Here is a 56,613-nt window from a genome sequence, read left to right as displayed (position 1 = left end):
CGCAAAACCAGGACTATTTGCAGGGTTTCAGCAATTTCTCAAAGCTTTGGGAAGATAAAGAAATTATTCAGCCAAGATGATAATCCTGTGGATTGCCGTCACAGTTGCCAGTGGACGGGGCATAATTGTGGCATACACCCAGATCTGTATCGCCGGATTCTGGTGTCTAATTCCAAGTCTTAAACCGTTTCCGAAGGACGATCGTAATGAGTCAACAACCCTCACGCCGAATTGTGATTGGTGATGTACATGGTCACTACGAAGGGCTGATGAATTTGCTCAATGCGATCGCTCCTGGTTCAGACGATCAGGTTTATTTTTTGGGGGATTTAATCGATCGCGGTCCGCAAAGCTGCCAAGTGATCGAATTTGTCAAAAATAGCCCTTATCAATCTCTGCTCGGAAACCACGAACATCTGCTGCTCGAAGCTTTTCCGAATGGGCAAGTCTACGCGCCTGCTCTTCAAGCCTGGTTACAAAGTGGCGGACGGGCGACGGTGGCGAGTTATGTCGATGTGGAATTGCTTGTGAAACACGTGGAATGGATTCGCACTCTGCCCACTTATCTGGATTTGGGCGATGTGTGGCTCGTTCATGCTGGCGTGAATCCAGAATTACCGATCGAGCAACAAGGCTATGCAGAATTTTGCTGGATTCGGGATGAGTTCCACAGTTCAATTCAGCCTTATTTCCCGGATAAAACGATTATTACCGGGCACACGATTACATTCACGTTTCAAGGAGTGACACCAGGAGCGATCGCCAAAGGAAGAGGCTGGCTTGGCATCGATACCGGAGCATACCATCCGAAAAGTGGTTGGTTAACGGCGCTAGAAATTAATAGTCAGCAAGTTTATCAGGCGAATGTCTACACCAATCAGATGCGAACTTTACCGCTGAATGAAGTCACCATTTCTGTAGAACCTCAAAGACGGGGAAAACGGCAAGCACTTAGAATGTAGTCCTTGCCGAACTCTTCCATCAACGCAGGCGCGATCGATGACTTGCCGCATCCGTTCCAGCCCGTCCGGGGGTCGGACTTTGAGCAATTAACTGCTGCAAGCGAGTAATGCGATCGCTTGTTGCTGGGTGATTTGCCAGAAAGGTCGGCGGAGACGGAGAATTTAACAACTTCCGCATAAAGGCAACCGCTTCGGATTGAGCATATCCCGCACGTCCCAGCATTCGCACCCCAAGTTCATCCGCTTCATACTCATCGCGGCGGCTATTGGGCAAGCGGAGGGCAACTTGAACCCCAAGATTAACTGCTGTGCTGCGATCGAGTCCCCCTGCGGCGAGGAGTCCCTGTTGAACCGCCGCTTGACGCATTTGTCTGAGCGCGTGTTTTCCAGCAATGTGCCCAATCTCGTGACCGATTACACTGGCAACTTGCGCTTCATTATCAGCGGCATTGAGTAAACCGCGATGGACATAAACAAATCCGCCCACGGTCGCAAAAGCGTTGATGCTATTTTGATCAACGACCTGGAACGTATAGGCGATATTGGGTCTTGTACTGTTGGCGACAAGTCTTTGACCGATCTCATTCACATAAGCCGTCAGAGCAGGATCGCGCACAATTCGGACTTGGCGACTGGTCAATTCACGATTGATTTGGCGACCGAGATCGGCTTCTTGAGAATCATTGAGGCGAGAAAGCTGAACACCTTGAATAATCTGAATTCCACCCCGGATCAAATCTCCCCAGGAGATCGCTTGAGCGACAAGTGGCTGCCCAAATGCAATTCCGGCAACCATCACGATCGATAAAACAGGATACAGCCAACGGCGGCGCAAGAAGTTTGTAATCATAGAACTGTAGAAAATGCGTGAGGCGCTTCTGCTAGAGACGGAGCTTGACTCGATTTAGTTGCGATCGGAATAGAAAAAATTGCTCGATCGCTTCGTAGAGTCGTGCTAATCTTGACAGGCGTTGATCAAGGATTGACGATGAATCGAGTTCAACGCACAGACATTTAGATCAAGCATAACTATGGCTATCGTGGATTCTCAAGGTCGGCTCTTCGGAAAGGTCAGCATCCTGGATGTGGGTGCAACCTTAGTGATTCTGCTCGTGGTGGTTGGAATTTTTGTGTTTCCGGGCACTTCTGGCTCGGCTCAGGGGGTTCGGCTTCCGGTTGAGGTGGATGTGGTGGTACGAGGCTTGAGCGCGACGAATCCCAAAGAATTTATCCAAGCGGGAAATAAGACGAATATTCTGGTGCGGAAACAGCCTTCAGGAACGGCGACTTTAAAGGAGATTAAGTTCTTGCCGCGCACTGTTGCGACTCCTCAACCGAATGGAACGCTGAAAGTTTTTCCTGATCCGCGCCCGGAGTTGGCTTTAACGACGGATATGATGCTGACTCTGGCAAATGAAGTTCCGGTTGTGGATGGAACGCCCGTGTTGGGGGCAGAAAAAGTCAAAGTCGGAACCACGATCGAACTGGATGGTCCAACTTATAACTTTGCAAGTAGCGTGGTCGCAATTCGGATTCAGAAGAAAGGCTAAATTTAGCTCAACTGATTGAATAGCTCTGGAGCTTTCCAGAGTATATAAACAGCGATCGCACAAATCGCAGTAATCAAAGCCGTTACTCCATAAGCGATACACATCAGCAATCCATCTGATTCGAGCATTGCAACCACGAGCAGCAATATCCCGATCGTTGGAAACGGATTCGTGAATGGAATCGGTGCAATTAATAGAATCGCCAACCAAGTGATGCACAGTCCATTGAACTGCCAGATATGTGGATTTGAGGCGATTCGACGCAGACGAGGGCGCGTGATTTTTTCCAGAATCCGGGTGACTCGTCTGATATTTTTTAACAACTGACGTGCGATCGCAGTCGGAAACTGAAATTCTGCCACTTTTTTCGGCAACCAAGGCGATCGTTTTCCCAATGCCATCTGCATTCCCAATACGACGCATCCGGTTCCAGGAATCCCCGTTAATCCAGGCGGCAATGGGAATAGAAACGGAATCACCAATAGCGCGATGACTAAGCAAAATCCACGTTCTGAAGTTTCTGCCAAAATTGAAGCGATCGTCAAAGGTTCTTCTGAGATTCGCTTTAGCAAAGATTCAAGGTCTTGAGAAAAACGAAGGTGCATAAGAGCGCGATCGATGAGCCGTTATAAAGATTCTGACGCAATTTTTTGAGTATTGGGTTCTGAGTGTCAGATTCGCTACAACGACTCTCATCTCAATTCCAGAGTCAAAACCTTTTTCAACCCTCATAGAAACTTGCATTCGAGAAGAAGGCTTGCAGAGTATTAGCGTTAGGAACGAGCGCTACTTTACGGAACAAGCACAATATCATGAGCGCCACGGACAACCTCGACTTTATCGTTTGTCCGTTCTAATCGGGGGCGATCGCTGGAAATCACATTCCAAACCTCGATCGCGCCCGTTTTAGGACTCGGTTCACGATAGTTGTAGATCACCACTGCTAAGGCTTTTCCAGTCGCGTCAAACGTGACTTGTTCTGGCAGCAGTCCCTCGAACCCATATTCTCCAACCGTTGTTAGTTTTCCAGAAGCGCGATCGAATTTGACCAGGGACAGAGAACTATAAGACTTACCTCGCCATGCTGGAGGAAAAGGGGGTAGATAGGTGCGTCGCATGTTTACAGTAGCTATCAGCGAATTATCAGGCGACAAAGCAAATCCTTCTGGACTCAGCCCGACTTTAGTGCGTGAAACGATTTCAGGCGCTTTTCCTGATTCTGGCTCAAAGCGAATCGCAATCATTTCACCTTTTGGATTCATCAAAAAGTTCAAGGCTCGAATGCCGAATGTCCTCCATTTCAGGTCTGGTACTAACAAAAAGCGACCATCAGCACTAAAGCGAGCATTGCTCAGATGATTGCCCACCATAAGAGGTTCGCCGATTAGAGTCGCGGCAATTTCATCACCATTGATTTGAACTCGATAAAACCCAACTCGTCGATCGCTATCTTGAGTCATTGCAAGATACTGACCTGACGGATGCCAAGTTACGGCTCGATTATCTTGACGGCTTGTGGACTGCATTGAAAAGTACGATCGCATTCCCAATCGTCCATCGGCTTGAAGTTGCACAATCAATAATTCTCGTCCTGGTTCTTCTAAGTTGACGGCTAAATACCGACCATCAGGACTAATGCTGAGATGTTCAGGATTGCGTCCGACCTCGACGGATTCGATTACTTTTAATTGTGCTGGATTTGAAATATCAACGACGGTTACTTTTGATCCTTCGGGCATTTGGTCGATCGTTTCAAATTCTTGAATTCCATCGGCGGGACGCGATCTCACTTCTGCAATATACGCCCGTTGACCATTCGGAGATACGGCAATAATTTGGGGCCAAGACATGACCGAATTTGAGACGGGAATCGACGCGATCGAGGGCTTGGCTGAATTGAGGGGTAGCTGGACAGCGGTGAGTGCATCTTCAATGCCAGTAACGCGATCGAGCTTGGCATCTGCGTAAGCCGTTGCTACCATATCCGCGTCTGAAGCAACTAACAACGCTCGCCCCGCAAATTGAGGCGTAGATTGAGCGACAATTGGTGCAATGCTGACAGGCTCGATTAGCTGCAATAACCCATAGCTAATCAATGTCAGCAATACTCCTAGAATTACCCAACGCGATCGCGTCCATGCTTTTGACTTCCACCACTTCATCACTGCTACCCCTTTATTTTGCGTTGAGATTCTGCCATCAGAGTAAGCGATCGCAAAAATTAAAACTGTCTTTCGATTTATGTTAGTGACTCCTCAACTGATCGCCGCTAATAGCGAAGGACTCACCCAAGTTAAACTAACGAGGAGAAGATTGTCCAAGTCATTTTAGGCAGTGTTTTAATAACTTTGAGCTATGGAACTGCGACACTTACGTTACTTCGCAATCACAGCGGAAGAACTCCACTTCGGCAGAGCCGCAGAACGGCTGCAAATGACACAACCTGCTTTAAGTAAACAAATTCAGAGCCTGGAATCAGAGCTAGGTGTCCTGCTCTTTGACAGAACAAAGCGCACAGTGCAACTAACAAGCGCTGGACAGGTTTTTTTAGAGCAATCTCAACAGTTATTAAAACAAGCCGATCGTGCAATTCAACTGGCAAGACGCGCCGCCCGTGGAGAATTGGGAACTTTAAGGCTTGGATTTACCACAACTGCAACTCAAACCGTTCTGCCCGCCTTTGTCCGAAGTTTTCGCGATCGCTATCCTGATGTTGACCTGACGATGCAAGAACTCTCAACCGAAGCACAAGTTCAAGCACTGAATCAACACCAGATTGATCTTGCATTTCTACATCCTCCGATTGACGATCGCGGATTGAGTCTCTACGAAATTTGGGCAGAACCTTTTGTCGTGGTGTTGCCCAAGCATCATCGTTTATCTCATCAGCAGCAAATTCATCCGAAAGAACTTGCTGAAGAGTTATTTATCTTACATCCTCGCCAAGAAGGTCCGATGCTATACCGCCAGTTTCTAGAGCTATGTCAACAGCTAGAATTTCAGCCTGTAATCACAGAAGAAGCACTCTCTCATACCACTCGGATTTGTCTCGTAGCAGCAGGACAAGGAGTTACATTTGTTCCAAAGAGTGTACAAGCATTAGTTGGGACAGAAGTGATTTGCAAACCGTTAGAGCCTTGTCCCATTCAAATGGAATTTGCTGCGGCTTGGCGCTCTAACGATCAGGCTCCAGTTCTCGAAGCGTTTTTAGCGATCGTGCGAAAGGATTGAAAGTAGAAGAGCGAAACAATCGCATAAAAAATGTAACTAAATTAGATGTTGTTCTGCTCAAAGCGCTGCTTGTCTAAGAGGGTGTTTGAGAGGCAATCGTTCATCGCATTCACCTGCCGGGAAATTGAATCTCCGGGCGGACTCGCAACGCAGCAAAGCCGCTTTTTATATTTCTCAAACACCCTGTAAGCGGGAAACGAGGGGAAACTTGTCCCGATCGACTCTCTTGAGGGGTTGCGGGAAGTCGATCGGAATTAGAGCCTATTAGGTTTCATTAACAAGCTGCAAAACGTTATTGTACAGAGGTTCCGCAATCCAAAATCCAGCGTCATGGATTAACGCATCCAGTAAAGGTTTGACTTCAACAATGAAGCCTTTACTTTTTGCTTCGACTAAAATTCCCAAGACTCCTGTGTATCGAAGGTTCAGCTTGCTTGCGACTAATCGACCTCGACGCTCATCAATCAAGACTTGATCGGCTTCGACTTCAACGGCTAGAGCGATCGCTTCAGCTTCACCGATATCAAGTTCGTTGTTTAGTGCTTCGACAAGAGGGCGGTCGCTGACAGCACGAGTTTGAATCCAGTCCAGGGTTTGAACTTCGATCGCACCTGCAACAGCAAAATCGGGGTCAGTGAGTTCTCGATAAACAGCTTCAGGAATGAGAACCGTTTCATACAATTGACGAAGAAGATTCAGTTGATTGATTGCGGCAAGATTGTTGATCGGCGATGTGTCGCTAACAATAATCACAATCTGCCCATGTCACGCAGGTTTTGAATATCTTGCTCAAAATCTTCTACCCCGTAATGCACTGGAATCTGGCGACTGGCGAGCAGGTGTTGAAATGCGACGCGGTGCATCCCAGCAAATCGACTGGCTTGAGCAAGGGTAAGTTTCTCTTGCTGAAACAGCATCACAGCGATTTCCTGACGCATTTCAGCCTCAGTCATGCAAGTTGCAGTTAAAATTTCGTCAGGGACAACAACGCTCATAGCTAAATTCCTCGCTGCTTCTGCTATTGTACGATGTCGATATTGCTTAGGTAGGGAGAATTATCGACTATCTTGAGGCGTTGCGGGAAGTCGATCGAGATTAGTAACGTGGATTTAGATCCAAACAACGGATTAGGGGTACGTTACTTAAAGCCCAATGTGTTCGATCGAACGATGTCAAGATATATTCCTCTATCTATCGATGAGCTTGTTAATCGCTATCTTCAAGGCGAACGAATTTTCGCTGGAGTTCAAGTATATGCTTACACTCTCCCCGAAATCAATTTGACTGGAGTTAACCTTTGTGGAGCAAACCTAGAAGGTGATTGGAGTGGCGTTAACTTGAGTAATTCTTGGTTAAAAGGAGCCGATCTTCAGGCTTCCTTCCGTCGGGCAAATCTGAGCGGTAGTAATTTACGAGGGGCTGAACTAGCTGAAGCTGATTTTACCGAAGCCAATCTCAGTCGTGCCTCTCTTCGAGGTGCAGGTTTAGGACAAACGCTGATGACTGGAGCCAACCTCAGTTATGTTGACTTGCGTGGAGCTTTCATAGAAGAAATCGGACTAGAATCCGCTAACTTAACTGGAGCTAGTTTGACAGGTGCGATCGGGATAGATATTGAGTGGTGAAAGAGTCAGGGATGTATCGTCGATGGAATTGAGTTGTAATAGCAAGGGACGACGACAATACAGGCTTTGACTCTGGCAATTTACGATTAGCTCTCGAAGCTAAAATAAAAACAGCACAAATCACAACGGGATTAAACCTATGGCGGTACGCCAACGGCGCTACAGCAAAGAAGAATTTGCTCGACGTGGGCAAGAACTCTACGAATCAGGCATTCGGCAACAGGTCGAAGCGGGAAATGAGGGCAAAATTGTCGCGATCGATATCGAAACCGGAAATTTTGAGGTCGATGAAAATATTGTACCTGCTGCTAATCGACTGTTTGAGCGCAATCCCGATGCTCAACCTTGGACGATCCGGATCGGACACAGCGCTGTTTATCATTTTGGAGCGCGGAGTCTGAAGCAGAATCAATGATGTACGGAGTTGTGAATTTGCGACGTGAAGCAATACTTCCCCTTGTGGTTGGCAACTCTACAGGACAGAGGCAAGTTATCGATACAGTCATTGATACAGGATTTGATGATTTTTGTCTTTGCCATCTGAAGTAATTGTTCGCCTTGGACTACGTTGGACGACTTTTAATACTGCAACTTTGGCGGATGGGAGTCAAACTCTATTTGACTTCTACACGGGGACTGTGATTTGGGATGGGCAGTATCGTGAGATTGACATTGCTGAATCAGAGACAGAACCCATCCTTGGAATGGCAATGCTTTAGGGATATCGATTGCAGGTTGATAATATTGAGGGTGGAACCGTTAGGATTGAAGCCTTGTAAGCCAAAAAATGAAGGGTGAAAGCAGTTCGCCTTCACCCTTAAACCTCAACCTTAATTTCTATTTCTGAACGCCGATCGCAAATGTGAGCAAATCCTGCTCACCCAAGCGAATCTCTAACGGGTAGACTCGATCGAGATCGAATTCCCGAATCTCCAGGCTCAATCGACCCGCATCATTGCGATCGACCAAGGCACGAGATTCATCACCCTGAAACGACAAACTGCCACCACAAGGGAGCATCGCTTCGATCGATAACCGCTCGGATTCATACCCAATCTTCAACGTAAACGCGCCTAACTCAGTGAGCCATTCGCGCTCCAATTGCGGCTGATTTGTCGAAACCGTTAGCATCAACGTGCTGAGAATTTCCCGCGCTGCTAAGAGCGATAACGCCATTTGTTGCGTCTCGATCGCGCCTTCGTAGGACTGGGGAAGTTCTTCGCCGATTTCGATCGCGAGGTCTTGCAGCTTGGCAACCTTAGACCGAGCCGGTGACACCATCACATATCCCGCAACATTGTTCAGCAGTTGAGTTTGACCCGGAAACAGCGTATCGACTGCCCGAACCAATTTTGCTCCTTCTCGGAGCGAGGAGAATAATACCGATTGGCACTGCGCCAGAAGTTCGGTCATCACCGCTTCGGGCATAGGAATCGGTAAATTCATTCGACGAATTTGTTGTAACCAAACAGATGCAGCGACTAAAGCAGGTTGAGCTTCGGAACGGGATGGCTCAGCATCATAATCCACCGATTCTTTCTCCCAGGGAAAAAGAGGGGGATTTTTCTGAGCCTCCTGTAGAAGACGATGCTTTAGCAGCGCATGAAAACGATCTTGCACAGCAGGTATCTCTCCCAGTTGGTGTGATGAATCCTCGTGTGAGGAGCGTTGCGGGAAGGAACTGTCCCCGCGAACGGAGTCACTGATTGGATCACGAATTAGGGGCGGCTGTAGCAAATCTGTCTTGAGATCTGGTTGATCGATAAGACCAAGATTTTGTAACAGTTTTAATAGAACTTGTGTTCTCTTTTCTAAGTTGTGATCCATTGTGATAACACCCTATTCATCAGCCGACGGGGTTCCTCCGGAATCTTGGTCATTACGAATTTCCCAAGCTTGCTCAAGGAGTTTAAACCATTGTTTCTGAACTTGATTCACGGTGCAACCTAATCGTTGTGCGATTGTGCTTTCCGGTAACTTTTGTTGCTTCAGATCCAAGAGTTTTGCTTGAGCGGCGGTGGCACGTTGATGTAACGTTTGCCACTGGCGATTCGAGAGTCCGAGATTGCGCTCCAAGTCTGCCTCTAGCCATTGGTGGACGAGTTCCCAATGGTGCGAGAACGAGAATCGAATCAAATGATATTTGAATCGCTGCTGTAAGTAATCCCGTTGACGAGGGGTTAAGCCCAAGATCGCTTCGATTTCGTTGGCTGGAAGATCCTGAAGCCGCAGGGTGAAGTAATCAATACAGTCGGTTTGCTTGCGTTCTTCAAGGTAGGCGACGAGTTCCTTGATCACCGATTGGCGCAGGGTGTCTTCTGCCAATTCTGGCTCTTGAGCAACCATCTGTTCGCGAACCTGCTGGATCGATGCCATGCTCCAAGGATTCTCAGATTCGGACATCGAACCCTCAGCGGCTTGCTCCAGATCGACCAAAGTTTCGATCGGTTGCTGTTGAGAGAAGGTTTGCGCTCGAAGAATGATCAATTGCTGATTGCGATGTCCGGGAAGCGGAATTCGCCGTTTTCCGTAGCGCTCGGTGAACGCCATATATTCGGAAAGTTCTAAGGTCGATCGAGGCGTGTAAGTCGCGCCTAGTTGTGACTCCCGACGAAACGCATTCAGCGCTTCCATATAGAAGCCTTGTAAGAAATCCTCAATGAGAACTAACCGGGCTTGATAACTGGATTGAGTTTGCGGTGGCGTGATGTAACGGTAAATCACCGCGCTCAAATTACTATGTAGTTCGGCGCGACCCCGACGTGAACCGAGGCGATAATATGCCAAACATTGTTGGAGACGGTGTTTTGCGAGTGTGGTTGCCCACGTTTGAATTTCTCCGGATGCTTGAATCCGTTTGCTTTCTGAACAGATTCGGACAACTTCCTGGGTCAGTCGATCGGCGACTTCCCGGCAGTTTCGCTCAGAGGCAGTGGTGGCTTGTTTCAGTTCATTCAACAGAAGCTGAAAAATCGCGTCCACGCTCTGGCAGATTTCCCCCACAGTTTCTAGTGTCGTGCAAATCAATGGCTTACTCTCATTGGTTTGATGGAACTTTTTTGTGATGCCTAGATCACAATAGTGGTAGAAATCCCTGATTATTTGCGGATGGCACGGTTTATGAACTTAGATCAACAGCTTCAAACGCTTATCGATGAAGCTCCCCAGGACGGATCAACCCCTCAGTTAATTAAATCTATCGCTCCAGTGTTGGGCGCGATCGCACAACGGTTACGACATCTTCAATATTATGTGGTGCAGACGCTCGACCAAAATTGGGTGATGCTGACTCTCGGTCATCGTGCCCAGAACGAACCTGAGAAAAACGTAATTTATGCCTTTCCCAGCCTCAAGGACGTGAGTTCTAGTCCTTATAATTTGGCTGATCCGAATTTGATTGCTTTACCTGTTCCGGTGACACATATCCTGTTTCAAATGCTGGCAATGGACAAAGAGTACAGTACGATTTTTTTTGAAACGCCGGGGAATGCGACGATCGGGACAGAAGTTCAGCGGTCGGAACTCGAAGTCATGATTCAAGAATATTGGCGTGAACAGGCAGATGCGGTGACTGAAACCAATATTCCAAGTGATATCGCCTGATATAGACCGATTCGTGCGGATTGGAACTGTAAATCTAAATCTTGGTAGAAGACTTTAGAGTTGCAGTTCTGACTTTGCATAGAGAAAAACCCTGAGAAAGTCAACCGTTTGAATACTAATCTTTCTTAATCTGTTTCCAGATTGCACTGAGATGAACATGGGAACAACCTCAACCCTTAGATTCAAACACAATCCTTACGCTTTCTCAGGGGCAATTCATAAAAGCTTTATATAAAGCATCCGGGTTAAAATCGCTCTAAACGAAGACGTGTAAGGAGTTTAAGCGATTTCTCTGAGTGCGACAGCGCATGAATTGAGTTTTTCCGGGAACTTTGGGATCTGCTAAAAGGTAGAGCTTCAGAGTTTGGGATCGCTGTTACGATCGCCGAAGTTTAATTTTTGGTTTGAAAAATGAATTCTCATTCGTCTCAGGTGAGTCTCGCAAATCTCTGCTGCTACACGAATTCGACGCGGCATATTCAGATCGCTCGAATTATTGATGTTCCGAACTGGTATTTTGAGCGGGTAGTTTTTCCGGGGGAGCGTTTAATGTTTGAAGCGCCCCAGGAAGCTCATTTGGAGATTCACACGGGAGCGATGGCGAGCGCGATTTTGATGGACACGATTCCTTGTCAGCAGTTGCGGGTTCGGAGTTGGGTCCCGATCGCTTAGAAGAAATTCGATCGACTGGGCTGTTTGGAAATTTCGGAAGGAAGCCGATTAGGACTCTCGAAGACCGACTTGAAGTTTCGCAAGCCCAGTGGAAGATTTTGGGAGCCGATTGGGAATTTTGGAAACGCAACCCATAAGAAACTTTGGAAGCTTAGCGAATAGAATTCGCGGCTAAACAAACGAAACCCGCCTGCGCGGGTTAGGGACTTTTAAGATTGACTGTTCCAGGTTTGAGCGGCATCAGAGAGAGCTTGATCGACCGTTTTTTGTCCGAGCATGGCGGCTTGGAGATTCTCGTAGATCGTTTGCTGCAAGGACTTGATGTTTTTGATGACTGGAATCAAAACTTCTGCTCGTTGAAGTTGTCCTGCACTAACGATTCGGGCTTTGTCGATCGAGCTTGCATCCGCTGGCGCAGTCGTGAAATACGCATCCTTCGCAGCTTGGATTGTTGAAGGTAGAACATTCGCGGCTTTGGCAAAGGCAAGCTGATTCTCGTTATTAGTCAGGAATAGCGCAAATTTCACCGCTGCATCCGGTTGATCCGTATCTTTTGGAATTGCCACATTCATGACAGCAACGTTCTTTTTGCCTGTATCGCCTGTGATTTGAGGGGCAGATTGAGAGGATTTGGCGATCGAGGGCGCATTTTTAGCGATCGACTTCAGGAATTCGGCTCCCGATGCCAGGATTGCGGTATTGCCTTGTTGGTAAAGGTCGATCGCGTGTCGGTGTCCTTCGGTTAAAACCTCTTTTGGCATCAAGCCATTTTTGTACATATCCACCCAATACTGGAAGGCAGCTTTTCCTTGAGGCGAATTAAAGGCAGCTTTTCCTTGAGAATCAACAAGCTGAACGCCCATTTGGACAAAGGATTCCATCACTTCGCCTGAATCATTCGGAACGACTGTGGCAAAGAAGGCATACTTTCCGGTTTTGTCTTTAATTTGCTTGGCGGCTTGAGCAAGTTCCGCGTAAGTAGCAGGAGGTTTCGCAATGCCCGCTTTCTTCATCAAATCAGTGTTGTAAATTGCGACTCGTGTGGTGAGATACCAAGGCACACCGAACGTTTTGCCGTTTAGTATACTTGCTTGCCAAATTCCTGGAAAGTACTGCTGTTTGACATCGGCAGGGATTTTCTCATCCAAATTCATCCAGACTCCGCGTTCTGCCAGTTGAGAAGCAAAACCAGGATTGAGGTTTACGACATCGGGAGCGGTTTTTGCAGCAACCGAGGTTAAAATCTTGCGCTCCATTTCTGCCCAAGGCACATCTGTCCAGCGAATTTTTACTCCTGGATTTTCCTGCTCGAATTTGGCAAACAAGGATTTGAAATAGTCATCAAATTGTGGACTGAGTTGCATTGTCCAAAAATCAAGCTCACCGCTGGCTACCTGTTGTCCGGTCGGAGTTCCGCTCCCACAACTGACAAGCCAACTGAGCACAACTCCCAAAATTGTAAATATCGTGAACGTTTTCCAAGATCTGATTTGACGCATGGATCTAAACAATTGAATCGCAGCGTAGCTCAGTTTACAGGATCAGATCGCTCAACTCCACAGCAATTGTTTCACTGGAATTTCAATCACAAAAGTGGCACCTCGTTTTGAAGTTCGCTCACACTTTAATCGCCCGCCATGTTGCTCAGTGACAATTTGGTAACTGACAGATAAACCCAGTCCTGATCCTTGACCGATCGGCTTTGTGGTGAAGAAGGGATCGAATAAACGGCGATGAGTTGCCGCAGTCATTCCAATGCCATTATCAGAAATCGAGATGCGAACCCATTCAGAAGATTCTGTTTCTTGAAAGAGTGAAGTTTGAATTTCTATCGTTGGCGTGAAATCCATTTCTTCGGCTTGCCAACGATCGTGAATTGCCTCGATCGCATTCGAGAAAATGTTGATAAAGACTTGATTCAAGAGTCCGGCAAAGCATTGTACTTTTGGCAGGGTTGTATAGTGCTTCACGACTTGAATGGTGGGACGAAGGATCGGATTGCCAGAAGCACGATTCGATTTCAATAAATGCTGCAATAACATTAAAGTGCTGTCGATCCCTTCGTACAAATCAACGGCTTTTAGATCAGCTTCATCGTGACGAGAGAAAGTTCTAAGCGATCGCACAATATCGCGAATTCGTTCTGCTCCAGTTCCCATCGAGTCAAGCAGCTTGAACAAGTCATGTCGCAGGAACTCTAAATCAGCGTCTTCAATTTCTTCTGCAATTCGATCGCTAGGGATTGGGTGATCGGTTTGGTACAGATGAATGATGTGTAGAAGGTCTTCAACGTATTGTTTTGCAGGCTCAACATTGCCATAGATAAAACTCACCGGATTATTGATCTCATGAGCAATTCCCGCAACTAATTGCCCTAAGCTAGACATCTTTTCGGTTTGAATTAATTGAGTTTGGGTCTTTTGAAGTTGTTTGAATGCGGTTTTGAGTTCTTGAGCTTGTTGGCGTAATTGTGATTCAGATTGTTTGAGCGCGATCGCAGTTTGTTCTCGTTCAGCTTCGAGTCGAATGCGATCCGTAATCTCTGTCACCATCGAAACAATGCCGATCACATTGCCATTCGTATCTAGAATCTGATTATTATGCCATTCGCAAGTGATAACTTTTCCATCACTTCTTAGGTTGTCATTAATATTGTGAGTTCCACCTTTACGATCGACTAATTTAGCGGCAACTTGATTGATTTCGGGTCGAGTCTCTTCTGGAATCCAGCGATCGCAATGTTGCCCGATCGCTTCAGTCCGTGAAGATCCAAACATTCTCTCAGCCGCTGGATTCCACTCTTTGACGATCATCTCAGGTGTCCATTCGACGATCGCAAGAGGAGCGTGTTGAATCAGCAAAGACAATCGTTTTTCTGACTCTAACCGCGCCATTTCTGCTTGTCGTCGCTCGGTCTCAATTTGAACGCGATCGGTAATATCAATTCCCATCGAAACAATGCTCATCACACTGCCATTCGGTGCTAACAAGGGATAGTGATACCATTCACAAACGATCGCTTGTCCGCTTTGAGTGCAGTGATTTTGAATTTGCTGTGTCACCCCTGATTGAGTGAGCAGCGGCGCGATTTGATCAAGCACTTCCTCTCGTGCGAGTTCTGGCAAGATTTCATCGAGCGATCGACCGACTGCTTCTGAGCGACGATATCCAAATACTCTTTGAGCAGTTGCGTTCCAAGTCTGAATCTTATAGTCAGCACTCCACTCCACGAACATGAATGGAGATTGTTGAATTAACAGCGTCAAACGTTGCTGCGATCGTACTAATGCTGCTTCTGCTGCTTTGCGTTCCTGGATCTCTTGTTCTAGTTGGGTCGCTTGTGCTTTGGGTTGATTGAGCAAATCATCGATCGTCGCCACAATGTACGGCGTTCTCGCTGCACTATAAGTAATTGCTTTTACCAGCGAGATCTCTTGAGCGATGCCAGTTGCATCATAGAGATAGCCTGATTGGATCGTCTGGATTCCGCTCTGGAAGATTTTTTCGCTGTCTCTTAGTTCTGACGAAAAAATACGATCGACGTTTTCGAGAAATTCTGAGAGACTATAGTGCGATCGCTGACAGAGCGCGCGATTTGCGAAGACGATGCGATGTTGTCGATCGGTGATAAAAATCGGAACTGCGACTCGATCGAGAACTTGCCAAAGCTCTAACTCCGTCTGCTCAATTGCGCCAATCATCCTGAGACCCTGATGTGAAACACGTTGGTTTTAAGAGTTCCCAAAAAGGCGCGTTTATTGAGAAGTAAAGCTTAGTAGAGATTGGGAACGATCGCCGATCCAGTTTTTGCATCGAATAAATGAATTTTATCTGTGGGGAAATCAAGTCGCAATGCTTCACCAAGTTTTACTGTTCGATCGGGTTCGATTCGGACTTGCATTGTGTCGGAATTGTCCGCTAAACGCACAGAGAGAACCGTTTCATGTCCCAAAGCTTCGATCAAATCAACAGCGACTAAAAGCGATTGTGGGCTAGAGTCACCCAATATTAGATGCTCAGGACGAATTCCAAGTGTCACCATTTCGCCGTTATAGCGGTTCAGCGTCGATCGCCATTGTTCAGGCAGTGTGAGTTGAAATAGGGCGTGATGCAGAGTGAGCGGGGCACGAACTTGGACGGGGAGAAAGTTCATGGGAGGGGAACCGATGAACTCAGCCACAAACCGATTCGCGGGACGAGTATAGAGTTCTAAAGGTGTGGCAAGCTGTTGAATTTGTCCAGCATTCATCACCGCAATGCGATCGCCCATTGTCATCGCTTCAGTTTGATCGTGCGTCACATAAATCGTGGTCGTTCCTAGCTGTCGCTGAAGTTTGACGATTTGCGCTCGTGTTTCGGCTCTGAGTTTTGCATCTAAGTTCGACAGGGGTTCATCCATCAAAAAGACTTGCGGATTTCGTGCCATTGCGCGACCGAGTGCAACTCGTTGCTTTTGTCCACCAGAAAGCTGTTTCGGGAGTCGGTGTAACAATGGCTCAATTTGAAGCATTCGAGCAACCAGTCTGACTCGTTCTTGAACGGCTTTTTCTCGATCGCTGACGAATCTCATTCCACTGGGCAAATTTCGGGTTACGCCAACTGCGATATTTTCAGACCACTTTGCGTTCTGTCCATCGAGCTTAGTGCGGCGCAGTCCAAACGCCAAATTATCGTACACACTCATGTGTGGATAGAGTGCATAGTTCTGAAACACCATTGCGATGTCGCGTTCTTTTGGCGGAAGATCGTTCACAACGTGATCGCTGACTCGAACATTTCCAGCGGTTAGTTCTTCGAGTCCAGCAATTAGCCTCAGCAGCGTACTTTTTCCGCAACCAGAGGGACCGACTAACACCATAAATTCACCGTCTTCGATCAGGAGATTGATCGATCGAAGTACAGCAGAATTTTCGGTCTGATCGCCCTTTTGATAGGACTTGTAGACGTTTTCGAGAACGACTTGAGCCACGATCGCATTTCCCTAATTCGTAGAAGCAAGTTTAGCGCATCCAGAAGCATTGTATCGATCGCACGATTCAAACATGGGATTGTCATTAGAATTTAATCTGATTCTGGTTCAATTACGAAAGATGAAGTTCGGATTCAGATATGACCTCACCAAAGCCGAGTTTTCCCCGTGGACGCTTGCCTTCTCCGCCTGCCGCGACATTGATGCTCTTGAGCGTTGTGATGTTGTCGGGCGCGATCGTGCTTGCCTGGTTCGCGGGTCAGGGAACGATTAGTCGAATTTTTGAGCGATTGAATCGATTGCAGGAAAATCCACCGATGTGGATTGATGCCCCAATGCAACTCGGTAACTATTTCCTGTTTTGGACAGTTCTGCTGTTGCTGAGTATTGTTCTGATTACGAAAGTTTCTCCTCGTCCTCAAGCTTGGTCGCGGATAGTCGTGGTCGGAACGCTTTTAGTTCTGCTACTGAGATATCTAGTTTGGCGATCGCTAACAACTTTGAATCTCAGTAGTCCGCTCAATGGTGTATTTAGCTTAGGATTGTTCGCGCTAGAGTTGCTGATGTTAGTTTCGAGCTTGATTCAGCTTGTTCTACTATTGCGAGTGCGCGATCGACGTTCTGAAGCAGATCAGCGATCGATTGCTGTGATCAATGGAACGTTTACACCTTCGATTGATATTCTGATTCCAACTTACAATGAGCCGACTTTTATTCTCAGAAGAACGATCATCGGATGCCAAGCATTGCACTATCCGAATAAGCGGGTTTATCTCTTGGATGATACTTGTCGATCGCAGGTGAAAGAACTAGCAGCAGAACTTGGATGCAACTACATCACGCGCTCTGATAATCGACACGCGAAAGCGGGTAATTTGAACAATGCTTTAACTCAGACGAACGGTGAATTGATAGTTGTGTTTGATGCTGATTTCATTCCAACTAAGAACTTTCTGATTCGTACTGTTGGCTTTTTCCAGAATCCAAATGTCGCATTAGTTCAAACCCCGCAAACTTTTTACAATCCTGATCCGATTTCTTACAACTTAGGCTTAGAAGATGTACTTACGCCTGAAGAAGAAGTGTTCTATCGTCAGATTCAACCGATTCGAGATGCAGCGGGTGGAGTTGTTTGTTCTGGAACATCCTTTGTGGTTCGTCGATCGAGCTTACAAGCAACCGGAAACTTCTTCACAGAATCCTTGAGCGAAGATTACTTTACCGGAATTCGATTAGCTGCAAGTGGGTATGAATTGGTCTATCTCAATGAAAAACTTAGTGCAGGATTAGCGGCTGAAAACATTGCTTCACAAGCCCTTCAGCGAATACGATGGGCACAAGGAACATTGCAAGCGTTCTTTATTCAAGCCAATCCATTAACAATTTCTGGTTTACGCCCGATTCAGCGACTTGCTCACCTAGAAGGACTATTACACTGGTTCACAAGCCTTTCACGACTGGGCTTTCTGCTAGTTCCTCCAGCTTATGCCTTTCTGCACGTAATTCCAGTAAGAGCAAATATGGAAGAGACACTGTTCTACTTTGTTCCGTACTATGTTGCTCAGATTACAACTGCAAGCTGGCTCAATCACCGATCGCGTTCTGCACTATTAGCGGATCTCTACTCACTGGTTCTTTGTTTTCCTCTAGCAGTCACGGTGATACAAACATTACTCAAGCCGTTTTCTAAAGGATTCAAAGTTACACCAAAGGGCAAAAAGAGCGATCGCTTTGTGTTTAATTGGCAGTTAGCAATTCCGCTGATTGTATTGTTCTGCATTAGCGCACTGAGTTTATGGATGAGTTTGGGCGTGTACACAATGACTGGGATGGCGGATGCAAGCACACACCCGCACACGATCGAACAATTCAAGGGCTATGGTTTAGGATTGTTCTGGGCGGGCTACAATCTCGTTATGTTAGGAATTGCATTGTTAGTTCTAATTGATGCACCTCGCCCTTCGCAGTATGAGTGGTTTCAGCTTCATCGAACGGTTCGTTTGACAGTCAATCAGCAAGAATATTGGGGATCAACGATCGCACTTTCAGAAGCAGGAGCAGAGGTTGTTATCACTCAAAATGCTTTTCTGGATGCTCAACAAGTTGAAATTGAACTAATGGAAGAGCGATTGAAAATCAAAGGAACTGCAACATTAATCGATCGAGATTCACTCAAGTTTCTGATTACTTTCGAGCCATTAATCTTAAAGCAACATCGATGTTTAGTTGAACTCCTATTCTGCCGTCCGGGACAGTGGAAAAGCCGTTCTACGCCTGGAGAACTACGATCGCTTTGGCTGTTGATCCGAATCTTCCTCAAGCCTCGAATTTTAGTCGATCGACATCGAAGAATTCATGCGATCGCAGTTTCTCAAAGCTAATCCGGAACTCCCCAGATCCGAACGGTTCGATCTTCACTTCCGCTCACAATCAAAGACTGATCTTCATTCACTGCAACCGCAGTCACTAGACTTTGATGTCCCTGTAGTAAGCAAACCTCTCGTCCTGCTTGTAGATCCCAAATTTTGACTGTTCTCTGACTGCCACTGATCAAATAGCGATCGTCATTTCGCGTCACCGATGCAATCTGTCTCAGTTTACTCTCAGTTGGATCAATCTCTTGCCCATTCTTCAAGCTCCAAGATTTGATCTGCCGTCTTGCAGCTTGAATCGTGAAAATATTAGCTTCGGGATCAATCGAAACTGTGTAGACGAATGTATAAGCAGGAATCGTAAAAATTGGTTCTTCAGCCGCAACATCCCATACTTGAATTAGTCCATCTCGACTCGCACTAATCGCAACTTGACGATCGACATATCTTAAATGCTGAGTTGCAACCGCGATCGCAGTAATGCCTGTATTATGTCCTTTCAATGCTGCTAAACATTCAAATAATCGATAGTGCGGATAGTTCGCTAGTAACTCAGGGTAAGGCTGTAATAACTTGTAAGCAACTTTTTGAACTGCGATCGCAGAATCATTCAAAGCTTGCACTAACAAATCTAACCCTGCTGGTGTATGTTGAACCTGGTGCAATGCTGCAATTCGTTGATCGACTCGATCGCTCTTTAATCGCTGCCGAATCCCGTCAATTCCGCCCAAGACGACACTTCCCATCATTGGACGGGGAGAATTGCCTAAGACAGCATCAAATTCTTTCGGGGAATCGGTCATATTTGCTGATTATGGTATATTTGAACTATAAAGAGTTCGCGCAATTCCAGAAGTTTCTGTCACAATAGCGCACATGACTTTTAATCTGTCCCACTCTCACCAAGAAATTGTCGAGCAGCTTGATCTAATGTTACGCGCTCGGTATCCATTGATCTATCTCGTCGGAGTCGAGGAAGAACCGATCGGGGAAGTTCTAAGCGAAGTTTGCGATCGCTCGACTCGTGAACTTAGAAAATGGGACATTGTACGCGGATGGGACGATACTGGAGCCGACAAAGGAAGCGCGATCGCGGCTCTTGGAAGAATTGCCAAAGCTTCAAACGACAAATCTACTGTGTATGTGCTGCACGATCTTCATCCCGTTCTGAAGTTTCCGCTACAAGCCAGTAATGTTCCAATTATTCGTGAAATTAAAAACCTTGCTCGTGATTTAAAGCGCAGCCGAAAGACATTAATTCTGACCAGTCATTCTCTCGATGTTCCGCAAGAATTTATCGAAGAAATGACTGTAATTGATTTTCCACTACCAGACACACAAGAGATTGATACTTTAGTCTCACAGATTGTTGTGCCTGAGAAATTGAAGCTATCCCAACTCGGTAAAGAACAGTTAGTAAAAGCCTGTCAGGGATTGAGTCGGGCGCGAATTCAGCGAGTATTAGCAAAAGCGATCGCAGCAAAACAACACATCAGCGAACAAGATATCGATAGTGTTCTCGAAGCTAAACGGCAAGCGATTCGCCAAACTGGAATTCTCGAATTTTTCACCACACAAGAATCACTCAAAAGCGTAGGTGGATTGGACAATCTGAAAAAATGGGTGCAAATGCGCCAAGATAGCTTTACCGAAGAAGCAAGGCGCTATGGCATTCCGAACCCGAAAGGCGTTCTACTTGCAGGAATTCAAGGAACTGGGAAATCACTTTCCGCGAAGACGATCGCGCACGAATGGCGTTTACCATTATTACGACTAGATGCGGGTCGATTGTTCGGGGGACTGGTCGGAGAAAGTGAAAGTCGAGTCCGACAAATGATCCGAATTGTCGAAGCGATCGCACCTTGCGTTCTCTGGATGGACGAAATTGATAAAGCCTTTGGCAACATTAATGCAGGCATGGATGGAGATTCTGGAACCAGCCGCCGCGTATTTGGAAGTTTAATCACTTGGATGCAGGAAAAGACCAGCCCAGTGTTCATCGTTGCTACCGCCAACAATGTTCAAATTCTGCCCGCTGAACTTCTACGCAAAGGTCGGTTCGATGAAATTTTCTTTCTAAACTTACCGACGGAACCAGAACGACGTGAAATCTTTAGAGTGCATCTCCAGCGGTTACGACCTAGCCGACTGCGCGAATTCGATCTGGCTCTACTTGCCCGTCAAACCCAGCAATTCAGTGGTGCAGAAATCGAACAAACGATCGTTGATGGAATGCAACGCGCCTTTAGTCAGGGAAGTCTAGGCAATCGTCGGGACTTTACAACTGAGGACATCGTGCAAGCGATCGAAGAAACCGTTCCTTTAGCTGCGATCGCACGAGAGCAAATTGAGGGCTTAAAACAGTGGGCGGCAAATTCCGGGGCGCGTCCAGCGTCTCAGGATGTACAGTTGATCGAGGAGTTACGCGCCATTACTCGTCAGCGTGGAATTGATTTTTAGAGGTAAATCCAATGTCACACTTTACAACAATCAAAGTTCAGATCAGAGATGGCGAAGTGCTGTGTGAAACCTTACGCGAACTCGGTTACAAAGTGGAGCAACATGCGCTGGTACGAGGCTATCAAGGCGATAAAACGGAAGCAGAGTATGTGATTCGTCGATCGAATGGTTACGATCTTGGGTTTCGACGCGAAGGCGATGATCAGTATGTTTTGATTGCTGATTTTTGGGGAGCACGAATCAATCAAACTCAGTTTGTGAACGAGATCCAGCAGAAATATGCTCACAAACAGTTACAGAAGACTTCAGCAGAACAGGGATATACGATCGAGGCTGAAGAAGTTTTAGGAGATGGAACGGTTCGAGTCGTGGTCGGTCGCTGGATCTAGGGCGTGTTTTAAAACCCTTCGCTTCGTTCAAACCCGTCCCGGACTGGAAGTCGGGACTAACGGTGCGAAGTCAGTTGAAACTGACTCTATCGGTTAGGTTTGGCTTCTAGTCCCCTTCAGTGGACTTCGTTCTGTTAGCCCCGAATTCTATTCTGGGGCGGACGAGCAACGGAGTGAGGAGCTTTTAAAACACGCTCTAGTCCTCAAGGAATCGATCGACATTCAACTCAAATCCAGGTAAAACCGTTTCTCCTAACAAAACTGTCGGCAGCGATCGAACTTCTTTATCCTGTCCCTGCCGATAGATTTCGACTTGTTGATCTTGAGGATTGAAGAGCCAACCTAAACGAACTCCGCTATCTAGATATTCCTGCATCTTTTCTTGTAGCATCAGCAATCTATCAGTTGCAGAACGCAGTTCGATTACAAAATCAGGCGCGATCGGAGGAAATTTCCTACGTTGTTCTGGCGTGAGAGCTTCCCAGCGCGATCGTTCGACCCAAGCCGCATCTGGAGAACGATCGCCTCCTCCTGGAAGTTTGAAGATCGTTGAAGAGCTAAAAACCTCTCCAAGCTGAGTTTGACGATTCCAAATTCCTAAATCAATAATGTAATTTGCTTCTCTGTTACCACTTTCTCCACCAACCGGAGACATAACAATCAAAACTCCTTTTGCATTCCGCTCAATGTTCCATTCAGGATTACTGAGACAGAGTTGATAAAATTGCTCATCGGTAAGATGAACGTGCTTGAGATCCAGTGTCAGAGGAAGCGTCAATTCCATTGTTTTGCTCCTGTATCAAGCAAAGTTAAACACACTTTTGTATAAAATCAATCACCTGGTGCATAAATCCTGGCTTCGTCACGATTAGCACTGTCGAATCTGGCTCCAGAATTGTGCTGCCGTTTGGAATCTCAAGATCCATGTGTGCATGAGGCTGATACCCGATAATCAATGAGCCTTGTGGAAATCTTGGATCTTGAGCGACTTCTGCCACACTCCGACCCACCACACTACAACTCGGCGCAATAGAAAGTTTGAACACCTCGATCTGACCCTGCTCGAAGTGCATCATCGATTCGACTTCCGGGTATTCGATCACATTCACCATTGTTGAAACGGCAAGCTCGATCGCATTAATCACATGAGTCGCGCCTGCAAATCGATAAGGTGCTGCAAAATCTTTGTGCCGCATTCTCACCAAAATATTTGGGACACCGTAATGTTTTGCTAGCGTCACCATTGCCAAATTCAAGGCATCATCGCGAAGGACTGCGGCGATCGCATCCGCCTTCCGAATCCCAGCTTCGATCAGCACCTCAGTACTCACGGCACTGCCCTCGAATGCGATCACGCCTAATTGTTCTCGTGCATATCGACACGCGGCAGGATCAACATCAATCATCGCCACGGTGTGTCCCAATTCAATGAGACGCTGAGACAAACTCAATCCAATGAGACCTGCGCCCCCGATTAAAACGTACATAAATGCTCTGAATCACGCTTTGTTCTAGCCTATAGCATGATTCAAAGAATGTTAGTCGAGTTTGAGCGAATTGACTGGAACCTCGTCCCAGGAAGCCACTCGACGCATCCGAGCCACCCAACCTTCTTGTTTCTGTTTTTCGGTCAGATTAGCTTCAAAGGATTCGTGACATTCTTGCGCTTGAGTTTCATCACAGCAAGCAATACAGGCATACATTAGCCCAGACGGATCAACTTGTTCGTTTACCCAAATGGTCATGATCCTTTCCTCCAAAACCCTACTGAAAATTTTGCCATATTTAGGCTGGGCGTGCTGCTAGGTCAGAAAGGGCTTCTCCGGTAACGCGACAGATTCGCCAGTCAGGAAGAACACTTGCACCCATGCGTTGATAGAAGCCGATCGCGCTTTCATTCCAATCTAAAACGCTCCACTCTAATCGCCCGCAGTCCCGCTCTACGGCGATCCCAGCCAATCGAGTGAGTAGCGCTTTTCCAATTCCTTGTCCTCGATATTCGGGTAGAACAAAGAGATCTTCGAGGTAGATTCCGGGCTTTGTGAGAAATGTTGAATAGTTGTGTAGAAATAGTGCGAAACCGATCGGTTTATTTTCAACAACTGCCACGATCGCTTCAACATAAGGCTTTTCGCCAAAGAGATGGGAATGAAGATTGTCGATCGAGCCTGTAACTTGATGAGACAATTTCTCGTATTCTGCCAAGGCTTGAATGAGAGAAAAGATTGCGGGCACATCAGCAGGCGTAGCAGAACGAATTTCAAACATAGACATGCCTTCAAAACATATAGCGCAATATCAATTGGGAAATTGAATACGACGAACAATTCCCCAATTTCATCATTTCTTACAATGCTCCCGCTGCGGTCTTATCTAAAACGCCGCCCAAATGAGTGGTGATATTCATCGCCATCAACATCGGAGTTGCATCGTTTCCAGTAACATAATCGATCACACTAACCGCGCCATTTCCTTGTTTGAAGTTCCAGAATGAGGCAGGAGTTAGACCTGAAACATAACAGAGAATTGCTTTGTTAATCGCATCGTGAGCGACCACGAGAATGGTTTCTCCTGGTTTTGCAGATTGTACGATCGCAGTCCATCCTTCAACCGCACGATCCCAAACTTGCTGCAAATTCTCACCTTCTGGCATTTGTACCGTTTCCGGTTTGCTTTGCCATTGATGCAACAATCCTGGATAACCCGCTTCAATCTCAGATTCAAACTTGCCTTCCCAAAGTCCGTGACTGATTTCCCGCAAGTCATCTCGCAGTTTCAGATCGATCTCTGGATGATATTTGAGAATGATTTCTGCGGTTTCTTTGGGTCGCACCATTGAACTACTTACAGCCGAATCGATCTGCACTGATTTGAGGAATTCTGCGGCTTGACCTGCTTGCACTCGTCCATTGTCGTTCAGGGGCACATCGATTTGACCCTGAAACCGTCCCTGTCGATTCCAGTCGGTTTCACCATGTCGCACCAAGAGCAGACGCGCCCCTTTCTGATTTGGTCTTGGCTTGGGAATCGTTTCGCCTAAATGTGAGGTGACGTTGAGCGATTCGATTTGCACTTGATCCCCGAAATCACCAGAGAAGTTGAGTACGCTAATCCCACAATTGGAAATGTGGAAGCGTTGATAATCTGCGGGTTCAAGCGCGATCGCAGTATTGATCAATGCCCGATTAATCCCACTATGCGCCACGATCAGAATGGTTTGATCCTTGTGTTGGGGAATCAGCGATCGCCAAAATCGTTCCGCCTGTTGATACAAATCCAACACAGGAGCGAGTTCACTCCCATCCGGCAAAGTCATCTTCACCTTATGCGGCTCGGAATGCCAGTGAGCATACATTTCTGGATACTTCTCAGCCACTTCGGTAAACAGCATTCCTTCCCACAGCAGGATATTAATCTCTTTCAAATCGTCCGTCGTTTGGAGTGCAGGCGGATTGTCTAACCCATCGAGAATAATTTCAGCCGTCCGTTTCGCACGTTGCAAGGGGCTGCTATATACTGCATCGAACTTCAAATCTTTTAGAGCCGTTGCAACTTGGGCTGCCATCTTTTCGCCCTTCTCGGTCAGCGTCGAGAGATCACAGTGTCCCTGTGCCCGTTTTTCAACGTTGTAGCTGCTTTCACCGTGGCGCACAAGAATTACACGAGTCGTCATAGAAAATTTTAGGGCAAAAAGTCAGCCTGATTTTAGCGTGTTCAGGTTGCCAAATTTTAAAAGAGTGGGGAGTAGGGAGTGGGGAGTGAGAAAGGCAGTGCGATCGTGGCTTCGTTTCCTACAATAGCGAGGAGGCGTTTTATAAAACTGGCATGACACCGAAGCGGATTTTATTGTGGGGACTGACCTTAGTGGCGATCGCAGCGATCGCGCTGGATCTAATTAGCAGTTGGAATCAACCCCAATTCCAAAGCCGATTAGAACTGTCGCAAACGGATCTATTGCTTCAGGCAGCCCAGTATCAGGGGAACTCGAACACGGCAGCTTTGACCGATCAAAATCCTGAAAAAACGGCATTAGAGGCGTATCAAAAAACGCGATCGTCGGTCGAAAAGGCAATTTCTTCAGCCCAATCTCAAATCGAATTGAGTCCCGCTCCGGATAGTGCAAAACCGCTCACCGCAGAACTGGCAAAACAGATCACTTTGCGCGATGAACTAGATATCCGCATTGGAATTCTTCAAGCTCAGCAAAATCAAGTCGATGCTGCTTTGAAAAGTTGGGCAACTTTAACCGCACCGCAAACGCAGAAGAGTCGCGACTTAGAGCGAACAGCGGATACGTTAAGCTCACTTTGGCAAAACACATTACCGCCTAGATCCGAAGCAATTCTGAAACAAAATCTTACAGGTTGGTTTCGCAATCGAGGATTAGAAAAGCTTTATACCTTAGAACAGCGATCGGATGCTTTAAACGAACTTCGCACCGCAGAACAGCAAGCCGCTCAGCAAGCATTCGCGAAATGGATTGGGGCAAATGCAGTTCCCACGATCGCGCTTCTTCTTGGTTTCGGTGTGCTGCTATTTCTGGGCGGACAATGGCTTTTCAGCCGGAAAAACTCGTTACTGGTGGGGACAAATTCGATTCGATGGACAGTGCCTTGGGACTACGAAATTACCTGGCAAGTTTTAGTCGTTGGATTTTTCGCAGTTGGGCAGCTTTTACTGGGTCAGGTTGTTGTGCCCCTGTCGTTATTAGTTTTGAAGTCTACATTTCAAGTTGATCCTGCAACCTTTACAACGCGCGATCGAGCCTTTTTCGCGTTCTTCACTTACATTCTTTTAGCAGCAGGCGGACTGGGTGTTCTCTACTACTCAATTCGCAGATATCTACCCCTCGAAAATAATTGGTTTCGCTTTAGTCTCAAAGGTCGATGGCTACTTTGGGGAATTGGTGGATATGCAGCGGCTTATCCCTTAGTCGCTGGAATCTCTTGGATCAATGAGAAAATTTGGCAAGGTCGCGGCGGCAGTAATCCATTGTTGTCGATCGCGCTTGAAGGTCGAGATACGATCGCGATTATTATTTTCTTTATTACGGCAGCGATCGCGGCTCCATTCTTTGAAGAAACATTCTTTCGCGGATTTCTCTTACCTTCGCTGACTCGCTATTTCAGCACATGGCAAGCGATCGTGATTAGTGGATTAATTTTCGCGATCGTTCACCTCAGCTTGTCCGAAGTGCTACCGCTAACCGTTCTCGGAATCATTCTAGGATTTGTCTACACCCGAACTCAAAATCTCATGGCATCGGTGCTACTTCACGCGCTTTGGAATAGCGGAACTTTATTAGCGTTATTCCTACTCGGTAGCGCCGCAGGGTAGATTGTCACCCGGCTGTCACATCGTTGTAAGCAGGATTGCTAAGATGCGAGAATCTTCCTCATTTCCTTGCAATGCTGAAACGCCCCAGTCGTTCTGGAGTCAACCTACTCACCCGATTTCTGCAATTCTTTCGCTATCTCAACTTAAAAACGTTGGTTACGATCGTGCGACGAGCAGCTTATCACCGACTGCCCGGACTTTCGGCTGAAATTGCTTTTAATGCGATGTTTGCATTGTTTCCAGCAGCATTGGCACTCTTAAGCGCGATCGGGCTTTTCGAGATTTCAGAAGTGAACTTCCGTTCGTTAACGAACCAACTCAGCCAGGTGATTCCTGAACAAGCGGTCATTCTGACAAGAGACGCGCTCCAATACTTACGATCGAGCAGCAGTCAGAGCTTATTTTCGCTGAGTTTCCTGGCGGCAATTTGGGTTTCTTCCAGCGTGACGGGTGCAGCAATGGCGGCTCTGGATCAGATTTATCGAATTCCACGCGATCGCGTTCGTCCATTCTGGCAAATGAAATTAATCGCGATCGCTCTCGCACTCGGAACTCTCTTTCTTCTCGTCTCTGCACTGTTGATTGTGTTTATCAGTGATATCGCCGTTCAGATTCTGGCGTTCCGGAGTGGAAGCTTTGCTCACATTCTGTTTCAACTCTGGCATCATTTGAGTTTGCCGATCGCTTTATCGATCGTCGCTCTGGCACTCGGTTTTATCTATCGATACGGAACGAGCCGTTGGCGACACGGTAGACCGATTATGCCCGGAGCAATTTTGGCTGCACTGTTATGGGCAGTACTGTCCGGATTGCTGCGGTTCTACGTTTCTTATATCAGCAATTTCGCTCAGGTGTACGGTGCGATCGGGGCTGTGATTGTTCTGCTGTTGTGGCTCTACTTCAGTGCCTTTTCGATGCTCTTGGGAGGACTATTTAACTCGATCGTTGGAGAAGCCATGCAGAAAAAAGTAGAGCAACGGCGAAACTGAGTTAGTCGTAAATTGCAGGGTTGATCGTGCCCCCTAACCCCCAAATTTGGGGGAACAAGACTTTTGCCCTGGAATTGGAGGAATTTAAGGAATTTCCTCGAATCCCGTCTGCCCACTCGCGGTGAGGATTCGAGTGAGAACGAGGTCTAAGTGCTGGATGACTTCCTGATTGCGAAATCTGAGGACGCGATAGCCATAAAGACTGAGATGGTGCGACCGCTCAGAATCATACTCTACTTGCTGATCATGAATGTCGCCATCGACTTCAATCACCAGCTTGCAACTTGGGCAGTAGAAATCAACAATAAATCGCCCAATCGGGTGCTGACAGCGGAATCTTAAGTTGTTGAGTTGTCTTCGCTGTAAGGCTTGCCAGAGTATTGCTTCAGCCCTGGTCAGATTTTGGCGCAGGTGAAAAGCTGCCGCTTCGATTTCTGGAGTCGTTCCTCGAATTCTAGAAGTCGTTTTTCTCACGCCTTGGCACTGGAATGGGACTGAATTAAAGTACCCAGAGGTTGCAGCGAGAACGCTCCCACTCGCAAATTCTGAGTGTTCAGCCTCTTGTTCCCCCAAACTTGGGGGTTAGGGGGCACGATCAACCCTGCAATTTACGAGGGATAAGAGTTCCTCGATCGATTTCATTTATCTCCTCCGAATCTAATCGTTGGTTTTGACCCGCTTGCTTGTGCCTGTGGATTTTTTGGCGGCTGCGGCTTTCGTGGTCGTCTTCTTCGCAGTCGTTTTGGTCGCAGTCTTGGCAGTGGTCTTCTTCGCAGTCGTTTTCTTCGCGGTTGTCGTGGTCTTCTTCGATTTGGTCGCTTTCTTCGTGCCTGCTTTCGCTTCTAGCGCTTGGACAGCAACATCCATCGTAATCTCTTCGACAGTGTGACCTTCGGGAATCGAAGCGTTCACTTTGCCGTGTTTGATGTATGCACCGTAAGGACCGTTATAGATGTTGACAGGTTCACCATCGGCTGGATGTGCGCCCATTTCTCGAATTGGGGTCGCGGTTCCGCGTTTGCCACGAGCGGCTTTAGGTTCTGCAAACAGTTCTAACGCTCGATCGAGCGTAATGGTCGTAACATCATCAGGAGCTTTAATCGATCGATAATCTTTCGCCGCTTTCCCTTCTTCGTCTTTGCCTAAGTCGTGAACGATGTAGGGACCAAATCTACCGATCGCAGCTTGGATCTTCCGCCCGGTTTCTGGGTGAGTGCCCAATGTTCTCGGCAGCGAGAGTAATCGAACTGCCATATCTAAGGTCACAGCTTCGGGCTTGATCTTGGGTGGAATCGAAACGTTTTTGGGCTTCGGATTCTCATCGGTTTTGTCGCCAAGCTGGATATAGTGCCCGTAAGGTCCAAGCTTGACGTAAATTGGCTCTCTGGTTTCAGGATGGGTTCCAAGCTGTTTCGGTCCTTTTAGCAGGACTTCTACCTGTTCAGGATTGAGATCAGCAGGCGGCAAATCTTTCGGTAAGTTGATATTGCCGTTTTCTGACTCGATATAAGCTCCGGTGCGACTAATGCGAATTTTTGTATCCAGATCGTCCAAGTGAATCGTTCGGGCTTCTTTGGGATCAATATTGCTGTCACGCTCTTTAACTTGAGTTTCCAGCCCGTCATGACCCAGATAAAACTCTTTCAGATACGGAAGCCAATCTACTTCACCCGTTGCAATGTCGTCTAAAGTTTGCTCCATTTTGGAGGTGAATTTTAGATCCACAATGTCCGGGAAATGCTTCTCTAGCAAGTCCACGACAGCAAACGCGGTAAAGGTCGGAACGAGGGTATTTCCAACGAGCTGAGCATATCCCTTACGCTCGTCGGTGATTGTTCCAATGATGCTGGCATACGTGGACGGTCGCCCGATCCCTTCACTTTCGAGCATTTTCACAAGAGAAGCTTCGGTAAATCGTGCAGGCGGTTGGGTTTCGTGTCCGATCGCTTCTAAATGATTACACTTCGGATGATCCCCAGAACGCATCGGCGGCAGAATGATTTCTTGGTTCTCGATCGCTGCGTTCGGATCGTCTGATCCCTCGACATACGCCCGGAAAAATCCTGGAAAATCGATTCGCTTTCCGCTCGATCGAAATCCTGCATCTTCAACCTGAATTTGCACCGTTACTTGAGTTTGACGCGCTTCTGCCATCTGAGTCGCAACAGTTCGCTTCCAGATCAAGTCATACAGTTTTAATTCTCGATCTCTGAGTCCAGTTTCTCTCGGAGTCCGGAACGTGCTACCCGCCGGACGAATTGCTTCGTGGGCTTCCTGTGCGCCTTTGCTCTTAGTGTTGTATTGACGCGGCTGAGGACTAAGATACTCAGTTCCGTACATCGCTTCAACGCAACTCCGGGCAGCCGCGATCGCTTGTTGCGACAAATGCACTGAGTCTGTCCGCATATACGTAATGTAGCCTTGCTCGTAAAGGCTTTGAGCCGTCCGCATCGTATCTCGCGCAGATAAACCCAATTTCCGGTTGGATTCTTGTTGCAAAGTCGAAGTCGTAAAGGGTGGCGAAGGTTTGCGAGTCACCGGACGCTCTTCGAGATCCGTGACTGTCCAAGTTTTGCCATCTAATCGAGTTTGGAGCGATCGCGCTTCGTCTTCGCTCAAGAGAACGACATTTCGACCTGCGGTAATTCGTCCAGTCGATTCATCAAAATCCGCACCCGTCGCGACTTTCCGACCTGCTAACGTAACCAGTTTCGCTTCAAATTCTTGTTTGGGAGCCGCATCAACTGCCAGCAGCGCTTTCAAATCCCAGTACGTTCCCTTTCTGAAGGCGCGACGTTCCCGTTCCCGATTCACGAGTAAGCGCACTGCCACCGATTGCACCCGACCCGCAGACAGACCGTAAGCAATCTTCTTCCAAAGCAGCGGGGAAAGGGTATAACCCACTAAGCGATCGAGAATTCGTCTCGTTTCCTGAGCGCGAACCAATCGCACATCAATATCGCGGCAATTGTCGATCGCTTCTCGAATCGCATCTTCGGTAATCTCGTGGAAAACCATTCGCTTCACAGGCACTTTCGGCTTGAGAAGCTGGAGTAAATGCCAACTAATACTTTCCCCTTCACGGTCTTCGTCAGTTGCCAGAACCAACTCATCCGCTTCTTTCAGAGCATCCTTTAAAGTCTTTACGATCTTCGATTTATCCTTGGGGATCAAGTAGATCGGTTCAAAACCCGCTTCTACATCTACGCCCAATTCGCGCACCCGCTTGTCCTTCACCGAATCGGGGACATCGCTTGTAGACTGAGGCAAATCGCGCACATGACCCATCGAAGCCTCGACGCGGAAATTGCGAGGCAAATAATTACGAATCGTGCGGGCTTTGGTTGGAGATTCGACAATGACAAGAGTTGGCATGAGTCTGTCTAACTAGAAATCGCTGTTCAACAAGGGAATCGGGAAGTACTGACTATCAATATCACTCAATTTGAGCGATCGTGGGGTACGGAAAACCAATCTGAGGCGCATGGCAACCGTTGAGTCACCCGCTTCTAACTTATAACCATACCCAACTGTCCGTTTTGATTCATCAGGAAATGATCCAAATCCAGAAGTTGGGCAGAACAGTCTAAGTTTTAGACTGTAGACGATTGTGATCGGATCGTCTATCTTTTCTTTCCAAATTCTTTCTCAAGGCAGTTGTTCGATCACTATAGATCAGACTTGATGAATGAATGATAACGATCCCAATCAGAGGTTTCACCCTCAGAACTCAGATTTAAGAAGAACAGGTCTACGTGGCGCGTTAGAATCCCTTAAAGGTGAAGTATACGCTTGCCTCAAATAAACGTGCGCCTAGCATAAATTTCTGTTAATCCTGCTTCTACGGACTTCGCGCTATGGATTTTGCTTCTCTCGTAACTCAGTTGAATGCTGGGACGATTCTTCCAGAGGTGATTGTGATCACCACCCTACTCGTCGTCATGGTAGGCGATTTAATTGTAGGGCGACAAAATTCTGCTAAATGGACTCCTTATTTCGCGATCGGTGGTTTGCTCACGGCGGTGGGTGCGCTGGTCACGTTGTGGGATAGCTCAAGCCCGATCGGGTTTTTGGGTGAGTTCAATAGCGATGATTTAAGTATCGTGCTTCGGGGGATCGTTGCGCTCTCCGCAGCCGTGACGATTTTAATGTCGGTGCGCTACGTCGAGCAGTCGGGAACGGCTCTGGCAGAATTCCTCGTCATCTTGCTCACGGCGACTTTGGGCGGAATGTTCCTCTGCGGCTCAGATGAGTTCGTTTCAGTTTATGTCTCGCTGGAAACGCTTAGTATTTCCTCCTATTTATTAACGGGTTATACCAAGCGCGATCCTCGATCGAATGAAGCGGCTCTAAAATATTTGCTCATCGGCGCATCGAGTTCGGCAATTTTTCTCTATGGCGCGTCGTTGCTGTACGGCTTGTCTGGCGGTGAAACGCAATTGAGTACGATCGCTCAAAAAATCTCCGCAGCAGGATTGGATCAGTCGATCGGGCTTGTCATTGCGCTGGTGTTTGTCATTGCCGGAATCGCGTTCAAAATTGCAGCAGTTCCTTTCCACCAATGGACACCGGATGTTTATGAAGGTTCACCGACTCCGGTTGTGGCTTTCCTTTCAGTTGGTTCTAAAGCGGCTGGATTTGGTTTAGCAATTCGCCTCTTGGTCACAGCTTTTCCCCAAGTCACGGATCAGTGGCATCTCGTGATGACAACGCTGGCGATTCTGAGTATGGTGCTGGGTAACGTGGTTGCACTGGCACAAACTAGCATGAAGCGACTTTTGGCGTATTCGTCGATCGGGCAGGCAGGCTTTGTGATGATCGGGTTAGTCATTGGTTCGGATGCTGGATATGCCAGTATGTTGTTCTACCTGATGATTTATCTGTTCATGAACCTGGGTGCGTTCACTTGCATCATTCTGTTTTCGTTGCGAACCGGAACCGACCAAATTAGTGAGTACTCTGGCTTGTACCAGAAAGATCCGCTGCTGACTCTAGCTCTAAGTATCTGCCTCTTGTCACTGGGCGGAATTCCACCGCTGGCAGGCTTCTTCGGAAAACTTTATCTGTTCTGGGCAGCTTGGCAATCGGGTGCTTACACGTTGGTCATTCTGGGCTTGGTCACAAGCGTGATCTCGATTTACTACTACATCCGAGTGGTGAAGATGATGGTCGTGAAAGAGCCGCAGGAAATGTCGGATGTGGTGAAGAACTATCCGCCGATCGTCTGGAATCTTCCTGGTTTGCGTCCGTTGCAGGTCGGTTTGATTCTGACCTTGATTGCAACCTCGATCGCTGGAATTCTCTCGAATCCGCTGTTTACGCTGGCAAATGATTCGGTCGTAAAATCGCCCTTATTGCAGCAAGCGATCGTCAAACCAAAAGCGATCGCAGAAAAACCGAGCCAAGAAATTCCTCAAATCGAAATTCGTGGCTAGAACTGGCTGATTCTTTTGAAGAGCCGACTGATTGAATCAATCAGTCGGTTTTTTAGTGTCGATCTCTACAAGGGGGGCAGTTCTTCGAGAATCATGAATCGAATGTGATTCAGAGCAAGATCTCCGATCGAGATATCCATCAAATCGCCTAATGGAACGCCTTGAGTTCTCAGCGATTCAAAAGAAATTCCCTTACCAATTTCGGCATGATACCAAGGCAAGCCCATGAAGAATCGAGTCGGGTAAGGTCCTCGCTCTACAATGTCATCCGGGTTCGATTCCATTGGAAGCCAACCGTAGCCAGGAATATAGAACTCGATCCAGACATGATTGTAGTCGGGTTCGAGTGGAACATTTTTACGATCGGCAAACGCTGGACATTTATACCGCCCCACCGTTCGACAGGCGATCCCATTCAATCTTGCCAATGCTAATAGAACACCAACGTATTCACCACAAGATCCAATCCCGCGTTCAAGGACGACATCAGGTGAATCAATATGCGGCTTAATGCCATAAGACAAGCGATCGTAAACATAATTACGAATCTTGAGCATTTTCCGAAGCAAATTCGTTTCGGTTCCGATCGCTTCTTTTGCGGCTTGCTGAATTGCAGAAGTATCCATTGCCAATTCATCATCATCGACTAGATAGCGATCGCGAAACTCAGGAGTCAAATCCGGAGCTTTCTCAATATCATCAAAATCGAATCGATACTTAATTCCTCGCACTTCAATCAAGGCTTTCCAACCGAAAACATGTCGCTCTTGCGATTTGAGTGAGGAGAATTTGAACAGCGCAACTCGTTGTCCTTCTTGGATCTCTTCGGTGAACGGAATCCCGATCGCTTCGACACTGCGAATCTTCTGACGATGTGTTTCTGTTGGCAATGCAATTCGCCATTCTAGATCTTGCAATTCCACTTCATCGAGCGGCAGCAATTCCTCAACATACGACATCTCAATCAAGTAGCCATTCGACAAAGTATAACGTTCGTCAGGATAATAGCGAAAATACAATGGATGAATAAACGTGCGATCGCGATACGTTAACTCTAAATTTGGATCAGCATTCGGATTGTCTCGAATATAAGCTTCTTCGCCTGCATACGACACATAAAGCGTTGATTGATCTGTTGCTGGATCATTCAAAAAAGAGATCGCAGTTGGATTCTCAAACGGGGTCATCATACTGAATTGCAGTTCTCCAGTCGCTCGATCGAGACAATACACCGTCTCTTCAATGCGATCGGAGAGCCATAATTCTTCATCGCGAACCGTCAGATTGGTTTCTCCAACTCCCGGTAATGGAAACTGCGTGATTTTTCGCTTCGTATTGCGTTCGTAAATGACGATGTAGCCTAACTTCTGGGAAGTCACATAAATTGTAGAATTCCAAACTCCAACCCCGTCCGCCTCATAAGGCAGCGAGATAAATAGCTGCGGCTCAAATTGCTCAAACGTACAGAAATAAACGTTATTGTCTTTTGTATACCAAATCGTATCTTCCCAAATTGCAAACCCTTTCGCATCAATAAACTGCTCGGTATGGCAGGGATTGAGTACGATCGTATTGTCATTCGACGGGTTAATTTGCAGCAAAAAGCCGCGTACCGTATCGAGTGCCACCATGCGATCGTACCAAACGGCTAAACCGTAAAGCGCATAAGCTCCAATCGGTCGGACCGATCGCGGATTCTTCAGAGTGGAATTGCTAGAGTCAAGCATTCAGAGTATCGATCGCCATAAATGAATCACTCTGATCTTAGTAAAACTCTGCACGGATGAATGTATCGCATCCAGCGAGAATCCGATATCGCTCCTGTCGCTCGATTAAACTAGGGTGCGATCGGTTAAGATTTCGTACCCGGTTTCGGTCACTAGCACCGTATGTTCAAACTGTGCAGACAGAGATCGATCGACAGTCACCGCCGTCCAGCGATCGGGCAAAATTCGCGTATTCTTTGAGCCAGCATTGACGATAGGTTCAATCGCTAAAGTCATTCCCGCTTTCAGTTTCACGTTTGGCATCTGATACGTTCTGAAGTTGAACACAGACGGTTCTTCGTGCAGATTCCGTCCCACTCCATGCCCGGTGAAATCTTCAACGATTTTGAAGCCGTTCGACTCGACATAATCTTGAATTGCGCCTGCGAGTTCCAACAGAAACGCACCCGCCCGGACTTGCTCAATTCCTTTGTAAAGAGCTTGTTCTGCAACGTGAATCAGCTTTGCCGCATCCGGGGAAACTTCACCGACCGCGATTGTAATACAGGAATCGCCGTGAAACCCTTCATAAAATGCGCCTGTATCAACTTTGAGCACATCACCCGCCCGAATTACCTTCTTCTTATTCGGAATGCCGTGAACGACTTCATGATTAATGCTCGAACAAATCGAAGCGGGAAACCCGTGATAGCCCTTAAAGCTCGGTGTCGCGCCCATTTCGCGGATTCGCTTTTCGGCATGAACATCGAGATCCCAAGTCGTCATTCCCGGTTCAACAAGCTCAGAAATCTCTTTCAAGACAGTCGCCACGATACGAGAAGCCTGCCGCATGATCTCGATTTCTCGATCGGATTTAATTTCAACGGTGCGGCGTTTTTTTGGAGTGGGTAGAAGGTTGGTCAAAATGTTCATGAAAAGGCGATTCGCTTGAGAGTCCTTTACTAAGTTAACCTAAACTACGGCAACCATCGCGGGTGTAATCCTCGGAAAGGTAGTTCTTCAGGCTGAGTTTTGTTATCGAGGTCGCCTTTGAGTGGAAGCAACCAGAGTTTACTCCCGGCAAGCGCTTGACTCACTTCTGCTTTGGCTCGATCGTCTGCCTGAGTTTGATCGAAAATTAGTGCTTTGCCATCTGGGGAAAGATCGACCTGAGTTTCCCGCTGATTCGGCAGCAATACTAACGGTCTGAGGGTTTGTTGCATCGGTTTGCCTTCTCGTGCGGCTTTGAGGTCGATCGCAGCGAGAAAGGGCTGTTCTTGGAACGTATTGCCAGGAACTAAATTCGTTAACAAGCAATACAGCACATTCCCATTTGGATCAAAATCAGCGCTAACAATTGAGCCTGGAATTCTGAGAATTTCTTTCTGAACTCCTTGAGCAACGAGAAACATCGATCGAGTGTAATCGGTGTTAAATTTCACCATCACCGCTGAAGCTCCGTCTTGCGAGAAGTTCAAAACGGTTCCAAACTTGGGCAAAAAGTCGAGCGGGTTTGCGGGTTGCTCACTCTCCGGCTGAAGCGGCAAAATCGCCAGTCCTTGTCCTTGAGCGACTGCGATCGATGCGCCATCAGGTGTGATTAAGAAATCTCCGCCTGTTTGTTGATTCCCGATCGCTTTTGCAGGTTGTCCATCTCGTATCAACCAAGCTCCAGCATCATTCGGATCACGTCGGCTCAGTCGCTGAACGACAATCGATCGACCATCTTTGGATAAGTCGAATCTGAGATTTTGATAGTCGCGATTGTCTAAGATCTGCGTCACTTGTCCGGGCTGAGTCGGAGAAGCAGAAGCGGTCGGAGTTGATGTATCTCCAAGCTGGACGGGATCATTGATTTGAATGCCAGTGGTAACTGTATAAAGTTTTTGCTCTGCTAAAGATTGCGGTGGATTCGTGCGCTCAACGGCACTAAATACAATCTTGTCGTTGCCGGGATAGGTTCTGAAATCCATCACGGCAAGATTTTCTGGAGTGAGAATCTTTTTATCTTGCTGGGTCAAGTTGTAGAGGATCAATCGCCCTGCTTCATTACCTTCGGCTCCAACGAATGCGAAAACGCGATCGCGGCTTTTAAATTTCTGATTGAAATCTCTCAAAATTCCATGATTAGACCCTTCTTTGCTGAATCGATCTCGCGCATTCGTCAGCGTTACCGTAAATTCTGCTCCATACGGTGCAGGCTGTTCGAGCGTATACGCCATTCGTCGTCCTGCCCAGCTAACTTTCCCTTTCAAATCGGGCTGAATCTTCAAATTTTGCTCAACGCTTGGGTGATCCATTGGACGACTGAACGTCAGCAGAAAAGCGCGATCGTCCGATCCAATTTGTTTTCCTTCCCAGTTGAATTCTCGGACTCTCGGAGCACTGCGATCGCCGCTTAACAGCAACATTCCAATGAGCACAATCAGAACGAGCATTAAGCCGATCGCGACTCGATCGAGCGGTTGCGGAAACTTGCGGAACGATTCACGAGACGTTTGCATAAGGTGTGATCCAATCGATCAAAGATGTGAGTTCCTCAGACCAAGTATTTTACATAAACTTTGTCGCATCTCAATGTTTCTACGCCAGTACTCGGTTGATATCCGTAATGTTCATATAGTTGTACGGCTTCTTTAAGAACGCTGGCAGTCTCGATCCAAATTTGATTGAAGCCTTTTTGAGCGATCGCTTTTTCCAATTCAATCAACAAAAATTTTCCGAGTCCAAATCCTCGTGCTTCAGGCAGTAAGTACATCTTGCGAATTTCAACCGCATTCTCACCGCGTGAAATCGGATAATAAGCACCTGTTCCTACTAATTTACGATCGCGCTCAATCACCCAGAATTCGCCATTCTTATAGAAATTTTCTACTTCCAAAACATCTCGATCGGCTCCTTCCGGTTCTTGTGTCAAACCATACTCTGCCAATACTGACCCAATCAGATTGAAAGCAATTTCTCGATCTGACGGTTGCCAATCGCGAATCAGGAAATCTTGATATTGCATTAGCTATGAATTCTCGGTTGAGGATAAAGCGTCGAAAGGATTTCGCTCTCGATCGCACCTAATTCTTCTAAGCGTTGATTAATCTGCGATCGCTCAAAGTAAGTATCCGCTAATGTCCAATACACGCCATAATGTCGCGCTTCTGATGCCATTAGTGCTCGATAAAATTTTGCCAATTCTCGATCGTCGCAATGTTCCGCCAATAGTCCTAACCGCTCATGACTCCGAGCCTCGATCAAGCCTGAAACTAACAGCGAATCCAACATACGATCGGGTTCTTCGCGACGGATTTGCTTATTCAAACTTGCCCCATACGGCGGCGGAGCAAGTGGCGCGAGAGGGATAGACCGACGCTCTAAAATCTGGTTTACTTGCTCAAAGTGTTCTAACTCTTCTTGTGCGATCGCTGTTAACATTCGCACCAATTTCGCACTGGAAGGATAACGAAACATTAGATTCAGTGCGACTCCTGCGGCTTTGCGCTCACAGTGAGAATGATCAAGCAGAATGGTATCTAGGTTTGCCAATGCTTGATCGACCCAAGCTTCAGAGGTGGGCTGCTGGAGAAAGCGAATCGTCGGAAAAGAAGAAACCACGGAATTCTCATGATTTGGTTAGCATTTGCAATTTTAACGGCTTTTTTCGAGTCTTTGAAGGATGTCTCCAGCAAACACAGTCTAAAAAATCTCGATGTCTATATCGTGGCTTGGGTTGCAAATATTTTTGCTGTGATCTTTCTCGTTCCATTACTTTTGCTGGCTGGAATCCCAAAGATAGAACCTCAGTTTTGGATAGCACTACTCATCGGGGGTAGCTTGAATGTAGTTTCATTCATTCTCTATGTTCGTGCTCTACAAATTGCTGATCTATCTTTAACAGTTCCGTTAGTTACTTTGACACCACTATTTCTTTTAGTAACTTCTCCGTTAATTGTGCATGAGAATCCGACTGGTGCAGATGCGATCGGGATTTTCTTAATTGTTGTTGGCTCTTATGTACTGAACTTACGAGAACGCAGGAATGGCTACTTTGCACCGTTAAGAGCATTGTTTCGCAATCAAGGTAGTCGATTTATGTTGATGGTTGCTTTTATCTGGAGCATTACCTCGAACTTCGACAAAATTGGAGTTGTAAATTCTTCGCCATTGTTCTGGTCTACTGCTTTGTATAGTTACTTAGCTGTGGGAATGTTCCCGATCGCATTGTTCAATTCCCGCCATAAATTCGGTCAAATCCTGCCGAATCTCAAGCCATTGATGCTGATCGGATTCTTTCATGCGATCGCGATTACCTTTCAAATGATCGCTGTCACTTACACGTTAGTAACTCAAGTCATTGCAGTTAAGCGACTAAGTGCCTTGATTAGTGTGTTATTCGGACATTTCCTGTTTCATGAACGAGGATTACGAGAACGCTTACTAGGGGCTGCAATCATGGTATTCGGCGTAATTGTCATGACCTTGTTTTGAGCGCAGCTTTATCGATCGATAAATTTTTGCTGAATCAGGATTCCAGTTCCCGGTCAAATCCGTATTTCTATGGACAATAATCTCATGTGTGAGGAAAGCAACATTTCTTCCTCTATCGATGGGAAGACTTTTGCTAAGAGATATTACGTATTTTTAATCAATTTTTGAAAAATACATTAGCAAGGCATGATCGACAGAGTTTCTCATCGAAAACGTTTCATGATCCGTTGGTTGTCGTCTGTTCCCGGTAGCTTCTCAGTTACAGCGACTTGTACGCTTTTTACTTGTGCAATCCTCTTTCCTCGCCTCTCGGTTGCGCCCGAACCTGTCGCGGTTCCGATCGCGGTTGAAGTTGCGGAACGCTCTAGAATTACTCGTCCGGTCTCAGTCGTGGAGCGCACGATCGCAGGTGTTCCGATTCGGCTTGCCACGATCGATTTAACTGACCCAAAAACCTTTATCAGTATCGGTCTTGCCAATCAAGCAACTCAGGCGAATAGTGCTCGATCGACACGCGGTGATGAACCATTTGAAGCAATGGTACGCCGCCATAGAGCCGCTTTAACTGCGAGTGGAACCTTTTTCAGCATGGACGACCAGAAGCGCGTCATGGGCAATATGGTCGCAGGTGGGCGCGTTCTAAAATACAGCCCTTGGGAGAACTATGGTACGACTTTGGGAATTCGTCGCGGCAACCGCCCTGAAATGGTGACAGCCCGAACTGAAGGCAAACCGCAATGGGATCAACATTGGTTTTCGCTCACGGCTGGACCTCGATTGTTAAAACAAGGCAGGATTTCGATCAATCCAAAGCAAGAAGGATTTAGTGATCCGGCGGTTTCAGGAGTGGCTAAAAGAATCGCGATCGGCTTTCCGGAAGATGGCAATCGGCTTTATCTCGTCACGTTTCACAAGCCGATTACATTGCAAAAAGAAGCAGCAATTATGCGATCGATTGGTGCTCACGAAGCCATGAACTTAGATGGCGGAACTTCAGTTGCATTAGCACTTGGAAATCGGATTGTTCAACCTGCGGGACGTGAGCTAACGAATGTGATTACAGTGTATGATTCGCGGTTTCCTGCACCCGATGAACTAAAGCGATCGTGGTACGAGTTTCAGAGAAACAATCCCGTTGCCCTACAGTTTAGCAAATAGCACTCTACCAAATTTTTGCCATTCGCAGCACGAATCCTGGTAGCTCTGGATCACCACTCACTGTCTCAGGCTGCTCTAAAATTTCAGGCGCTCGATCTGGGCGATAGATGTGAACCGTAAAGTTTTTACGATCGATCAAAAACCCTAGAATTGCTCCATTTTCGATATATTCCTGCATTTTGGCTTGCAGTCCAGTTAGCGTATCGCTTGACGATCGTAGCTCGATTACAAAATCAGGACAAATTGGTGCGAATGAAGCTTTTTGTTGATCGGTTAAAGCATTCCACCGTTCTAAGCGAATCCAAGAAGCATCAGGCGATCGTATTGCTCCATTCGGTAGTGTAAATCCAACACTCGAATCGAACGCTTCACCTGTTCCACCTTCTTCAGCCCAGTTTCCAAGCTGAACCGTAATCTTAGAATTTCGATTGCCTGTTTCCGAAAAAGCAGGCGGCATAATGATCACTTCTCCCGTTGCCGATCGCTCAATCCGTAAGTCTCGATTGGCTTGGCAAAACTCATAGAACTGCTCATCGGTCATCTGAACCAATGCTGGAAAGCTAACCATTAAGGGAATTTGCTCAGTTTGAATTAGTAATGTCGTCATTTATCCCTGCTCCTGGTTAAGTTCAGCGCTTTCACAGTTCGATTGTGATTTAATTCTAGAACTTGCAATGGTTTAACTAAACTGTTGAGCATAAAACCGAGCATACCGCCCACCTTCAGCAATTAGTTCGTGATGGGTTCCCGCCTCAACCACGCGCCCTTTTTCCATCACCAAAATACGATCGACTCGTCTCACTGTCGCCAACCGATGCGCGATGATAAACACTGTTCTTCCCTGCATAATTCGCTCTAAAGCTTCCTGGACGAGCGCCTCCGACTCCGAATCCAGTGCAGAAGTCGCTTCATCTAGAATCAGAATTCTTGGGTTTAAAAGAACCGCACGTGCGATCGCTAATCTCTGCCGCTGTCCTCCAGACAAATTCACGCCCCGTTCCCCCACCCAAGTCTCGTATCCGTCGGGAAACTGGCTAATAAACTGATGAGCATTGGCAATCTTCGCTGCTGCTTGCACTGCTTCTAGATCAAAATCAATCTGTCCGAACGCGATATTTTGTGCGATCGTACCTGTAAACAAGGTCGTCTCCTGTGGCACAATCCCGATCTGATGCCGCAAACTCTTTAGCGTCACATCTCGAATGTTCGTGCCATCAATCCAAATATCACCTTGTTGCGGATCGTAAAAGCGCGGAATTAAATTCACCATCGTGGTTTTTCCCGCTCCAGATGCACCGACTAACGCAACCATTTCACCGGGCAATACGCGCAAATTCAAATCTTGTAAAACGGGACGATCGGGTCTGTAAGCAAAGCTGACATTCTCAAACTCAATTCTGCCTGTAACGGGTGGCAACTCTTGAGCGTTGGGACTTTCTGCGATCGACGGTCGAATCTGCATCAATTCAAACACGCGATCAACCGAAGCTTCTCCCTGCTTAAATTCGTTATAGTTCAACGTCACGGTACTAATTGGCTCAAACAACATCGCCACCGCCGTTACGAACCCAACAAAGGCATCTGGGGTTAAGTTACCTTGAGCAATCTGCCAAGTTCCGACCAGTAGAAGAACAACAATCCCGATCGCATCTAAAAAACCTTGAACTGGATACTGAATTGCTCTGAGGCGTTCTGTCGCGTATCTCGCTTGTCGATTGCGTTCCGAACCGCGACGAAACTGTTCGATCGCATAATCCTCTGCCGCAAATGCCCTGACCAACCTTACGCCGCTCAACATCTCAATCAACAGCGCTGACAAATCTGAAATCCGGCTCTGACTCCGATAAGATAACTTCCGCATCTTCTCGCCAAACCAAGCAGTCAAAAATGCCAGTAGCGGAGCCACAATGAACGTCGCCAACGTCAACTGCCAATTGAAATAAAGCATCGTGCCCAACATCGCCACCAGTTTCAGCACATTCGGCACAAACTGACTAAACAGCTTTTGAACGACTTCCCCGATACGATCGACATCTTCGGTCAGTCGATACGATAAATCCCCAGTCTGCACTGTTTCAAAATACGCCAAACTCAACCGCTGAATATGAGCAAACGTGCGATTTCTCAATTCCATCGCGATCGATAATGCCGCCTTTGCAATCAGCGTTTCTTGCCCGTACTGTGCGAGTTTCTGTGCACCCCAAATCAGAATCACATAGCCTGCCGTTTCTGCGATCGCGGCAATTCGCCCTTCACCGATAAACAGTGCCATTTTCTGGGCAAAAAACGCAAGAACGGGCCATGTCACTGCAAAGACTACCGCACACATGAATGCACAGGTCATCGTGCGCCACTGAGGACGAATATAGGGAATAAGCTGCCAGTAGTTAGAACGCTGTTTCAAGGTCGGTTGGATTTATGTTCCTGGTAGATGTGAAAAACAAAGGGCAAGAGCGAAACCACGATAATCACGAGCACGATCGGCAAAAGAGATCGATCGACATCTGGAATCAGCGCACCGAGAGAATATCCCATAATCGTGAATCCAAACGTCCACATCAACCTCCCAACCACATTAAACGAAAAGAACGTCCAATAGTTAATTGCCGCAATTCCAGCCATGGTCGGCATACATCTTGCAACTACGATCGCTTCGCTTTTCGTCCGTATTTATCGTAAAACCCCTGAGCCGACACAATATGCTTCTTGTGAAACAGCCAGGAGTCTTCTTTCTGGAAGAGTTTTCGCCCGAATCTGTTCCCCGTCCAGTCGCTATTCAGCGTAAATTCCCAAGTTCCGATAAAAATTAGGAATTCTTACGATGCCGAACTAACCAGATGATGAACGAGATCGCTAACACACCCACCACGATCTTAGATACCGGAGCTAAATACTCATCAACTAACCGATAGTCTAGATTTGCTTTGCCCAATTGATATCCAGCATAAGTCAGCGCAAATGTCCAAATCGCTGTTCCGATCGTCGAATACACCAAAAACGGCATCAGGCGCATTCCACTAATCCCCGCAGGCAACGAAATCAGCGTCCGAATTCCCGGAACCAAGCGCCCAAACAAAACTGCTTTTGTTCCATGTCGATGAAACCAGCGATCGACTTTATCAATATCGTTTCCCGTCACGCCGATCCATTTTCCATATCGATCGGCAAGTTCCCGAATCCGCTTTTCTCCGATGAACAGCCCACCGTAGTACCACAGCAGCGTTCCCAAGACCGTCCCAATCACACCTGCCAAAACCGCATACTGAAAATTCATCTCTCCCGGATTTTTTGCCACCGTAAATCCTGCCAGCGGCATAATCAGCTCTGACGGAATCGGCGGGAATAAATTTTCCATAAACATCAGAAACCCGATTCCCAAATAGCCGAGGGAATTCATCGTACTGATAATCCATTCCGTCAATGCTGCACTCATGCGGGATGTCCTTTTGTTGGGGTGAACTGAAGCAACTTAGCTGCGATCGTGCGATCGCTCAGACTAATCTTATGAACTTTTATGAAACTTTTACGCGCAAATTCAACCCCATCCGCGAAACTTCACGACGAGAATGCAATTTAGAAAGCGGATCCTATTGGACTCGAACCAATGACCGACCGCTTAGAAGGCGGTTGCTCTATCCACTGAGCTAAGGATCCAGGCGGACATTTATTAATATAACGGCGGAAGGCAGATTTAAAGCAACTAGAATTTTTCTGCCTAAACTTGTTTTTTATCAAGCTCATGTAAAGTTAAGCCATCAAACGGGGAATTCAAGAAAGTGGGTACACCTTATTCGGTGATCCCTTGTGAAATTCAGTATCAGTTGAGTCTTTCACAAGTATCATGGCGAACATTGCTCTGCCCCCTACCCTCTAACCTGAGCCGCTTTATGTTCATTCTGAAACGGCAGGATGTTGAAATCAGCAGCATTCAGCACCCCAAGCGCGACCAAAAAGTTCCAATCCTGTCCTATCAAGGGCAGACCTTTCGATTGATTCAAGTCTTCAACGCGGGACAGGAAGAGGATGCGCGATCGTTCTGGCGCGACTTGACCGACAACCAGGGAAAAGCCTGTGTCCTCCTCGAAGAACCAGAGCGCTACAGCGTTTGGGGCAAAGTGCGACTGGATCAACTGGGAATTGAAATGCCCGCTCAAGAGAGCGGAACCGTGTCTGCGGTGTTTACTCAAGCTTGTTTACTGATGCTGCAAGCGATGTACATTGACATCGAAGACCTGATGGGCACAAAACAAGCGGCATCCTTTGAGCGCGATTTAACGGGCATCTTTCAGCAGTGGCGGTTTCCTCAAACGGAGTCTCCTACTGCGGTAAAACAACTCCTCACCGTGAATCCGCTCAACAGCCTGCAAACTCCGACTTGGCAAGAAAGCTTACTGAATGTGTTGCTTCAAGAGCTTCATCGGCTCGGCAAGGCATATTTTGGAAAATCTGCGTTTGTCGGTCGAATCCTCGACGCGCTCCAAGACTTGCCCCAAAGCGAGCGCACTCGTTTCTTGGAATGGCTGAATCATTCTCCGACTGGAAAACTTTGGTCTTAATCTCTGTCCCCTTGTTGAAAAAATACTATGAGCAGTTCAGCGAGTAAATCTCAATCGAAATCCGTTTCCGTTCAATCGATCGTGTTTGCAGAAATTCTGTTAGCCGTCGCTGCCTTACTATTTTTCCTACTCTTTAGCGTTCCTGATCCAGGACAAGCTCGCCCAGATTGGTATTCGTACGGTGCGTCCGCTTTCGAGGTTATTGCGTTCTTTAGCGCAGCCTTATTGTGCTTCAGAAATTGGAACAGTCCCCAAATTGTCAGCGGTCGCCGCGTTTGGTTGGGAATCGGTCTCGGAATGCTTTGTTATGGCATGGGAACGATTTTGTTTACCTTCTGGGAAACGTATCTAGGACGCGAAGCCGATGTTTCTCTCGGTGATTTCTTCTACGTGCCTACTTATCTCTTTTTGTCATGGGGCATGATCATGGCGTTTGCCGATCGACGATTAAATCTCGATCTTTGGCAATGGGTCACGGTAGGCGCGATCGCGGCTGTCAGTATCGCGTTTGCAACCTGGTTGACTCTGAAGCCTGATACGCCAACTGCGTTCTTATTGGGTGAACCTGCGATCGCTCAAACCGCTCCCACTAAACCCACTCCTAGAGCAACGATTTCCCCTACGGTTCGACCTTCTCCAGTGATCACTCCTGCTGCGACTCCGAAACCTGCTCCGGTCGTTGAACAGAAGAAACCTGAACCCGCCAAAGTCGATAACGCTCCAGAATGGGTGAAATTAGTTGAAGATGCACTAGCACCGCTCAAACCGTTCCTCGATTATTTCTACGTGCTTGCGGATGTTTTCATTCTGATTATTGCGACCACGTTGCTTTTAGCCTTCTGGGGTGGACGATTCTCTCAATCTTGGCGCATGATCGCCGCTGCCGCTTTCTGTCTCTACATTGCTGATATGTGGTTTAAGTATGCGACCACTCGACTTGAGAACTATCAGAGCGGTGGACTGGTTGAAATCTTCTGGATTTTCAGTGGCGTTCTGTTTGGAATTGGAGCAGCACTGGAATACGATCTCAGTCGATCGCGTCGGGGTGGATCGCGCCGTCGGGCATGAAGATTTGTCCGGCATCCCTCATTCGATCGCGCTCAGCATAGAATAGATGAGTAATTGCCGCCCCGCGATGAGTTTTGCATGAGCAGACTGACTGATACAGATAAGACCAAAATTATTGACTCGTACCGCAATACTGGAGAAACTACCCTAACTCTGGCTGAGCAGTATGGTGTCAGTAATACAACGATAAGCCGGATTTTGAAAAGCAGCTTGTCGGCTGAAGAATATGAAAGTCTGATTCAGCAAAAACGCAGTGCATCACGGGGTGGAGCAAAAACGGCAACCGTTGAAGCTCCCGCCGTCCAAGGAAATCTGCTCGAAACTCCTGAGCCAGAACCTCCAAAAATTGAAGAACCTGTGGAAGTGCCCGTCGTTTCCTCGAAGCCTGAACCGCCTCGCCGAGTCAGAAAGCGATCGAGCGCAGTCGAAGAAGCGCCTCCCGTGGAGGAAGTTGCTCAGGTTGTTGAAGCGATCGCAGAAGATTTCACACCCACTCCAAGCGAAATGCTGGACGAAGATGACGAGGATGATCTTGATGATGATCTCGATGATCTTGACAGCTTGGACGAAGACGACGAAGACGACGAACCTGCGATCTTGCCCTCGATTCAATTGAGTGCAGCGGAGTTCATTCGAGTGTTACCAATCGCAGAAGCCGCAATTCCAAGAACGTGTTATTTGGTCGTCGATCGCTCTGCGGAATTGGTCGCCCGTCCTTTGAGCGAATTTGCCGAACTGGGTCAAATCCCATCTGGAGAAGTCGAAGAAAGAACGCTTCCCGTCTTCGATAATCACCGAGTCGCAAAGCGTTTTTCAAATATTCGGACTCAGCGCGTAATCAAAGTGCCCGACAGCCGGATTTTGCAAAAAGCGGCACCTTATTTACAAGCAAAAGGCATTACGCGCTTGTTAATTGATGGGCAAGTATACGCCCTTTAAACGTCGTCGCCCTGACCCGGTAAAAATCCGAGAAGGGGCTGTACGATCGCAGTTCCCAAAATTCCGAGCATGACGCTGAAAGCAATCACTAGACCGAACGGCAGTTCGATCGTTTGAAAGGTTAAAAATCTCAGCGTGATGGGAGCCGCGTTCTGGATGGCGATGAGTGCGATCGCGCCTACCCAGACGGCAAAAATACAGGCAGTAATTAAAGTGGCAAAACTTCTCATGGAATTTCAGGAATCGAATGATGAGGAACTGTAGACATAATCATCAGCCGCGAACTGATAAATTTTCATCCTTGTGAGACATTTCCATAAACGGGTCGATCCTTAAGAATCCACCCGTTTTTTATTATTTTAAAACCCGCTGATCGGACTTGACCAACGGGTTTCTAATTTCTATCGGAACAGGCTACTCACTGAGTTATCTTCGTGAATTCGCCAAATCGTTTCACCAATCACACTCGCAACTGAGAGAATCTTCAACTGCGGGAAGCGGTGCTCTTCGGGAATTGGAATCGTATTGGTCACGATTACTTCTTCGAGATAGCCGCTAGATAATCGCTCGATCGCAGGTGGAGAAAATACGGCATGAGTCGCACAGGCATACACTTGACGCGCTCCTTCCTTCCGGAGAATCTTCGCGCCTTCTAGAATCGTTCCAGCCGTATCGATCATGTCATCAACCAGAACCGCCGTTTTACCTCGGACATCCCCGATCACATTCATCACTTCTGCAACGTTGTGAGCCTGTCGCCGCTTATCGATAATTGCCAAAGGCGCATCATTTAAGCGTTTCGCTAAAGCTCTGGCTCGTGCGACTCCACCCACATCGGGCGAAACGACCACCAAATCTTCAAGCTGTTTGCTAGCAATATAATCGACCACCGTTGGAGAACCATACACATGATCCATCGGAATATCGAAATAACCTTGAATCTGAGCAGCGTGTAAATCCATTGCCAGAATTCGATTGGCTCCCGCCTGAGTAATCAGATTCGCGGCGAGTTTTGCCGTAATCGATTCGCGCCCAGCCGTTTTGCGATCGGCTCTTGCATACCCGTAATACGGTAAAACTGCCGTCACTTGTCGAGCGGATGCCCTTCGACACGCATCGATCATAATCAGCAGTTCCATCAAATTATCGTTCACAGGTCGGCAAGTCGGCTGAATCAGATAGACATCACAGCCGCGAATCGACTCTTGAATCTGGACATAAAGCTCGCCATCCGCAAAGTGCTTTTGCACCATTGGACTCAGATCCATTCCTAGATATCGGGCGATCTCTTGCGAGAGGGGTACGTTTGCCGTACCAGACAAGAGGCGCAGACGATTGTTATCAGGAATCGACGGCAGAGCAGAGGGAGGAGATAGTGTTGCAGAACGGATCACGTCAAGTCCTCGAACGCATTCAACGCAATATTAACACCGCGACTTTTGTTCATTGCCCTTGGTTTCGCGGATCTCAAGCATTCGTAAATGGCAAATGATTTTGCGAAATATTTGTTTAAGACTGAACCAGCAATAGTGTACAGACGATTGATTTTGACAATCTTCATCCGATCAGGTGAAATGGGTGCTGGGGGAGAAAAGCAGAATAGAGTCAAATTCAGTCAGATGTATTTATTGCAACTTATTCTGCCAAATTTATTCACGCTTCGCAATCATTTTTTGGATGTTATCGATCGTTGATTTATTTTTCAATTTTGTTGCGTAGAATACAAAACTATGCGATTGGGCGAATTCCCGTGTCTGAGCTATGCTGAGAAATCCAGTGACGCAAGGAAACGAGCTATGAGCCTGAAAGACCGCATTACCGAAGAGATTAAGACCGCGATGAAGTCTCAGGATAAGGTGCGGTTGGAAACGCTGAGAAGCATCAAGAAGGTGCTGCTCGAAAAAGAAGTGAGTATGCGTCCATCGGGTCAAACGGAATTGACCGAGGAACAAGAAATCGAGGCGTTGTCTCAAATTGCGAAACAGCGCCGGGATTCGATCGAGCAATATACCAACGCGAATCGCCAAGATTTAGCTGATAAAGAAGCAACAGAGTTGGCAATTATCGAGACGTTTTTGCCCGCGCAAATGTCGGATGAAGAGGTGGAAAGCGCGATCGAGCAAATTATCGCTCAGGTAGGGGCAACTTCCGCAAAGGATATGGGCAAGGTGATGGGTCCTGTGATGCAGCAATTGAAAGGCAAGGCGGACGGGAAGAAAGTGCAATCGATCGTGAAGGCGAAATTAGGCGGTTAAAGTGTCGAACAACTCGATCGAGAGCAGACTTCAAATCAATACAACCTGCAAACCTGACCATCGCTCTTTTAACACTCCCGACAAAGCTTTCAATCCCCATTGTTCCGATCGACGATGCCCCACTTCAATCACATTGATTCCAGTTTCTAACACCGCTGACTTTGCCGACACTCGAAACTGTCCGGTGATATAAACTTCTATGCCTTGATCGGCTGCCGATCGCACCAAAGTTTCGTTCATCGCTCCAACAACAGCAGCTTTTCTGACAGATTCTCTTTGCGCTAACACTGATTCGTATCCACCGAAAACTTCTCGAACTTGCTGGCAGTATTGCTCAACCGTCTGAGGTGAAACTTCTCCGATCATTCCAATCGATCGTCCCGACTTCTCTCCAAACGATCGAACATTGATCATCAACAATGTTTCCATCAATCGTAAGTTGAATCCTAATGTCAATCGCTCATCAAATGGTAAATGATAGGAAACAACACCGATATTAAATTCGGGATCAAGCTGCCAAGGTCGGTGAATAAACAAGCTATCAATTCGATGATTTTTGATCCAACGATCGAGATTTGGAATTGGCTCTAACATCAATCCCAACCGTTGAATCGGTCGATCGTTGGCGCGATAAATTCCGCCTCGCTCCTCTTCGGGATAGTGATCCACCTGAAAAAAGCGATCGAGAAATTCAATCAATGACTGTTGTGTAATCATCCGATCACAATCGGGTCAAGTGCTCGATCGTTCCATTGTCGCTTCGACCATTCCGACACGTAGGGACGCAGAATAAACTTCACTGGATCATCTGCGGTGACATCAATTCTAAGAAACGAATACGGTCGTTGTTTGTTGCTTCCTTGTCCGGTTCGTCCCACAAATAACTGTGACTTTGCAACAATCTTTTGTTCTGAGTCAATTTGCTCTGTAATCTCAGTACCTTCTTCTCGCTGTCGTCGCAAACTATAACCACTTCCACCACAGACAATCCAATTGATATTTGAGTCTGCGTGTCCAGTATCGACAGTTCGCAAATACTCAAAGCAATGAGCATGACCATTCAGCACTAGATCCACAATCGCTCGACCTTTGAGATCAATCTGCTTCACCACATCATCAAACACTTGCCGCAAGCGATATCGAACTGCAAACGTTTGTGCCTGGTACCATTTCGTTGCTTCAGTCACATACGGCGGATGATGGAAATAAATCACTCGTCCCCGCACTTCAGTGTCTTGCCAAGATTGAATTAAGCGATCGCGTAACCAATCCAATTGTTCATAATCGACTGCTACTCCTGATTGAGGGTTAAGCTGCTTGTCGATGTCGAGTTGAATCTCTTCAAGTTGTTGCAACTTCACGCGCATATCATCAGCTTGATCCGATTGTTCAGGCTGATTCACATCTAATTGCGTAATTTCTGTCATTAACTGCTGCATTTCTTGTTCGATTTCATTTCGTCGATCGATCAAAGTTTGTCGATCGTTCTTGTCTGTTGAAGGGACAACTGGCTCATTAATCGTATTAGAATCGAGCGCGAAGAAATCAATCCCACCGTAGCGAAAGGTGTAATACCGATTCGGCAATCGAGTGAATGATCCCGGTTCGTATTTCAAACAGCGTCCCGTCGAAGTTTGAGCCGTGTAATGTTCATCGAGATGCGCCCCTAACTTACCTTGTTGATCCGCAGTCGATAGCACGTCCATGAACGCCTGCGCGAATGCTCTTCCTTGATACGAACCATGAAAGCGAATATCAAAATCAATCCGCGATCGTAAAATTCGTCGTACTGGGTAAGAAACTTGCGCCAATACGCCATAAAAAATAGGAAGATCATAATAATCATGATTTCCTAACACTGGAAGAAATGGCAGATTAAATACCATTTGATCAAACGAAATCTTACTGGGATGATCGCCACCCACAATAAATTCCCGATATGGGTTAATAAAGTTCTGCGGATAAAACTCGCTTGAACCTACGAGATAAATTACATCACCCGTATGCAGAATAAATCGACACTCATCCTGGTGCGCCAACATCTGTTCGGCAATTCTGCGTTGCGGAGAATGTCCTGGATGTCGTCCTGATCCACTATCGCCAATCACCAAAAACGAGAACGCATTCTGTTCTTGATCGTCATCAATCACTAATCGAGTTTGATCAATCTGTCGATCGATAATCTTCGGATTACGCCATCTCACGCGCTCCTGCATTTTTTGAATCTTGAGCGATGTTGCTGGGTCTGATACGAATCTCATCATGAGCGCTAACCATCTTTCACAGAACCAAAACTAATCCTAACGATCCTGGCTTTCAATGCCATCGACTTCAGAAAGATTTTCTCTACAAAATTCGGCGGAAGTTTTCATGAAGTTACGGTAAAGAGTTTTATGTATTGCAGATCACAACAATCGGCACAATCCAATTGAACCAGTGGATCTTCTGATGGATAGGAATTTTCAATTACTCCAGAATAAAGATTGTACTAGACTATACTGTTGAAGACGTTGTACTCTGCCTACTGAAGTAGAAAAACAGCGTTCTTTAGTTCGATGGTGTGAATACGGAAGTGATCATGGCTAATAATTTGTGGAAATCGCTGCTGGTGAATCCAGTGTTACTCAGCGCTACGCTGACTGTCTCCGCTACGATCGGTGCTGCTGGACTAGCAAGCGCATCCGAAGTTAAAGAAGTTAAAACTGAACCGACTCAAACAATTGCCTCACTTGACCAGATCAACGCTTACGGCAACGAAGGGACGACCGCAGCCAACGACGCTGGACAAGTCACCTCAGTGTCTCAGCTTTCCGATGTCCGTCCGACCGATTGGGCATTCCAAGCTCTCCAATCTCTCGTTGAGCGCTACGGATGTATCGCAGGTTATCCCGATCGTACTTATCGTGGAAACCGCGCTCTGACTCGTTTCGAGTTCGCCGCTGGTCTGAATGCTTGTCTCGATCGCGTCAACGAACTGATCGCCGCTTCGACCGCAGACTTGGTTAAAAAAGAAGACCTCGCAACCCTGCAAAAACTCCAAGAGCAATTCGCCGCAGAATTGGCAACGATTCGCGGTCGCGTTGATGCACTCGAAGCTCGTACCACGACTTTAGAAAGACAACAGTTCTCAACCACGACCAAACTGCAAGGGGAAGCAATCTTCGCCATCTCCGGCGCACAAGGTGATTTCAAAGCCGTTGGAACCACCCCGGCTGGTGGAGTCGCAGCACCCTTTGGTTCTGCTGACGTAGACGATAACACCACGTTCAGCAATCGGGTTCGTTTGAGCTTGAGAACGAGTTTCACGGGTCAAGACAACTTAACCACCCGGATTCAAGCTCGGAACATCACGGATTTCGGTGTCGGTAATGCCGCTGCTCCAGGTGCAACCGGAACCAACATGGCTCGCTTATCCTTCGAGGGTGGCGGTGCAAGCGGTAACTCCGCGATCGTCGATAAATTGTTCTATCGTTTCCCGATCGGCAACGGCGGAAACATCACGATCGATGCCATCAACGGTGAGTTCTACAACAACGTCAATAACTTTAACCCCTTGTTGGCAAGTGACGGACAGGGATCGATCTCGCGCTTTGGTCGCTTCAACCCGATCTATCGTCAAGGTGGATCACCTGGCAACGTCAGTGGCGCGGGTGTGACCGCAAATATTCCGTTTGGAAATGCGTTGACCTTATCGCTCGGCTACATTGCAGATGAAGCGCAAGACCCATCGGGCGCTCGTGGCTTGTTCAATGGATCGAATGCAGCCCTCGCTCAACTTGCTTTCCGCTTTGCTCCGGGTGCAGAAGTCGGTTTCACCTATGTGCGTGGATACGATCGCGGTGGCAACGTTTCAGCAACTTCAGCAACGGGTAGCCGTTTGTCTAACGCTCCGTTCGGTGGCGGTGTTGCTACTTCAACCGATAACTTCGGTTTGCAAGGAACCTTCCGTATTACGCCGAATTTTGTGATTTCTGGCTGGGGCGGTTTGACGAAAGCGAATGCTGAATCTGGTCTGCTTGCGGGTGAAGATGCAGATATTCTTAACTGGGCAGTAACGCTGGCATTCCCCGATCTAGGAGGGAAGGGTAACATGGCGGGTGTCATCTTCGGGATGCCGCCGAAAGTTACTAATGCTAGTTTGACAGCAGAAGATCCAGATACTTCGTTCCACTTGGAAGGTTTGTATCGTCTGCGGTTGAGCAACAACCTCTCGATCACTCCGGGTATTATCGTGATTTTCAATCCTGAGCACAATAACGCAAACGATACCGTTTACGTTGGTACGATCCGGACAACCTTCTCGTTCTAATTCCATCTCAATTTGATGGTGAGCCTCGTCGATCGACGGGGCTTTTTTGATGACATTTAGAAAACCTACAAAACCCTAGTGAGAAACCGGAGTATACTAGAAGAAAGCCTGTTAACCTGATCCCAGAGAATGCCCGTGGAGATTTCCTGTAAGAGTGAGTACGCTTTATTAGCGCTGATTGAATTGGCAGTTGCTTACGAGAGTGGCGAACCGCTGCAAATTCGTCAAATTTCGGCTCAACAAAACATTCCCGATCGATATTTAGAACAACTCTTGGCAACGCTGCGTCGAGGCGGAATTGTGCGATCGCAGCGCGGAGCCAAAGGTGGATATTTACTCGCGCGGGAACCCTGGAAAATTACTCTGTTCGATGTATTAGCATGTTTAGAAGGATTCGACAATCAGCCGATCGATCAGGAAAGGGCTTTGAAATCTGGTAAAACCCTAGAAGGGTCAATCGTCTGCGAGATTTGGCAAGAAGCGAACGAGGCAGCAAATTCGGTGTTTCAGAAATATACGCTGAAAGACCTGCGTGAACGTCGCGATGCTCGTCGCCAACTCGATTTCATGTATTACATTTAGGTTCTCGATCGCGTCTTTTACCCCCATTCGTCTTATGCGTATTGCCCAGAATGTGACTGCTTTAATTGGACACACGCCGCTTGTCCAACTGAATCGTATTCCTCAAGCTGAAGGATGCGTCGCTCGAATTGTGGCGAAACTCGAAGGAATGAATCCCTCTTCTTCGGTGAAAGACCGGATCGGGATCAGTATGATTTTGGCAGCCGAGCGCGAAGGATTAATTGCACCAGGGAAAACGGTGCTCGTGGAGCCGACTTCTGGAAATACCGGAATTGCGCTGGCGATGGCAGCAGCAGCGAAAGGGTATCGGCTGATTTTGACGATGCCTGAAACGATGAGTTCAGAACGGCGAGCCATGCTGAGAGCGTATGGAGCCGAACTCGAATTGACTCCCGGCATTGAAGGGATGGCAGGTTGTATCCAACGAGCACAGCATATTGTCGATACGACTCCGAATGCTTATATGCTGCAACAGTTCCGCAATCCCGCCAATCCTCAGATTCACCGGGAAACGACCGCATCGGAAATCTGGGAAGACACCGAAGGCGAAGTTGATTTCATCGTGGCAGGGATCGGAACGGGTGGAACGATTACCGGAGTTGCGGAAGTGATTAAGCAGCGTAAACCGAGCTTTAAAGCGATCGCGGTTGAGCCGTCAAACAGTCCCGTTCTTTCCGGTGGACGACCTGGACCACACAAGATTCAAGGGATTGGAGCCGGATTTGTGCCGCCTGTCTTGAACGTCGATTTGATCGATGAAGTGATCGCCGTTTCGGATGATGATGCGATCGCTTACAGTCGCCGGATGGCACGAGAAGAGGGATTGCTTTCCGGAATTTCTAGCGGCGCGGCATTAAAAGCAGCGATCGAGATCGGCAAACGTCCTGAGAATGCTGGCAAACTGATTGTGATGATTCAACCGAGCTTTGGTGAACGCTATCTCAGTACGGCACTGTTTCAAGATCCTGAATTAACCATGCCTGCGATGTTGAACGGCTAAGAGGGTGCTTGAGAAGTAATCGTTTATTGCATTCATCCGCCCGGAAATGAATCTCCGGGCTAATCAGGGGAAGCCCACTAAACTGGGCTAAGAACTCCGGGTTGTGCTCCCAGTCCGCTTCAGCGGAGTTTCCTCTATTAGCCCGGAGATTCATTTCCGGGCGGACTCGCAACGCAGCAAAGCCGCTTTTTATCCTTCTCAAACACCCTCTAAGAGTTTGGGGAGCTAGGGAAAACCGTAAAAAGGTAGAAATTGGTTGACAAAAAACCGATCCTCTAGTGCCTAGCTCCCAAGCCGATTCGCCTTTTAGAATAGTCGAATGGCAACTCAAACTCTTACCCACTACCAAGTTCTTGACCTTGATCCCACTGCATCCCAGGCAGAGATTAAGCAAGCTTATCGACGGTTGGCGAAGCAATTCCACCCCGATAGTAATCGTGCAACCGCTAGTCACGACAAGATTTCTCAGATCAACGCAGCATACGAAGTGTTAGGCGATCCGCAGAGTCGTCGATCGTATGATCAGCGATTGAAGTATTCAGATCAAGCCCCCGGATCTTCAGAAGCGCGATCGCAAAAAGAACGCGCTGAAGCTGCACAAGCCACCTATCGCAAGCAGCGAGAAGCGGAACAGAATGCCGATCGACAATTAAAACTTTGGCTCAAACTATTCACCTCAGTCAATCGCAGTTTGAATCAGATTATTCGTCCTTTGAAATCGCAGATCAACGAACTTGCTGCTGATCCGTTTGATGATGAACTGATGGAGAACTTCCAGGCTTATTTAACAGACTGTGAGGAACTTCTCGCGAAGGCACAACAAGCATTTCGATCGACTCCAAATCCGCCCAGTGCTGCGGGAGCCGCTGCGAATCTCTACTACTGTTTGAATCAGTTAAGTGATGGGATTGATGAATTGAACTACTTCACCAATAACTATGATGATCATCACTTGCGAAATGGGCGT

57 protein-coding genes and 1 tRNA gene (2 of these 58 only partly in view) are annotated in these 56,613 nt (G+C 47.2%); 26 read left to right on the top strand and 32 right to left on the bottom strand.

Features of this window, described 5'->3' with window-relative positions:
* Together ACQ4M5_RS17445 and ACQ4M5_RS17440 are read left to right on the top strand one after the other, a co-directional pair.
* On the top strand, nt 1-58 hold the 3' portion of the coding sequence (locus ACQ4M5_RS17445) for a DUF1995 family protein (RefSeq protein WP_430676925.1). It extends 665 nt beyond the left edge of the window; 58 of the gene's 723 nt are visible here — the last part of the coding sequence; its start codon lies beyond the left edge, outside the window; the stop codon is at nt 56-58.
* A 148-nt stretch (nt 59-206) separates the two neighbouring features.
* Complete coding sequence (locus tag ACQ4M5_RS17440) at nt 207-962, top strand: metallophosphoesterase family protein (RefSeq protein WP_430676924.1); 756 nt, start codon at nt 207-209, stop codon at nt 960-962.
* A gap of 19 nt (nt 963-981) precedes the next feature.
* Here the strand turns inward: ACQ4M5_RS17440 and ACQ4M5_RS17435 are convergent, their stop codons facing one another.
* Nucleotides 982-1,812 (bottom strand): M48 family metallopeptidase, encoded by an 831-nt coding sequence (locus ACQ4M5_RS17435; RefSeq protein WP_430676923.1) that lies wholly within the window; start codon nt 1,810-1,812, stop codon nt 982-984.
* Between the two features lie 181 nt (nt 1,813-1,993).
* On the opposite strand from ACQ4M5_RS17435, the gene ACQ4M5_RS17430 reads away from it, so the two are divergent.
* Entirely contained in the window at nt 1,994-2,512 is a 519-nt protein-coding gene (locus ACQ4M5_RS17430) for a DUF4330 domain-containing protein (RefSeq protein WP_430676922.1), read from the top strand.
* A gap of 2 nt (nt 2,513-2,514) precedes the next feature.
* On the opposite strand, the gene ACQ4M5_RS17425 is transcribed toward ACQ4M5_RS17430, so the two are convergent.
* Nucleotides 2,515-3,117: an exopolysaccharide biosynthesis protein gene (locus ACQ4M5_RS17425; RefSeq protein ID WP_430676921.1), complete on the bottom strand. Its 603-nt coding sequence runs from the start codon at nt 3,115-3,117 to the stop codon at nt 2,515-2,517.
* A 186-nt stretch (nt 3,118-3,303) separates the two neighbouring features.
* Nucleotides 3,304-4,674 (bottom strand): hypothetical protein, encoded by a 1,371-nt coding sequence (locus ACQ4M5_RS17420; RefSeq protein WP_430676920.1) that lies wholly within the window; start codon nt 4,672-4,674, stop codon nt 3,304-3,306.
* A gap of 193 nt (nt 4,675-4,867) precedes the next feature.
* Between ACQ4M5_RS17420 and ACQ4M5_RS17415 the strand changes: the two genes are divergently transcribed.
* Entirely contained in the window at nt 4,868-5,743 is an 876-nt protein-coding gene (locus ACQ4M5_RS17415; protein ID WP_430676919.1) for a LysR family transcriptional regulator, read from the top strand.
* 264 nt (nt 5,744-6,007) lie between these two features.
* Here ACQ4M5_RS17415 and ACQ4M5_RS17410 read toward each other — a convergent pair whose 3' ends face one another.
* On the bottom strand, nt 6,008-6,496 hold the full coding sequence (locus tag ACQ4M5_RS17410) for a DUF3368 domain-containing protein (RefSeq protein WP_430676918.1): 489 nt from the start codon (nt 6,494-6,496) through the stop codon (nt 6,008-6,010).
* Nucleotides 6,493-6,738 (bottom strand): UPF0175 family protein, encoded by a 246-nt coding sequence (locus ACQ4M5_RS17405; RefSeq protein ID WP_430676917.1) that lies wholly within the window; start codon nt 6,736-6,738, stop codon nt 6,493-6,495. The genes ACQ4M5_RS17410 and ACQ4M5_RS17405 overlap by 4 nt, the downstream gene beginning before the upstream one ends.
* Nucleotides 6,739-6,846: 108 nt before the next feature.
* On the opposite strand from ACQ4M5_RS17405, the gene ACQ4M5_RS17400 reads away from it, so the two are divergent.
* The 3 genes from ACQ4M5_RS17400 (at nt 6,847) to ACQ4M5_RS17390 (ending at nt 8,087) form a co-directional block, all read left to right on the top strand.
* Nucleotides 6,847-7,368, top strand: coding sequence for a pentapeptide repeat-containing protein (locus tag ACQ4M5_RS17400; protein WP_430676916.1), 522 nt, complete (start codon nt 6,847-6,849; stop codon nt 7,366-7,368).
* 139 nt (nt 7,369-7,507) lie between these two features.
* Nucleotides 7,508-7,783, top strand: a complete 276-nt coding sequence (locus ACQ4M5_RS17395) for a hypothetical protein (protein ID WP_430676914.1) — start codon at nt 7,508-7,510, stop codon at nt 7,781-7,783.
* A gap of 112 nt (nt 7,784-7,895) precedes the next feature.
* A complete protein-coding gene (locus ACQ4M5_RS17390) occupies nt 7,896-8,087 on the top strand; it encodes a hypothetical protein (protein WP_430676913.1) in 192 nt (63 codons plus the stop codon).
* 118 nt (nt 8,088-8,205) lie between these two features.
* On the opposite strand, the gene ACQ4M5_RS17385 is transcribed toward ACQ4M5_RS17390, so the two are convergent.
* Both ACQ4M5_RS17385 and hetZ read right to left on the bottom strand, forming a co-directional pair.
* Nucleotides 8,206-8,988, bottom strand: coding sequence for a hypothetical protein (locus tag ACQ4M5_RS17385; protein ID WP_430676912.1), 783 nt, complete (start codon nt 8,986-8,988; stop codon nt 8,206-8,208).
* A gap of 219 nt (nt 8,989-9,207) precedes the next feature.
* The gene (hetZ, locus tag ACQ4M5_RS17380; RefSeq protein WP_430676911.1) at nt 9,208-10,395 is read right to left on the bottom strand and encodes a heterocyst differentiation protein HetZ; all 1,188 of its coding nucleotides are present in this window, start codon (nt 10,393-10,395) and stop codon (nt 9,208-9,210) included.
* 93 nt (nt 10,396-10,488) lie between these two features.
* Here hetZ and ACQ4M5_RS17375 point away from each other — a divergent pair, with 93 nt between their 5' ends.
* From ACQ4M5_RS17375 to ACQ4M5_RS17365, 3 genes are all read left to right on the top strand, one after another.
* Nucleotides 10,489-10,971 (top strand): hypothetical protein, encoded by a 483-nt coding sequence (locus ACQ4M5_RS17375; protein WP_430676910.1) that lies wholly within the window; start codon nt 10,489-10,491, stop codon nt 10,969-10,971.
* Nucleotides 10,972-11,382: 411 nt separating this feature from the next.
* Complete coding sequence (locus ACQ4M5_RS17370; RefSeq protein WP_430676909.1) at nt 11,383-11,643, top strand: DUF1830 domain-containing protein; 261 nt, start codon at nt 11,383-11,385, stop codon at nt 11,641-11,643.
* Nucleotides 11,601-11,780 (top strand): hypothetical protein, encoded by a 180-nt coding sequence (locus tag ACQ4M5_RS17365; protein ID WP_430676994.1) that lies wholly within the window; start codon nt 11,601-11,603, stop codon nt 11,778-11,780. Before ACQ4M5_RS17370 ends, ACQ4M5_RS17365 begins: the two co-directional genes overlap by 43 nt.
* 72 nt (nt 11,781-11,852) lie before the next feature.
* Here the strand turns inward: ACQ4M5_RS17365 and ACQ4M5_RS17360 are convergent, their stop codons facing one another.
* From ACQ4M5_RS17360 to ACQ4M5_RS17350, 3 genes are all read right to left on the bottom strand, one after another.
* Nucleotides 11,853-13,142 carry an ABC transporter substrate-binding protein gene (locus ACQ4M5_RS17360; RefSeq protein WP_430676908.1) on the bottom strand — a complete coding sequence of 430 codons (1,290 nt, stop codon included), beginning with the start codon at nt 13,140-13,142 and terminating at the stop codon, nt 11,853-11,855.
* A gap of 51 nt (nt 13,143-13,193) precedes the next feature.
* Nucleotides 13,194-15,344: a PAS domain S-box protein gene (locus ACQ4M5_RS17355; protein WP_430676907.1), complete on the bottom strand. Its 2,151-nt coding sequence runs from the start codon at nt 15,342-15,344 to the stop codon at nt 13,194-13,196.
* A 71-nt stretch (nt 15,345-15,415) separates the two neighbouring features.
* Nucleotides 15,416-16,612, bottom strand: a complete 1,197-nt coding sequence (locus ACQ4M5_RS17350) for an ABC transporter ATP-binding protein (protein WP_430676906.1) — start codon at nt 16,610-16,612, stop codon at nt 15,416-15,418.
* Nucleotides 16,613-16,752: 140 nt separating this feature from the next.
* Here ACQ4M5_RS17350 and ACQ4M5_RS17345 point away from each other — a divergent pair, with 140 nt between their 5' ends.
* Nucleotides 16,753-18,993 (top strand): glycosyltransferase, encoded by a 2,241-nt coding sequence (locus ACQ4M5_RS17345; protein WP_430676905.1) that lies wholly within the window; start codon nt 16,753-16,755, stop codon nt 18,991-18,993.
* Here ACQ4M5_RS17345 and ACQ4M5_RS17340 read toward each other — a convergent pair.
* Nucleotides 18,990-19,787, bottom strand: a complete 798-nt coding sequence (locus tag ACQ4M5_RS17340) for a hypothetical protein (RefSeq protein ID WP_430676904.1) — start codon at nt 19,785-19,787, stop codon at nt 18,990-18,992. The two genes, ACQ4M5_RS17345 and ACQ4M5_RS17340, sit on opposite strands and share 4 nt — an antisense overlap.
* A 73-nt stretch (nt 19,788-19,860) precedes the next feature.
* On the opposite strand from ACQ4M5_RS17340, the gene ACQ4M5_RS17335 reads away from it, so the two are divergent.
* On the top strand, nt 19,861-21,444 hold the full coding sequence (locus ACQ4M5_RS17335) for an AAA family ATPase (protein WP_430676903.1): 1,584 nt from the start codon (nt 19,861-19,863) through the stop codon (nt 21,442-21,444).
* A gap of 11 nt (nt 21,445-21,455) precedes the next feature.
* Nucleotides 21,456-21,833 (top strand): DUF1257 domain-containing protein, encoded by a 378-nt coding sequence (locus ACQ4M5_RS17330; protein WP_430676902.1) that lies wholly within the window; start codon nt 21,456-21,458, stop codon nt 21,831-21,833.
* Between the two features lie 196 nt (nt 21,834-22,029).
* Here ACQ4M5_RS17330 and ACQ4M5_RS17325 read toward each other — a convergent pair whose 3' ends face one another.
* The 5 genes from ACQ4M5_RS17325 to ACQ4M5_RS17305 form a co-directional block, all read right to left on the bottom strand.
* On the bottom strand, nt 22,030-22,617 hold the full coding sequence (locus ACQ4M5_RS17325) for a Uma2 family endonuclease (RefSeq protein WP_430676901.1): 588 nt from the start codon (nt 22,615-22,617) through the stop codon (nt 22,030-22,032).
* A gap of 25 nt (nt 22,618-22,642) precedes the next feature.
* Entirely contained in the window at nt 22,643-23,320 is a 678-nt protein-coding gene (locus tag ACQ4M5_RS17320) for a potassium channel family protein (RefSeq protein WP_430676900.1), read from the bottom strand.
* Between the two features lie 51 nt (nt 23,321-23,371).
* The gene (locus ACQ4M5_RS17315) at nt 23,372-23,578 is read right to left on the bottom strand and encodes a glycogen debranching protein (RefSeq protein ID WP_430676899.1); all 207 of its coding nucleotides are present in this window, start codon (nt 23,576-23,578) and stop codon (nt 23,372-23,374) included.
* Between the two features lie 40 nt (nt 23,579-23,618).
* Nucleotides 23,619-24,101, bottom strand: coding sequence for an N-acetyltransferase family protein (locus ACQ4M5_RS17310; RefSeq protein ID WP_430676897.1), 483 nt, complete (start codon nt 24,099-24,101; stop codon nt 23,619-23,621).
* A 79-nt stretch (nt 24,102-24,180) separates the two neighbouring features.
* Nucleotides 24,181-25,506 (bottom strand): histidine phosphatase family protein, encoded by a 1,326-nt coding sequence (locus ACQ4M5_RS17305; protein WP_430676896.1) that lies wholly within the window; start codon nt 25,504-25,506, stop codon nt 24,181-24,183.
* Between the two features lie 152 nt (nt 25,507-25,658).
* Between ACQ4M5_RS17305 and ACQ4M5_RS17300 the strand changes: the two genes are divergently transcribed.
* Together ACQ4M5_RS17300 and ACQ4M5_RS17295 are read left to right on the top strand one after the other, a co-directional pair.
* The gene (locus ACQ4M5_RS17300) at nt 25,659-27,170 is read left to right on the top strand and encodes a CPBP family intramembrane glutamic endopeptidase (protein WP_430676894.1); all 1,512 of its coding nucleotides are present in this window, start codon (nt 25,659-25,661) and stop codon (nt 27,168-27,170) included.
* Nucleotides 27,171-27,241: 71 nt separating this feature from the next.
* On the top strand, nt 27,242-28,159 hold the full coding sequence (locus ACQ4M5_RS17295; protein ID WP_430676893.1) for a YihY/virulence factor BrkB family protein: 918 nt from the start codon (nt 27,242-27,244) through the stop codon (nt 28,157-28,159).
* Nucleotides 28,160-28,243: 84 nt separating this feature from the next.
* Here ACQ4M5_RS17295 and ACQ4M5_RS17290 read toward each other — a convergent pair whose 3' ends face one another.
* Together ACQ4M5_RS17290 and topA are read right to left on the bottom strand one after the other, a co-directional pair.
* Nucleotides 28,244-28,732: an endonuclease domain-containing protein gene (locus ACQ4M5_RS17290; protein ID WP_430676891.1), complete on the bottom strand. Its 489-nt coding sequence runs from the start codon at nt 28,730-28,732 to the stop codon at nt 28,244-28,246.
* 84 nt (nt 28,733-28,816) lie between these two features.
* Nucleotides 28,817-31,534, bottom strand: coding sequence for a type I DNA topoisomerase (gene topA / locus ACQ4M5_RS17285; RefSeq protein WP_430676890.1), 2,718 nt, complete (start codon nt 31,532-31,534; stop codon nt 28,817-28,819).
* Nucleotides 31,535-32,016: 482 nt separating this feature from the next.
* On the opposite strand from topA, the gene ACQ4M5_RS17280 reads away from it, so the two are divergent.
* The gene (locus tag ACQ4M5_RS17280) at nt 32,017-33,594 is read left to right on the top strand and encodes an NAD(P)H-quinone oxidoreductase subunit N (protein ID WP_430676889.1); all 1,578 of its coding nucleotides are present in this window, start codon (nt 32,017-32,019) and stop codon (nt 33,592-33,594) included.
* Between the two features lie 65 nt (nt 33,595-33,659).
* Here ACQ4M5_RS17280 and ACQ4M5_RS17275 read toward each other — a convergent pair whose 3' ends face one another.
* From ACQ4M5_RS17275 to ACQ4M5_RS17255, 5 genes are all read right to left on the bottom strand, one after another.
* Nucleotides 33,660-35,321 carry a transglutaminase-like domain-containing protein gene (locus ACQ4M5_RS17275; RefSeq protein ID WP_430676888.1) on the bottom strand — a complete coding sequence of 554 codons (1,662 nt, stop codon included), beginning with the start codon at nt 35,319-35,321 and terminating at the stop codon, nt 33,660-33,662.
* Between the two features lie 105 nt (nt 35,322-35,426).
* Nucleotides 35,427-36,233 carry a type I methionyl aminopeptidase gene (gene map, locus ACQ4M5_RS17270; protein ID WP_430676887.1) on the bottom strand — a complete coding sequence of 269 codons (807 nt, stop codon included), beginning with the start codon at nt 36,231-36,233 and terminating at the stop codon, nt 35,427-35,429.
* A 44-nt stretch (nt 36,234-36,277) separates the two neighbouring features.
* Nucleotides 36,278-37,804 (bottom strand): hypothetical protein, encoded by a 1,527-nt coding sequence (locus ACQ4M5_RS17265; RefSeq protein WP_430676886.1) that lies wholly within the window; start codon nt 37,802-37,804, stop codon nt 36,278-36,280.
* 35 nt (nt 37,805-37,839) lie between these two features.
* Nucleotides 37,840-38,310, bottom strand: coding sequence for a GNAT family N-acetyltransferase (locus ACQ4M5_RS17260; RefSeq protein WP_430676885.1), 471 nt, complete (start codon nt 38,308-38,310; stop codon nt 37,840-37,842).
* Entirely contained in the window at nt 38,310-38,906 is a 597-nt protein-coding gene (locus tag ACQ4M5_RS17255; RefSeq protein ID WP_430676884.1) for a tRNA-(ms[2]io[6]A)-hydroxylase, read from the bottom strand. The genes ACQ4M5_RS17260 and ACQ4M5_RS17255 overlap by 1 nt, the downstream gene beginning before the upstream one ends.
* A 9-nt stretch (nt 38,907-38,915) precedes the next feature.
* Here ACQ4M5_RS17255 and ACQ4M5_RS17250 point away from each other — a divergent pair, with 9 nt between their 5' ends.
* Together ACQ4M5_RS17250 and ACQ4M5_RS17245 are read left to right on the top strand one after the other, a co-directional pair.
* Nucleotides 38,916-39,779, top strand: coding sequence for an EamA family transporter (locus ACQ4M5_RS17250; protein WP_430676883.1), 864 nt, complete (start codon nt 38,916-38,918; stop codon nt 39,777-39,779).
* A gap of 219 nt (nt 39,780-39,998) precedes the next feature.
* Nucleotides 39,999-40,937 (top strand): phosphodiester glycosidase family protein, encoded by a 939-nt coding sequence (locus ACQ4M5_RS17245; protein WP_430676882.1) that lies wholly within the window; start codon nt 39,999-40,001, stop codon nt 40,935-40,937.
* Nucleotides 40,938-40,941: 4 nt separating this feature from the next.
* Here ACQ4M5_RS17245 and ACQ4M5_RS17240 read toward each other — a convergent pair whose 3' ends face one another.
* From ACQ4M5_RS17240 to ACQ4M5_RS17220, 5 genes are all read right to left on the bottom strand, one after another.
* Nucleotides 40,942-41,544: a Uma2 family endonuclease gene (locus tag ACQ4M5_RS17240; RefSeq protein WP_430676881.1), complete on the bottom strand. Its 603-nt coding sequence runs from the start codon at nt 41,542-41,544 to the stop codon at nt 40,942-40,944.
* A 72-nt stretch (nt 41,545-41,616) separates the two neighbouring features.
* On the bottom strand, nt 41,617-43,341 hold the full coding sequence (locus ACQ4M5_RS17235; RefSeq protein WP_430676880.1) for an ABC transporter ATP-binding protein: 1,725 nt from the start codon (nt 43,339-43,341) through the stop codon (nt 41,617-41,619).
* The gene (locus ACQ4M5_RS17230) at nt 43,338-43,568 is read right to left on the bottom strand and encodes a DedA family protein (RefSeq protein ID WP_430676879.1); all 231 of its coding nucleotides are present in this window, start codon (nt 43,566-43,568) and stop codon (nt 43,338-43,340) included. Before ACQ4M5_RS17230 ends, ACQ4M5_RS17235 begins: the two co-directional genes overlap by 4 nt.
* 175 nt (nt 43,569-43,743) lie before the next feature.
* A complete protein-coding gene (locus ACQ4M5_RS17225) occupies nt 43,744-44,370 on the bottom strand; it encodes a DedA family protein (protein WP_430676878.1) in 627 nt (208 codons plus the stop codon).
* A gap of 148 nt (nt 44,371-44,518) precedes the next feature.
* Nucleotides 44,519-44,591: transfer RNA gene (locus ACQ4M5_RS17220), tRNA-Arg, on the bottom strand.
* Between the two features lie 233 nt (nt 44,592-44,824).
* Between ACQ4M5_RS17220 and ACQ4M5_RS17215 the strand changes: the two genes are divergently transcribed.
* The 3 genes from ACQ4M5_RS17215 (at nt 44,825) to ACQ4M5_RS17205 (ending at nt 47,500) form a co-directional block, all read left to right on the top strand.
* Complete coding sequence (locus ACQ4M5_RS17215; RefSeq protein WP_430676877.1) at nt 44,825-45,493, top strand: Npun_F0813 family protein; 669 nt, start codon at nt 44,825-44,827, stop codon at nt 45,491-45,493.
* A 27-nt stretch (nt 45,494-45,520) separates the two neighbouring features.
* Nucleotides 45,521-46,561, top strand: a complete 1,041-nt coding sequence (locus ACQ4M5_RS17210) for a hypothetical protein (RefSeq protein WP_430676876.1) — start codon at nt 45,521-45,523, stop codon at nt 46,559-46,561.
* A gap of 78 nt (nt 46,562-46,639) precedes the next feature.
* Nucleotides 46,640-47,500: a hypothetical protein gene (locus ACQ4M5_RS17205; RefSeq protein ID WP_430676875.1), complete on the top strand. Its 861-nt coding sequence runs from the start codon at nt 46,640-46,642 to the stop codon at nt 47,498-47,500.
* On the opposite strand, the gene ACQ4M5_RS17200 is transcribed toward ACQ4M5_RS17205, so the two are convergent.
* Together ACQ4M5_RS17200 and ACQ4M5_RS17195 are read right to left on the bottom strand one after the other, a co-directional pair.
* The gene (locus ACQ4M5_RS17200) at nt 47,497-47,730 is read right to left on the bottom strand and encodes a DUF1049 domain-containing protein (RefSeq protein WP_430676874.1); all 234 of its coding nucleotides are present in this window, start codon (nt 47,728-47,730) and stop codon (nt 47,497-47,499) included. The two genes, ACQ4M5_RS17205 and ACQ4M5_RS17200, sit on opposite strands and share 4 nt — an antisense overlap.
* A 171-nt stretch (nt 47,731-47,901) precedes the next feature.
* Entirely contained in the window at nt 47,902-48,894 is a 993-nt protein-coding gene (locus tag ACQ4M5_RS17195; RefSeq protein WP_430676873.1) for a ribose-phosphate pyrophosphokinase, read from the bottom strand.
* Nucleotides 48,895-49,296: 402 nt separating this feature from the next.
* On the opposite strand from ACQ4M5_RS17195, the gene ACQ4M5_RS17190 reads away from it, so the two are divergent.
* On the top strand, nt 49,297-49,755 hold the full coding sequence (locus tag ACQ4M5_RS17190) for a GatB/YqeY domain-containing protein (protein ID WP_430676872.1): 459 nt from the start codon (nt 49,297-49,299) through the stop codon (nt 49,753-49,755).
* 30 nt (nt 49,756-49,785) lie between these two features.
* On the opposite strand, the gene ACQ4M5_RS17185 is transcribed toward ACQ4M5_RS17190, so the two are convergent.
* Nucleotides 49,786-50,472, bottom strand: a complete 687-nt coding sequence (locus tag ACQ4M5_RS17185; RefSeq protein WP_430676871.1) for a Nif3-like dinuclear metal center hexameric protein — start codon at nt 50,470-50,472, stop codon at nt 49,786-49,788.
* Entirely contained in the window at nt 50,469-52,019 is a 1,551-nt protein-coding gene (locus tag ACQ4M5_RS17180; protein WP_430676870.1) for a metallophosphoesterase family protein, read from the bottom strand. Before ACQ4M5_RS17180 ends, ACQ4M5_RS17185 begins: the two co-directional genes overlap by 4 nt.
* Nucleotides 52,020-52,333: 314 nt before the next feature.
* Between ACQ4M5_RS17180 and ACQ4M5_RS17175 the strand changes: the two genes are divergently transcribed.
* From ACQ4M5_RS17175 to ACQ4M5_RS17160, 4 genes are all read left to right on the top strand, one after another.
* Complete coding sequence (locus ACQ4M5_RS17175) at nt 52,334-54,064, top strand: iron uptake porin (protein ID WP_430676869.1); 1,731 nt, start codon at nt 52,334-52,336, stop codon at nt 54,062-54,064.
* A 129-nt stretch (nt 54,065-54,193) separates the two neighbouring features.
* Nucleotides 54,194-54,646, top strand: a complete 453-nt coding sequence (locus tag ACQ4M5_RS17170) for an RrF2 family transcriptional regulator (protein ID WP_430676868.1) — start codon at nt 54,194-54,196, stop codon at nt 54,644-54,646.
* Between the two features lie 34 nt (nt 54,647-54,680).
* Nucleotides 54,681-55,646, top strand: coding sequence for a cysteine synthase A (cysK, locus tag ACQ4M5_RS17165; RefSeq protein ID WP_430676867.1), 966 nt, complete (start codon nt 54,681-54,683; stop codon nt 55,644-55,646).
* A gap of 319 nt (nt 55,647-55,965) precedes the next feature.
* A protein-coding gene (locus tag ACQ4M5_RS17160; protein WP_430676866.1) for a DnaJ domain-containing protein crosses the window boundary here: on the top strand, nt 55,966-56,613 show its 5' portion. It continues 69 nt past the right edge of the window; 648 of the gene's 717 nt are visible here — the first part of the coding sequence; its start codon is at nt 55,966-55,968; its stop codon lies off the right edge, out of view.

It is taken from the genome of Leptolyngbya sp. AN10 (genome assembly GCF_050565645.1).
Classification (GTDB): domain Bacteria; phylum Cyanobacteriota; class Cyanobacteriia; order Leptolyngbyales; family Leptolyngbyaceae; genus Leptolyngbya.
The sequence above is the reverse complement of the archived record's forward strand: the minus strand, read 5'-3'. Positions and strand labels throughout refer to the sequence as shown.

Bases quoted from the DNA above. Each gene is read 5' to 3' on its own strand.
- ACQ4M5_RS17370 (WP_430676909.1), top strand. From the start codon at position 11,383: ATGAATTCTCATTCGTCTCAGGTGAGTCTCGCAAATCTCTGCTGCTAC.
- ACQ4M5_RS17180 (WP_430676870.1), bottom strand. From the start codon at position 52,019: ATGATGAGATTCGTATCAGACCCAGCAACATCGCTCAAGATTCAAAAA.
- ACQ4M5_RS17230 (WP_430676879.1), bottom strand. From the start codon at position 43,568: ATGCCGACCATGGCTGGAATTGCGGCAATTAACTATTGGACGTTCTTT.
- ACQ4M5_RS17200 (WP_430676874.1), bottom strand. From the start codon at position 47,730: ATGAGAAGTTTTGCCACTTTAATTACTGCCTGTATTTTTGCCGTCTGG.
- ACQ4M5_RS17305 (WP_430676896.1), bottom strand. From the start codon at position 25,506: ATGACGACTCGTGTAATTCTTGTGCGCCACGGTGAAAGCAGCTACAAC.
- ACQ4M5_RS17245 (WP_430676882.1), top strand. From the start codon at position 39,999: ATGATCCGTTGGTTGTCGTCTGTTCCCGGTAGCTTCTCAGTTACAGCG.
- ACQ4M5_RS17360 (WP_430676908.1), bottom strand. From the start codon at position 13,142: ATGCGTCAAATCAGATCTTGGAAAACGTTCACGATATTTACAATTTTG.
- ACQ4M5_RS17260 (WP_430676885.1), bottom strand. From the start codon at position 38,310: ATGCAATATCAAGATTTCCTGATTCGCGATTGGCAACCGTCAGATCGA.
- ACQ4M5_RS17415 (WP_430676919.1), top strand. From the start codon at position 4,868: ATGGAACTGCGACACTTACGTTACTTCGCAATCACAGCGGAAGAACTC.
- ACQ4M5_RS17320 (WP_430676900.1), bottom strand. From the start codon at position 23,320: ATGTACGTTTTAATCGGGGGCGCAGGTCTCATTGGATTGAGTTTGTCT.
- ACQ4M5_RS17295 (WP_430676893.1), top strand. From the start codon at position 27,242: ATGCTGAAACGCCCCAGTCGTTCTGGAGTCAACCTACTCACCCGATTT.
- ACQ4M5_RS17435 (WP_430676923.1), bottom strand. From the start codon at position 1,812: ATGATTACAAACTTCTTGCGCCGCCGTTGGCTGTATCCTGTTTTATCG.
- cysK (WP_430676867.1), top strand. From the start codon at position 54,681: ATGCGTATTGCCCAGAATGTGACTGCTTTAATTGGACACACGCCGCTT.
- ACQ4M5_RS17175 (WP_430676869.1), top strand. From the start codon at position 52,334: ATGGCTAATAATTTGTGGAAATCGCTGCTGGTGAATCCAGTGTTACTC.
- ACQ4M5_RS17375 (WP_430676910.1), top strand. From the start codon at position 10,489: ATGAACTTAGATCAACAGCTTCAAACGCTTATCGATGAAGCTCCCCAG.
- map (WP_430676887.1), bottom strand. From the start codon at position 36,233: ATGAACATTTTGACCAACCTTCTACCCACTCCAAAAAAACGCCGCACC.
- ACQ4M5_RS17185 (WP_430676871.1), bottom strand. From the start codon at position 50,472: ATGATTACACAACAGTCATTGATTGAATTTCTCGATCGCTTTTTTCAG.
- ACQ4M5_RS17325 (WP_430676901.1), bottom strand. From the start codon at position 22,617: ATGGAATTGACGCTTCCTCTGACACTGGATCTCAAGCACGTTCATCTT.
- ACQ4M5_RS17310 (WP_430676897.1), bottom strand. From the start codon at position 24,101: ATGTTTGAAATTCGTTCTGCTACGCCTGCTGATGTGCCCGCAATCTTT.
- ACQ4M5_RS17330 (WP_430676902.1), top strand. From the start codon at position 21,456: ATGTCACACTTTACAACAATCAAAGTTCAGATCAGAGATGGCGAAGTG.
- ACQ4M5_RS17345 (WP_430676905.1), top strand. From the start codon at position 16,753: ATGACCTCACCAAAGCCGAGTTTTCCCCGTGGACGCTTGCCTTCTCCG.
- ACQ4M5_RS17170 (WP_430676868.1), top strand. From the start codon at position 54,194: ATGCCCGTGGAGATTTCCTGTAAGAGTGAGTACGCTTTATTAGCGCTG.
- ACQ4M5_RS17440 (WP_430676924.1), top strand. From the start codon at position 207: ATGAGTCAACAACCCTCACGCCGAATTGTGATTGGTGATGTACATGGT.
- ACQ4M5_RS17275 (WP_430676888.1), bottom strand. From the start codon at position 35,321: ATGCTTGACTCTAGCAATTCCACTCTGAAGAATCCGCGATCGGTCCGA.
- ACQ4M5_RS17340 (WP_430676904.1), bottom strand. From the start codon at position 19,787: ATGACCGATTCCCCGAAAGAATTTGATGCTGTCTTAGGCAATTCTCCC.
- ACQ4M5_RS17265 (WP_430676886.1), bottom strand. From the start codon at position 37,804: ATGCAAACGTCTCGTGAATCGTTCCGCAAGTTTCCGCAACCGCTCGAT.
- ACQ4M5_RS17240 (WP_430676881.1), bottom strand. From the start codon at position 41,544: ATGACGACATTACTAATTCAAACTGAGCAAATTCCCTTAATGGTTAGC.
- ACQ4M5_RS17335 (WP_430676903.1), top strand. From the start codon at position 19,861: ATGACTTTTAATCTGTCCCACTCTCACCAAGAAATTGTCGAGCAGCTT.
- ACQ4M5_RS17250 (WP_430676883.1), top strand. From the start codon at position 38,916: ATGATTTGGTTAGCATTTGCAATTTTAACGGCTTTTTTCGAGTCTTTG.
- ACQ4M5_RS17215 (WP_430676877.1), top strand. From the start codon at position 44,825: ATGTTCATTCTGAAACGGCAGGATGTTGAAATCAGCAGCATTCAGCAC.
- ACQ4M5_RS17430 (WP_430676922.1), top strand. From the start codon at position 1,994: ATGGCTATCGTGGATTCTCAAGGTCGGCTCTTCGGAAAGGTCAGCATC.
- ACQ4M5_RS17210 (WP_430676876.1), top strand. From the start codon at position 45,521: ATGAGCAGTTCAGCGAGTAAATCTCAATCGAAATCCGTTTCCGTTCAA.
- ACQ4M5_RS17395 (WP_430676914.1), top strand. From the start codon at position 7,508: ATGGCGGTACGCCAACGGCGCTACAGCAAAGAAGAATTTGCTCGACGT.
- ACQ4M5_RS17405 (WP_430676917.1), bottom strand. From the start codon at position 6,738: ATGAGCGTTGTTGTCCCTGACGAAATTTTAACTGCAACTTGCATGACT.
- ACQ4M5_RS17300 (WP_430676894.1), top strand. From the start codon at position 25,659: ATGACACCGAAGCGGATTTTATTGTGGGGACTGACCTTAGTGGCGATC.
- topA (WP_430676890.1), bottom strand. From the start codon at position 31,534: ATGCCAACTCTTGTCATTGTCGAATCTCCAACCAAAGCCCGCACGATT.
- ACQ4M5_RS17225 (WP_430676878.1), bottom strand. From the start codon at position 44,370: ATGAGTGCAGCATTGACGGAATGGATTATCAGTACGATGAATTCCCTC.
- ACQ4M5_RS17315 (WP_430676899.1), bottom strand. From the start codon at position 23,578: ATGACCATTTGGGTAAACGAACAAGTTGATCCGTCTGGGCTAATGTAT.
- ACQ4M5_RS17205 (WP_430676875.1), top strand. From the start codon at position 46,640: ATGAGCAGACTGACTGATACAGATAAGACCAAAATTATTGACTCGTAC.
- ACQ4M5_RS17425 (WP_430676921.1), bottom strand. From the start codon at position 3,117: ATGCACCTTCGTTTTTCTCAAGACCTTGAATCTTTGCTAAAGCGAATC.
- ACQ4M5_RS17355 (WP_430676907.1), bottom strand. From the start codon at position 15,344: ATGATTGGCGCAATTGAGCAGACGGAGTTAGAGCTTTGGCAAGTTCTC.
- ACQ4M5_RS17280 (WP_430676889.1), top strand. From the start codon at position 32,017: ATGGATTTTGCTTCTCTCGTAACTCAGTTGAATGCTGGGACGATTCTT.
- ACQ4M5_RS17420 (WP_430676920.1), bottom strand. From the start codon at position 4,674: ATGAAGTGGTGGAAGTCAAAAGCATGGACGCGATCGCGTTGGGTAATT.
- ACQ4M5_RS17190 (WP_430676872.1), top strand. From the start codon at position 49,297: ATGAGCCTGAAAGACCGCATTACCGAAGAGATTAAGACCGCGATGAAG.